Annotated in this window: 57 protein-coding genes (1 of these 57 running past the window's edge); 20 read left to right on the top strand and 37 right to left on the bottom strand. The window is 46.5% G+C overall.

Annotated features, from left to right (window positions below):
* From NB504_RS00955 to NB504_RS00895, 13 genes are all read right to left on the bottom strand, one after another.
* On the bottom strand, positions 1–291 hold the start of the coding sequence (locus tag NB504_RS00955; RefSeq protein WP_017044113.1) for a ParB/RepB/Spo0J family partition protein. Its footprint begins 591 nt before the window's first position; the window shows 291 of its 882 coding nt (coding positions 1–291); its start codon is at positions 289–291; the stop codon falls past the left edge of the window.
* A 24-nt stretch (positions 292–315) separates the two neighbouring features.
* The gene (locus NB504_RS00950; protein ID WP_013855586.1) at positions 316–1,089 is read right to left on the bottom strand and encodes a ParA family protein; all 774 of its coding nucleotides are present in this window, start codon (positions 1,087–1,089) and stop codon (positions 316–318) included.
* 14 nt (positions 1,090–1,103) lie between these two features.
* The gene (rsmG, locus tag NB504_RS00945) at positions 1,104–1,736 is read right to left on the bottom strand and encodes a 16S rRNA (guanine(527)-N(7))-methyltransferase RsmG (RefSeq protein ID WP_010319958.1); all 633 of its coding nucleotides are present in this window, start codon (positions 1,734–1,736) and stop codon (positions 1,104–1,106) included.
* On the bottom strand, positions 1,733–3,631 hold the full coding sequence (gene mnmG, locus NB504_RS00940; RefSeq protein ID WP_010319957.1) for a tRNA uridine-5-carboxymethylaminomethyl(34) synthesis enzyme MnmG: 1,899 nt from the start codon (positions 3,629–3,631) through the stop codon (positions 1,733–1,735). Before mnmG ends, rsmG begins: the two co-directional genes overlap by 4 nt.
* 481 nt (positions 3,632–4,112) lie before the next feature.
* The gene (gene mioC / locus NB504_RS00935) at positions 4,113–4,547 is read right to left on the bottom strand and encodes an FMN-binding protein MioC (protein WP_258428088.1); all 435 of its coding nucleotides are present in this window, start codon (positions 4,545–4,547) and stop codon (positions 4,113–4,115) included.
* 43 nt (positions 4,548–4,590) lie between these two features.
* On the bottom strand, positions 4,591–5,952 hold the full coding sequence (gene mnmE, locus NB504_RS00930) for a tRNA uridine-5-carboxymethylaminomethyl(34) synthesis GTPase MnmE (protein WP_029189865.1): 1,362 nt from the start codon (positions 5,950–5,952) through the stop codon (positions 4,591–4,593).
* Positions 5,953–6,064: 112 nt separating this feature from the next.
* Entirely contained in the window at positions 6,065–7,687 is a 1,623-nt protein-coding gene (gene yidC, locus NB504_RS00925) for a membrane protein insertase YidC (RefSeq protein WP_017046370.1), read from the bottom strand.
* Positions 7,688–7,689: 2 nt separating this feature from the next.
* Positions 7,690–7,950: a membrane protein insertion efficiency factor YidD gene (gene yidD, locus NB504_RS00920; RefSeq protein WP_017047818.1), complete on the bottom strand. Its 261-nt coding sequence runs from the start codon at positions 7,948–7,950 to the stop codon at positions 7,690–7,692.
* Positions 7,917–8,273, bottom strand: a complete 357-nt coding sequence (gene rnpA, locus NB504_RS00915; RefSeq protein WP_026027667.1) for a ribonuclease P protein component — start codon at positions 8,271–8,273, stop codon at positions 7,917–7,919. The genes yidD and rnpA overlap by 34 nt, the downstream gene beginning before the upstream one ends.
* A 12-nt stretch (positions 8,274–8,285) precedes the next feature.
* Positions 8,286–8,423 (bottom strand): 50S ribosomal protein L34, encoded by a 138-nt coding sequence (gene rpmH / locus NB504_RS00910; protein WP_010319951.1) that lies wholly within the window; start codon positions 8,421–8,423, stop codon positions 8,286–8,288.
* A 196-nt stretch (positions 8,424–8,619) separates the two neighbouring features.
* Positions 8,620–9,369 (bottom strand): amino acid ABC transporter ATP-binding protein, encoded by a 750-nt coding sequence (locus tag NB504_RS00905; protein WP_258428087.1) that lies wholly within the window; start codon positions 9,367–9,369, stop codon positions 8,620–8,622.
* Entirely contained in the window at positions 9,366–10,037 is a 672-nt protein-coding gene (locus NB504_RS00900) for an amino acid ABC transporter permease (RefSeq protein ID WP_029388115.1), read from the bottom strand. Before NB504_RS00900 ends, NB504_RS00905 begins: the two co-directional genes overlap by 4 nt.
* Positions 10,038–10,112: 75 nt before the next feature.
* Entirely contained in the window at positions 10,113–10,862 is a 750-nt protein-coding gene (locus tag NB504_RS00895) for an amino acid ABC transporter substrate-binding protein (protein WP_026027668.1), read from the bottom strand.
* 309 nt (positions 10,863–11,171) lie between these two features.
* Between NB504_RS00895 and dnaA the strand changes: the two genes are divergently transcribed.
* The 6 genes from dnaA to NB504_RS00865 all read left to right on the top strand — a co-directional run bounded on the left by dnaA (position 11,172) and on the right by NB504_RS00865 (position 19,029).
* On the top strand, positions 11,172–12,575 hold the full coding sequence (gene dnaA / locus NB504_RS00890) for a chromosomal replication initiator protein DnaA (RefSeq protein WP_010319947.1): 1,404 nt from the start codon (positions 11,172–11,174) through the stop codon (positions 12,573–12,575).
* 73 nt (positions 12,576–12,648) lie between these two features.
* Positions 12,649–13,749 carry a DNA polymerase III subunit beta gene (gene dnaN / locus NB504_RS00885; RefSeq protein ID WP_088720678.1) on the top strand — a complete coding sequence of 367 codons (1,101 nt, stop codon included), beginning with the start codon at positions 12,649–12,651 and terminating at the stop codon, positions 13,747–13,749.
* Positions 13,750–13,758: 9 nt separating this feature from the next.
* On the top strand, positions 13,759–14,838 hold the full coding sequence (gene recF, locus NB504_RS00880) for a DNA replication/repair protein RecF (protein ID WP_013855575.1): 1,080 nt from the start codon (positions 13,759–13,761) through the stop codon (positions 14,836–14,838).
* A gap of 19 nt (positions 14,839–14,857) precedes the next feature.
* A complete protein-coding gene (gene gyrB, locus NB504_RS00875; RefSeq protein ID WP_013855574.1) occupies positions 14,858–17,275 on the top strand; it encodes a DNA topoisomerase (ATP-hydrolyzing) subunit B in 2,418 nt (805 codons plus the stop codon).
* A gap of 507 nt (positions 17,276–17,782) precedes the next feature.
* Entirely contained in the window at positions 17,783–18,055 is a 273-nt protein-coding gene (locus NB504_RS00870; protein ID WP_017046366.1) for a GreA/GreB family elongation factor, read from the top strand.
* Positions 18,056–18,591: 536 nt separating this feature from the next.
* Positions 18,592–19,029, top strand: coding sequence for an Hsp20 family protein (locus tag NB504_RS00865; RefSeq protein ID WP_010319943.1), 438 nt, complete (start codon positions 18,592–18,594; stop codon positions 19,027–19,029).
* Between the two features lie 68 nt (positions 19,030–19,097).
* On the opposite strand, the gene NB504_RS00860 is transcribed toward NB504_RS00865, so the two are convergent.
* The 3 genes from NB504_RS00860 to glyQ all read right to left on the bottom strand — a co-directional run bounded on the left by NB504_RS00860 (position 19,098) and on the right by glyQ (position 23,559).
* Positions 19,098–20,345, bottom strand: coding sequence for a valine--pyruvate transaminase (locus tag NB504_RS00860; RefSeq protein WP_258428086.1), 1,248 nt, complete (start codon positions 20,343–20,345; stop codon positions 19,098–19,100).
* Positions 20,346–20,558: 213 nt separating this feature from the next.
* A complete protein-coding gene (gene glyS, locus NB504_RS00855; RefSeq protein WP_019281084.1) occupies positions 20,559–22,640 on the bottom strand; it encodes a glycine--tRNA ligase subunit beta in 2,082 nt (693 codons plus the stop codon).
* 1 nt (position 22,641) lies between these two features.
* A complete protein-coding gene (gene glyQ / locus NB504_RS00850; RefSeq protein ID WP_013855568.1) occupies positions 22,642–23,559 on the bottom strand; it encodes a glycine--tRNA ligase subunit alpha in 918 nt (305 codons plus the stop codon).
* A 414-nt stretch (positions 23,560–23,973) separates the two neighbouring features.
* Here glyQ and NB504_RS00845 point away from each other — a divergent pair, with 414 nt between their 5' ends.
* Both NB504_RS00845 and NB504_RS00840 read left to right on the top strand, forming a co-directional pair.
* Positions 23,974–24,528, top strand: coding sequence for a TMEM165/GDT1 family protein (locus NB504_RS00845; protein ID WP_017046363.1), 555 nt, complete (start codon positions 23,974–23,976; stop codon positions 24,526–24,528).
* Between the two features lie 155 nt (positions 24,529–24,683).
* A complete protein-coding gene (locus NB504_RS00840) occupies positions 24,684–24,944 on the top strand; it encodes a hypothetical protein (RefSeq protein ID WP_010319938.1) in 261 nt (86 codons plus the stop codon).
* Between the two features lie 99 nt (positions 24,945–25,043).
* Here NB504_RS00840 and tusA read toward each other — a convergent pair whose 3' ends face one another.
* Positions 25,044–25,292, bottom strand: a complete 249-nt coding sequence (gene tusA, locus NB504_RS00835; RefSeq protein ID WP_010319937.1) for a sulfurtransferase TusA — start codon at positions 25,290–25,292, stop codon at positions 25,044–25,046.
* Between the two features lie 133 nt (positions 25,293–25,425).
* Between tusA and NB504_RS00830 the strand changes: the two genes are divergently transcribed.
* Both NB504_RS00830 and NB504_RS00825 read left to right on the top strand, forming a co-directional pair.
* Positions 25,426–25,611: a hypothetical protein gene (locus tag NB504_RS00830; protein ID WP_088720682.1), complete on the top strand. Its 186-nt coding sequence runs from the start codon at positions 25,426–25,428 to the stop codon at positions 25,609–25,611.
* A 155-nt stretch (positions 25,612–25,766) separates the two neighbouring features.
* A complete protein-coding gene (locus tag NB504_RS00825; RefSeq protein WP_017044147.1) occupies positions 25,767–26,711 on the top strand; it encodes a LysR family transcriptional regulator in 945 nt (314 codons plus the stop codon).
* Positions 26,712–26,757: 46 nt separating this feature from the next.
* On the opposite strand, the gene NB504_RS00820 is transcribed toward NB504_RS00825, so the two are convergent.
* The 6 genes from NB504_RS00820 to ilvG form a co-directional block, all read right to left on the bottom strand.
* Positions 26,758–27,738, bottom strand: a complete 981-nt coding sequence (locus tag NB504_RS00820; RefSeq protein WP_258428085.1) for an MDR family oxidoreductase — start codon at positions 27,736–27,738, stop codon at positions 26,758–26,760.
* 147 nt (positions 27,739–27,885) lie between these two features.
* Positions 27,886–29,424 (bottom strand): threonine ammonia-lyase, biosynthetic, encoded by a 1,539-nt coding sequence (gene ilvA / locus NB504_RS00815; RefSeq protein WP_094151150.1) that lies wholly within the window; start codon positions 29,422–29,424, stop codon positions 27,886–27,888.
* Positions 29,425–29,427: 3 nt separating this feature from the next.
* On the bottom strand, positions 29,428–31,269 hold the full coding sequence (ilvD, locus tag NB504_RS00810) for a dihydroxy-acid dehydratase (protein ID WP_017046358.1): 1,842 nt from the start codon (positions 31,267–31,269) through the stop codon (positions 29,428–29,430).
* Positions 31,270–31,285: 16 nt separating this feature from the next.
* Positions 31,286–32,224, bottom strand: coding sequence for a branched-chain-amino-acid transaminase (gene ilvE, locus NB504_RS00805; protein WP_010319931.1), 939 nt, complete (start codon positions 32,222–32,224; stop codon positions 31,286–31,288).
* A gap of 12 nt (positions 32,225–32,236) precedes the next feature.
* The gene (gene ilvM / locus NB504_RS00800) at positions 32,237–32,521 is read right to left on the bottom strand and encodes an acetolactate synthase 2 small subunit (RefSeq protein WP_010319930.1); all 285 of its coding nucleotides are present in this window, start codon (positions 32,519–32,521) and stop codon (positions 32,237–32,239) included.
* Positions 32,521–34,167, bottom strand: coding sequence for an acetolactate synthase 2 catalytic subunit (gene ilvG / locus NB504_RS00795; protein ID WP_017044151.1), 1,647 nt, complete (start codon positions 34,165–34,167; stop codon positions 32,521–32,523). The genes ilvM and ilvG overlap by 1 nt, the downstream gene beginning before the upstream one ends.
* Before the next feature lie 477 nt (positions 34,168–34,644).
* Between ilvG and NB504_RS00790 the strand changes: the two genes are divergently transcribed.
* Positions 34,645–36,168, top strand: coding sequence for a YifB family Mg chelatase-like AAA ATPase (locus tag NB504_RS00790; RefSeq protein ID WP_017046355.1), 1,524 nt, complete (start codon positions 34,645–34,647; stop codon positions 36,166–36,168).
* Positions 36,169–36,173: 5 nt separating this feature from the next.
* Here the strand turns inward: NB504_RS00790 and NB504_RS00785 are convergent, their stop codons facing one another.
* The 5 genes from NB504_RS00785 to NB504_RS00765 form a co-directional block, all read right to left on the bottom strand.
* Positions 36,174–37,133 carry a DUF2860 domain-containing protein gene (locus NB504_RS00785; RefSeq protein WP_017048695.1) on the bottom strand — a complete coding sequence of 320 codons (960 nt, stop codon included), beginning with the start codon at positions 37,131–37,133 and terminating at the stop codon, positions 36,174–36,176.
* Between the two features lie 234 nt (positions 37,134–37,367).
* Positions 37,368–37,967, bottom strand: a complete 600-nt coding sequence (locus NB504_RS00780) for a thiol:disulfide interchange protein DsbA/DsbL (protein ID WP_026028316.1) — start codon at positions 37,965–37,967, stop codon at positions 37,368–37,370.
* 30 nt (positions 37,968–37,997) lie between these two features.
* Positions 37,998–38,984 (bottom strand): serine/threonine protein kinase, encoded by a 987-nt coding sequence (locus NB504_RS00775; protein WP_026028515.1) that lies wholly within the window; start codon positions 38,982–38,984, stop codon positions 37,998–38,000.
* A 46-nt stretch (positions 38,985–39,030) separates the two neighbouring features.
* Positions 39,031–40,449 carry a cytochrome c oxidase accessory protein CcoG gene (gene ccoG, locus NB504_RS00770; RefSeq protein WP_017046352.1) on the bottom strand — a complete coding sequence of 473 codons (1,419 nt, stop codon included), beginning with the start codon at positions 40,447–40,449 and terminating at the stop codon, positions 39,031–39,033.
* Between the two features lie 269 nt (positions 40,450–40,718).
* Complete coding sequence (locus NB504_RS00765; protein ID WP_029189868.1) at positions 40,719–40,985, bottom strand: YihD family protein; 267 nt, start codon at positions 40,983–40,985, stop codon at positions 40,719–40,721.
* A 694-nt stretch (positions 40,986–41,679) separates the two neighbouring features.
* Between NB504_RS00765 and NB504_RS00760 the strand changes: the two genes are divergently transcribed.
* Positions 41,680–42,348 (top strand): hemolysin III family protein, encoded by a 669-nt coding sequence (locus tag NB504_RS00760; RefSeq protein ID WP_017043678.1) that lies wholly within the window; start codon positions 41,680–41,682, stop codon positions 42,346–42,348.
* Here NB504_RS00760 and NB504_RS00755 read toward each other — a convergent pair.
* The 6 genes from NB504_RS00755 to def all read right to left on the bottom strand — a co-directional run bounded on the left by NB504_RS00755 (position 42,345) and on the right by def (position 48,614).
* Positions 42,345–42,890, bottom strand: a complete 546-nt coding sequence (locus tag NB504_RS00755; protein ID WP_094127373.1) for a DUF3157 family protein — start codon at positions 42,888–42,890, stop codon at positions 42,345–42,347. The genes NB504_RS00760 and NB504_RS00755 overlap by 4 nt on opposite strands.
* Before the next feature lies 1 nt (position 42,891).
* Positions 42,892–44,337, bottom strand: coding sequence for a TrkH family potassium uptake protein (locus tag NB504_RS00750; protein WP_017043680.1), 1,446 nt, complete (start codon positions 44,335–44,337; stop codon positions 42,892–42,894).
* Between the two features lie 12 nt (positions 44,338–44,349).
* On the bottom strand, positions 44,350–45,726 hold the full coding sequence (trkA, locus tag NB504_RS00745; RefSeq protein WP_026027554.1) for a Trk system potassium transporter TrkA: 1,377 nt from the start codon (positions 45,724–45,726) through the stop codon (positions 44,350–44,352).
* Positions 45,727–45,800: 74 nt separating this feature from the next.
* On the bottom strand, positions 45,801–47,081 hold the full coding sequence (gene rsmB / locus NB504_RS00740) for a 16S rRNA (cytosine(967)-C(5))-methyltransferase RsmB (RefSeq protein WP_047688083.1): 1,281 nt from the start codon (positions 47,079–47,081) through the stop codon (positions 45,801–45,803).
* A 59-nt stretch (positions 47,082–47,140) separates the two neighbouring features.
* Complete coding sequence (fmt, locus tag NB504_RS00735) at positions 47,141–48,088, bottom strand: methionyl-tRNA formyltransferase (RefSeq protein WP_258428084.1); 948 nt, start codon at positions 48,086–48,088, stop codon at positions 47,141–47,143.
* 16 nt (positions 48,089–48,104) lie between these two features.
* The gene (def, locus tag NB504_RS00730; RefSeq protein ID WP_038148727.1) at positions 48,105–48,614 is read right to left on the bottom strand and encodes a peptide deformylase; all 510 of its coding nucleotides are present in this window, start codon (positions 48,612–48,614) and stop codon (positions 48,105–48,107) included.
* A gap of 140 nt (positions 48,615–48,754) precedes the next feature.
* Here def and NB504_RS00725 point away from each other — a divergent pair, with 140 nt between their 5' ends.
* The 4 genes from NB504_RS00725 to NB504_RS00710 are packed head-to-tail and all read left to right on the top strand — an operon-like array spanning position 48,755 to position 52,073.
* Positions 48,755–49,885 (top strand): LysM peptidoglycan-binding domain-containing protein, encoded by a 1,131-nt coding sequence (locus tag NB504_RS00725; RefSeq protein WP_013855533.1) that lies wholly within the window; start codon positions 48,755–48,757, stop codon positions 49,883–49,885.
* The gene (gene dprA / locus NB504_RS00720; RefSeq protein ID WP_017048702.1) at positions 49,885–50,994 is read left to right on the top strand and encodes a DNA-processing protein DprA; all 1,110 of its coding nucleotides are present in this window, start codon (positions 49,885–49,887) and stop codon (positions 50,992–50,994) included. The genes NB504_RS00725 and dprA overlap by 1 nt, the downstream gene beginning before the upstream one ends.
* A 2-nt stretch (positions 50,995–50,996) precedes the next feature.
* Positions 50,997–51,473, top strand: a complete 477-nt coding sequence (locus NB504_RS00715) for a DUF494 family protein (protein WP_013855530.1) — start codon at positions 50,997–50,999, stop codon at positions 51,471–51,473.
* A gap of 27 nt (positions 51,474–51,500) precedes the next feature.
* Entirely contained in the window at positions 51,501–52,073 is a 573-nt protein-coding gene (locus NB504_RS00710; RefSeq protein WP_026027556.1) for a type I DNA topoisomerase, read from the top strand.
* 72 nt (positions 52,074–52,145) lie between these two features.
* Here the strand turns inward: NB504_RS00710 and NB504_RS00705 are convergent, their stop codons facing one another.
* Both NB504_RS00705 and purE read right to left on the bottom strand, forming a co-directional pair.
* Positions 52,146–53,285 carry a 5-(carboxyamino)imidazole ribonucleotide synthase gene (locus NB504_RS00705; protein WP_258428083.1) on the bottom strand — a complete coding sequence of 380 codons (1,140 nt, stop codon included), beginning with the start codon at positions 53,283–53,285 and terminating at the stop codon, positions 52,146–52,148.
* A 4-nt stretch (positions 53,286–53,289) separates the two neighbouring features.
* The gene (gene purE / locus NB504_RS00700) at positions 53,290–53,775 is read right to left on the bottom strand and encodes a 5-(carboxyamino)imidazole ribonucleotide mutase (protein ID WP_010319910.1); all 486 of its coding nucleotides are present in this window, start codon (positions 53,773–53,775) and stop codon (positions 53,290–53,292) included.
* Positions 53,776–53,975: 200 nt separating this feature from the next.
* Between purE and NB504_RS00695 the strand changes: the two genes are divergently transcribed.
* The 4 genes from NB504_RS00695 to NB504_RS00680 all read left to right on the top strand — a co-directional run bounded on the left by NB504_RS00695 (position 53,976) and on the right by NB504_RS00680 (position 56,632).
* Positions 53,976–54,533: an L-threonylcarbamoyladenylate synthase gene (locus tag NB504_RS00695; RefSeq protein ID WP_017043689.1), complete on the top strand. Its 558-nt coding sequence runs from the start codon at positions 53,976–53,978 to the stop codon at positions 54,531–54,533.
* Between the two features lie 20 nt (positions 54,534–54,553).
* Entirely contained in the window at positions 54,554–55,468 is a 915-nt protein-coding gene (gene hemF / locus NB504_RS00690; RefSeq protein ID WP_258428082.1) for an oxygen-dependent coproporphyrinogen oxidase, read from the top strand.
* Between the two features lie 64 nt (positions 55,469–55,532).
* The gene (gene aroE / locus NB504_RS00685) at positions 55,533–56,363 is read left to right on the top strand and encodes a shikimate dehydrogenase (protein WP_194663573.1); all 831 of its coding nucleotides are present in this window, start codon (positions 55,533–55,535) and stop codon (positions 56,361–56,363) included.
* A 2-nt stretch (positions 56,364–56,365) separates the two neighbouring features.
* Positions 56,366–56,632: a DUF1488 domain-containing protein gene (locus NB504_RS00680; RefSeq protein WP_010319906.1), complete on the top strand. Its 267-nt coding sequence runs from the start codon at positions 56,366–56,368 to the stop codon at positions 56,630–56,632.
* Here the strand turns inward: NB504_RS00680 and NB504_RS00675 are convergent, their stop codons facing one another.
* Positions 56,633–57,181 carry a gamma carbonic anhydrase family protein gene (locus NB504_RS00675; protein WP_013855523.1) on the bottom strand — a complete coding sequence of 183 codons (549 nt, stop codon included), beginning with the start codon at positions 57,179–57,181 and terminating at the stop codon, positions 56,633–56,635.
* Between the last annotated feature and the right edge of the window lie 490 nt (positions 57,182–57,671).

Below are 57,671 nucleotides of genomic sequence, written 5' to 3'. Positions count from 1 at the left end.
ACGGCGTTCACCTGCAATAATTTCATAGCCGCCAAGCTCTAAACGTCTTACCACGATCGGCTGGATAATACCTTGCGATTGGATAGACGCAGATAGCTCTTCCAACGCTTCTGCCGACATATCTTTACGTGGTTGATACATGCCAGGTTTCAAATTTGATACCGCGATATCCATTAATTCGCCATCAGAAGAGAGTGCTTGGCTATGTGAGGCGGCTTGCTCCTTTTCACGAGCAAGAGAACTGGTTGCGAGCAATGCATCCAATCCTTTTCCTAAACCACGTTTAGTCATGTAGACGAATTCCTTTAGTTGAGATTATGCGGGTATTTCTTCTCGACGAAGCATTTCGCCAGCTAAGGCGAGATACGCTTTTGCCCCAGCTGAATACTTGTCGTAGTACATTGCTGGCTTGCCATAACTTGGCGCTTCAGCAAGACGGACATTACGAGGAATAACGGTGCGATAGACTTTGTTTCCAAAGTGCTTTTTCAGTTGATCGGATACTTCATTGGCTAGGCGATTACGCGGATCGTACATCGTTCGAAGTAACCCTTCGATTTTCAGGTTTTCGTTGACTACCGCGGCTAACTTGCTGATGGTATCCATTAACGCCGTTAAACCTTCTAATGCAAAATACTCACATTGCATTGGCACTAACACAGAATCCGCTGCGGCCATGGCGTTGATTGTAAGAAGATTTAAAGAAGGAGGACAATCAATAAAGATGAAATCATAGTTATCACGAACTGGCGCGAGGGCATTTTTCAAACGCACTTCGCGAGCAAAGACTTCCATTAATTTGATTTCAGCGGCTGTCACGTCTCCGTTTGCCGCAATCAAATCGTAGTGTCCCGTTGTTTTGCGACACACGACTTCATCAAAAGGGGTGTCTTCGACCAACAATTCGTACGCGGTTGCATCTACTTGATACTTATCAACACCACTGGCCATCGTTGCATTGCCTTGTGGGTCGAGATCGATCACTAAAACTTTACGCTTAGTCGCCGCCATAGAGGCCGCTAAGTTAATGCACGTTGTTGTTTTTCCTACGCCACCTTTCTGATTGGCGATTGCTACGATTTTGCCCACGGTATGCCTCGCTGTTATCCCTTGCGAGATAAGATTACAAGATGACGGTCACCTTCCAACTCAGGAACTTTCAAAGCTTTGACATCAGTCACAGAACACCACTCAGGTAGTGTGGCTATTTCCTCATCTGGCCGTTGTCCTTTCAGAGCTAAAAATCGGCCCGATGTTTCTTTTGGTAAATGGTGACACCATTCCACCATATCGAGCATTGAAGCAAACGCACGGCTCAGTACGCCATCAAATTTTACTTCAGGCTGAAACTCTTCGACTCGACTTTGAATCGTGGTCACATTTTTAATACCAAGCTCATGCAGAACTTGTTTAATAAAACGAATGCGTTTACCTAAACTATCGAGTAAGTAAAAGGTTTTATCAGGATTCATGATAGCGAGAGGTATACCAGGTAAACCAGGCCCAGTACCAACGTCGATAAAACGCTCACCCTGTAAGTGAGGACTTACCACTATACTATCTAAAATATGTTTCACCAACATATCCATAGGATCGCGCACTGAGGTGAGATTGTAGGCTTTGTTCCATTTATTCAGCAGTTCCACGTAACCGACTAATTGGCTACGTTGCTGCTCATTGACCTCGAGATCGGTTTGACCAATTAAATCATCGAGACGCGTTCTTAACTCGCTCATGCGGCGTCTTCCCCTTTCTTCAGTACACCTTGCTTTTTCAAATAAACCAATAAGATAGAAATAGCAGCTGGTGTAATACCGGAAATACGAGAGGCAATACCAACCGTTTCAGGCTTGGCATTGTTAAGCTTAAGGATCACTTCGTTGGACAAGCCTTTGACCTGTTTATAGTCAAGATCCAGCGGCAATTTAGTGTGCTCATGGCGCAATGATTTGTCGATCTCATCTTGCTGACGCTGAATATAACCATCGTATTTGATTTGAATTTCAACTTGCTCAGCCGCTTCACTATCGTTCAATGCTGGTGCAAATGACTCAAGCGACGTGAGCTGTTGATAGGTGATTTCTGGTCGACGTAGTAGATCTTCACCACTCGCTTCACGAGACATGGGTGTTTTGAGCAACGCATTCAGTGCATCAACACCAACGGAGTTCGGGTTCATCCACGTTTGTTTCAAACGTTGACGTTCGATTTCCATGTTTTCCATTTTTTGATTAAAACGCGCCCAGCGCGCATCATCGACTAAACCTAACTCTCTGGCTTTTTCGGTTAAACGCAAATCGGCGTTATCTTCGCGTAGCAGTAAGCGATATTCAGCGCGAGAGGTAAACATGCGATAAGGTTCTTTGGTACCCATAGTGGAAAGATCATCGATCAACACGCCCATGTAAGCTTGATCACGGCGTGGACTCCAGCCTTCTTTTTCTTGGCTAAATAAGCTTGCATTCAAACCAGCCATTAACCCTTGCGCTGCCGCTTCTTCGTATCCGGTGGTACCGTTGATTTGGCCAGCAAAGAACAAACCACTGATGAATTTGGTTTCATAGGTTTGTTTTAAATCTTGTGGATTGAAAAAATCGTACTCGATGGCGTAACCCGGACGAACAATATGTGCGTTTTCAAACCCTTTCATTGATCGAACGATCTGCACTTGTACATCAAACGGTAAGCTGGTGGAAATGCCGTTAGGGTAGAGTTCTGTCGTGGTCAAACCTTCAGGCTCGATAAAAATTTGATGGCTATTTTTGTCGGCAAAACGCATGACTTTGTCTTCGATCGATGGGCAGTAGCGTGGGCCGATACCTTCGATGACACCTGCGTACATCGGACTACGATCAAGATTGGCACGGATCACATCATGCGTTTTATCATTGGTATGCGTGATGTAGCATGGTATTTGACGTGGATGCTGTTCACGTTGTCCCATGAAGGAAAAAACAGGCGTTGGGTTATCACCGTGTTGTGTTTCTAACACTGAGAAGTCAACGCTACGGGCATCGATCCTTGGTGGCGTACCCGTTTTTAAACGATCGACTCGAAACGGCAGTTCACGTAAACGTTGCGCTAATGCGATCGATGGAGGATCTCCTGCGCGGCCTCCTGAGAAGTTTTCAAGACCAATGTGGATCTTTCCACCAAGGAAGGTGCCTACCGTCAATACCACCGCTTTGGCGTGGAATTTGAGGCCCATTTGAGTCACAACGCCCATTACACGATCATTTTCAACGATAAGATCATCGACCGCTTGTTGGAACAAAGTTAAGTTTGGCGTGTTTTCAAGCACATCACGCACATACGATTTGTAAAGCGCACGATCTGCTTGGGCTCGAGTCGCTCGAACCGCTGGCCCTTTTGAGGCATTGAGTGTTCTAAATTGAATACCTGCATGATCAATCGCTTGTGCCATTAGACCGCCCATGGCATCGACTTCTTTAACCAGATGTCCTTTACCAATTCCGCCGATCGCAGGATTGCACGACATCTGTCCTAGAGTCTCAATGTTATGGGTAAGCAATAGCGTACTTTGACCAGTACGAGCTGCAGCGAGAGCGGCTTCCGTTCCAGCATGGCCACCACCGACCACAATGACGTCAAATTTTTCGTGATAAAGCATGAACCGACCTCAGGTATTCAATGAAGCATGGACTGACAAAAGAGGCGTATTCTACCTGCTTTCCACTGGCTAGAAAATCGCTTTTCTGCTTTTTTAATCTGAGCTTGGTAAGTTAATAATATATAAGATCTATATAGAGATCTTTTATTAGATCTATTATTAGGATCGAGCATATCTGTGGATAACCGATAAATGATCAACAAGATCATGGTTTTTAAGAGGATCACAAGCTGTGATCCTGACATGATCTAATCGTGTATTAGCTGGGATCAAAAAGGCTAGTTATGCACAGGGTCGTGAAATGCATAAGTTATTAATTGGATAACTATAGGTTAATCACCGAATAACAGCATAGTTATACACATTAAAATATTTAAAATGGACTTAACTTTTCTATGGCGAGTATTGAGACAGTTATACACAGAGCTTAAGGGTACAAAAAAAGCGGCTCACAGGCCGCTTGGTGACTTTATGCCATTCGCTAGAATTGTTCGATGTGCTGTTTGAGCCATACTTCAGCGGCATCTTCAGGAACGGAATATTCTAATATATCTATGGTGAAACAGTCGCTAATTGGCGTTGCACCTATATCCTCAAGCAGTTGATATGCATGCTTACCTGCTGCGCAAAACGTGTCATAGCTTGAATCGCCAAGTGCTACCACGGCATATTTTAACTCGCTCGTATTCGGTGGTATTGATTGCAAAGAAGCGATAAAAGGTTGGATATTGTCTGGGTAGTCACCCGCTCCATGCGTGGAGGTGACAATGAGCCAAGTCCCTTGTGAGGGTATATCACTTAAGTTGGGTTGGTTGTGGATAGTCGTAGTATAACCTTGCTCTTGCAGTAGATCGTTGAGATGATCGGCGACATATTCAGCGCCTCCTAAGGTGCTGCCAGTGATGATATGGATCATGAGATATTCCTATAATTAAGAGTGATCAAGCTTCTCACTGCGATCATTTGCCGATACAGAACGACGAAAAGATGCGCCCTAACAAGTCATCGGAGCTAAATTCGCCCGTTATCTCGTTTAGATGTTGCTGCGATAAACGCAGTTCTTCCGCTAAGATTTCACCAGCCATGTAGCCTTCGAGCTGCTGCTGACCAATCATGAGGTGCTGTGCGGCGCGCTCTAGCGCGTCCAAATGGCGTCGTCTGGCCATAAAGCCGCCTTCATTGCCCCCAGCAAAGCCCATGCACTCTTTGAGATGAGTACGCAGAGCATCAACTCCCTCTCCAGTTTTTGCCGACAGGCGGATTAAGGTTGGAGAATTAACATGACAGATACCGAGTGATTCTTTGGTTTGATCGACTTTGTTGCGGATCACCGTCATGCCGATGTTTTCAGGCAATCGATCGACAAAATCTGGCCAGATTTCTTTCGGATCGGTGGCATCGGTGGTGGTGCCGTCAACCATAAAGAGCACACGATCTGCTTTTGCTATTTCATCCCAAGCACGCTCAATGCCTATTCTTTCGACTTCGTCATTGGCATCACGTAAGCCAGCGGTATCGATGATATGCAGTGGCATGCCATCGATGTGGATGTGCTCTCGCAGCACGTCACGTGTGGTTCCTGCTATGTCTGTAACGATGGCTGAATCTTTGCCTGAAAGCGCATTCAATAGACTCGATTTGCCCGCGTTAGGACGCCCTGCTATCACCACTTTCATCCCTTCGCGTAAAATGGCCCCTTGATTGGCCTCTTTGCGCACGGCGTCTAAGTTGTCGATGATATTTTGCAGATCTGCGGCAACTTTACCATCGGCAAGAAAATCGATCTCCTCTTCAGGAAAATCAATCGCTGCTTCAACGTAAATTCGCAGGTGGATTAGGGAATCGACCAAGGTGTGAATGCGTTTGGAAAATTGACCTTGCAATGAATGCAGGGCTGATTTGGCCGCTTCTTCAGAGCTGGCATCAATCAAATCGGCAATCGCTTCCGCTTGGGTTAAATCCATTTTGTCGTTTAAAAACGCACGCTCAGAAAATTCACCCGGGCGCGCTGCGCGCAAGCCACTGATAGCCAAAATGCGTTTGATCAGCATATCCATGACGACCGGACCGCCGTGTCCTTGTAGTTCGAGCACATCTTCGCCGGTAAAGGAGTGAGGGTTAGGAAAATAGATCGCGATGCCTTGGTCAAGTTCGGTGCCATCTTGATGCTTAAAAGGCAAGTATTCCGCATAACGAGGTTTTAGCGTTTTCCCGGTTACTTCAAGCGCTACTTGAGCGGCTTTCGGGCCTGAGACGCGAATAATCCCCACGCCACCTCGGCCTGGAGCGGTTGCTTGAGCAACAATGGTGTCTGTAGACATAAGGGTACCTAACATAGGGGTGTATGAGCGCAATTGTAATCAGCCAAAAACAAAAAGGCGACCAAAAGGTCGCCTTTGTTTCACTTGTCAGTGTGACTTCTTGCTGAAGTGGCTACTTAGAGTGTAAGCCTTTTTTCTCCAGCGCTTTGTAAATCAAGGTTTGCTGGATCAAGGTAACGATGTTCGATACCAACCAGTAAATCACTAAACCTGATGGGAAGAACAAGAAGAAGAATGTAAACATAACCGGCATAAAGGTCATGATCTTCTGTTGCATCGGGTCAGTGACTGTCGTCGGGCTCATTTTCTGGATCATAAACATACTCACACCCATCAGCAGTGGCAAGATGTAGTATGGGTCTTGTGCTGAAAGGTCATGAATCCAACCAAAGAAAGGTGAATGACGCAGTTCAACCGATTCCATTAATGACCAGTAAAGCGCAATGAAGATAGGCATTTGCAGGAAGATAGGTAAACAACCACCGAGTGGGTTTACTTTCTCTTTCTTATACAGCTCCATCATTTCTTGGCTCATGCGTTGGCGGTCATCACCGATGCGCTCACGCATTGCTTGCAGCTTCGGTTGCAGCATGCGCATTTTTGCCATAGAGGTGTATTGTGCTTTGGTCAGTGGGTACATAGCACCACGAACAATGAAGGTTAAGCAGATGATTGCTACACCCCAGTTGCTAACGAAGCTTTGAATGAATGAAAGCAACATGTGTAGTGGTTTTGCAATAAACCATAACCAGCCGTAGTCGACAACTAGATCAAGATTTGGCGCAACAGCAGCCATCTCATCTTGCAGTTTTGGACCGACCCAAAGTGTGGCTAAGAATGTCGCTTTTTCACCGTTGGCGATGGTTTTATTTGGCATGCGAACACCAATATCACCTAAGTTGCCAATCACGCGAGTGTATAAGTTTGACCCTGCTGCATCACGTGGGATCCACGCGCTGGCAAAGTAGTGTTGGATCATCGCCGCCCAACCTTCACCGTTAACTAAAGGCAGTGACAAGTTACGATCTTGCATATCATCGAAACTGTATTTCTTATAACGTGTATCTTGTGTTGAGTAAGCACCGCCACGGTAAGTTGGCATAGCCAAGCTGCCACCAGCGTCCAATAAATTTTGGCGTAGGTGTGCATACATACCCAGTGTCGCGTTATTACCAGATTGGTTGACTACATCAAATTCAACATCCAAGGCGTAGCTGCCACGTTTAAGGATGAAGGTTTTGGTATATTCAAGGCCATTGGCTTGATAAGTCATGGGAATGCGCAGTTCGTCTTGACCATCCGCTAGAGCAAAGGTGTCGGCGCTAACAGTATAGTTTGGACGATTGTTGCTGCTTAAATCGATCCCTTGCGGTCCCACTAAACCACTTTGCGCGATAAACTGGTGACCAGGAATGTCTTTAAGTAGCACAAATGGGTCTTCTGAATTGAGTTCAGCATCGTACTTATTCAGCTCGGCCTTCACTACATCACCACCTACCGTGTCAATTGACAGAGTCAGTACATCAGTCTTGACGGTGATGGTTTTTGCAGACGCATTGGTTACTGCTGGTGCTGGGTCTAACTCATCAGCCATAGATGGTGCAGTTAAAGTGCTGCTATTTTGTGCCTGCTCAACCGCTTGAGGTGCTGGGTTCTTTGCTACTTGCCATTGCTGGAAAAGTAAAAAAGAAACGAGTGCCAAGGCGATTAACAGGATATTACGTTGAGAATCCATCGTTAATTATCTCTGTCTTGTTTTTGGACTGGTGGCGGAACGGGGTCAAAACCCCCTTCGTTCAAAGGGTGGCATTTTAATAGACGTTTGCCTGATAACCAACACCCTTTTACAAAACCGTGAGCTTTCAACGCTTCTATCGCATAGTTTGAACAGGTTGGAGTAAAACGACAGCGTGGTCCAAGCAGAGGACTGATGATTCCTTGGTAAAGACGGACTAATCCGATTGCTAACCACGCGAAGGGCGAGACAGGCGATGCCATAATTTTTCAAATAGTTTGAACATTTCTTCATTGCTTAAATCTTGCGCGCTCTTTTTCGCAATCACAACAAAATCTTTGTTAGGAAGTTGATGCTGTTTATTACGGAAGCTTTCGCGAGCGAGGCGTTTGAAGCGATTACGGCCAACAGCAGTTTTGATCTGTTTTTTGGGGACGGCCAACCCTAACCTTGGGTGGGTAAGAGCGTTTTCGCGAGCAATGATAGTGAAATGGGGGGAGCCTGCGCTGTGCGCTTGCTGGAAGACTTTTTTATAATGTTCGGGAGTTAACAAACGTAACTCCCGATTGAACGCGTACGTATTCAAAATAATCGCGAATTATTTTGACAGGCGCGCGCGGCCTTTAGCACGACGTGCATTAATAACCTTACGGCCATTCTTAGTTGCCATGCGTGCACGGAAACCGTGAGTACGCTTGCGCTTTAGAACGGTAGGTTGAAAAGTGCGTTTAGACATGTGTAATTACCTTACTGATCAGTAGTTTTTAGGTTCAAATAAACCCGGCGTGGGCATATTTTCGCTTCTTTAATAGAAAGAAAGGAATCCGACGCCTCTCAACAAAGAGGCGGAATTGTAATCACTGTCACAATAAGTGTCAACGATTGGGTTCACTAAAATTCCGGTCGGGGGATTATACGCAGTCTCCTTTAAATCACAAGGATCCTTCGTCGATCCCCACCTGATTTAAAAATTTCTTGAGCTTAGGATCCTGTGGATTACCAAAGATATCCTGTGGAGAGCCTTGCTCTACAATTTGCCCATCAGCCATGAAGATCACCCGATCGGCTACCTCCTTTGCAAACTGCATCTCATGGGTAACCACCAGCATTGTTTGGTGATGAGTGGCTAATTTCTTCATTAAAGCAAGCACTTCGCCAACCCATTCAGGATCGAGTGCTGACGTAGGTTCATCAAATAGCAGCAATTCTGGTTGTAGCGCCATCGCACGGCCGATCCCAACGCGCTGCTGCTGGCCACCAGAAAGCGCTGCGGGATAACTCTCTCCTTTATCCCCAAGACCGATGTCATCCAAAATCTGCTGCGCACGGGTCAGGGCGAGATCTTTTTTCCAACCGTGCACCGTAATGAGCCCTTCGGCGACATTTTGCCTCGCCGTCATATGAGCAAACAGCGCGTAGTTTTGAAAAACAAAGCCTGTTTTTCTGCGCAGTGCTAATACATCTGCTTTGCTCTGTTGCTGGGTGTCGACGGTGACATCATCAATAGTAATGGAGCCTTGGTCTGCGCGTTCTAGGAAGTTGACGCAGCGCAGTAAGGTCGATTTACCTGTACCGCTTGAACCAATAATGACGATGATTTCACCTTTTTCTATTGCTAAGCTGATTCCTTTGAGCACTTCAGTATCGCCAAAGCGCTTATGAATATTATCGAGTTTAATCATCGTACATACGCCTTATTGAGCCTATCTTCAGCCCAAATTTGTACCCGAGTCAGTACCACCACTACGGCCCAGTAAATTAATGCAACGGCGAGGAAAGCTTCAAAGAAGCGAAAGCTTGACGAAGCTTCCATCTGCGCTCTGGCCATGATCTCAGCGACTCCTAATGTAAAAGCTAATGAGGTCGATTTGATCATATCAATGAAGTAATTCATTAATGATGGCAACGCGATACGAGTAGCTTGCGGCAAAATAATGCGGCGCATTGCTTGGCTTGTGGTCATACCCACAGACAAACTCGCTTCCATTTGGCTGCGATCAATACCCAAAATGGCGGCGCGAATACTTTCTGCCATATAAGCGGCGAAGTGAAGAGTTAGCCCGATCACCGCGGCGCTAAACGCATTTAAACCGACCATCCACGGTAACACTTGTGGCAGACCATAGTAGAGTAGAAATAGTTGTACCAGCAGGGGAGTACCGCGGAAAAAGCTGATGTACAGCTGGCTTAGCGGATCCAAAATGGGCACTTTGAACACACGAATATTGGCTAAAATGACCGACAGGATCAAAGCAAACACTAAGCCCCAAGTCGCCATCTCCATGGTGGTGCCTAAATACCTGAGCAGTATTGGCATCAGCTCAAGCATATAGTGAAAATCAAATCCCATCGGCTTACCTTTTTAAAACAAAAAAGGTGGAATGTGTGGTTCCACCTCAATCCTATCTTTTGATAATAGGGGAATTTACTTATTGGTGATATCGGCAGCAAACCATTTTTCAGAAATCGCACTCAGTGTGCCATCAGCGCGCATCGAAGCTAACGCTTGATTCACTTCAGCTTGCAGTTTTTGGCCTTGCTCGTTGTTAACAAACGGCCAAGCGTTTTCAATGGTTTCAAAAGGGTGACCAGCCAATTGCAACGGTAAGCCCGTTGTTTTAATCAATTCCAGAGCCGAAAGGCGATCCATCACAAACGCATCAGCACGGCCAAGAGCAACGTCATGTTCAATGCCAGTATCGTAAGTTTTGATGATGATTTTATTGTCTTTGTCAAAGCTGCGCAGTAGCTGCTCGAAGTTTGAGCCTAAATTGACCGCGACCGTTTTGCCGGCAAGATCGTCAATCCCTTTAATGCTGTCATTACCTTTGCGAACGGTAATTTGTGCACCGTCGATGACATACGGGTCAGCAAATAAGTATTTCGCTTTACGTGCTTCTGTGACGGTGATTTGGTTTGATATGGTATCAATTCGGCCAGTTTCAAGCAGGCCAAAGAGACCGGAGAAATTAGCCGTAACATATTTTACGTCGTAATCATTGCGTTTACCTATCTCATCCCAAACATCCACTTCAAAGCCTTGCAGCTTGTCTTGTTTGACAAAAGTGAATGGAAAATAGCGCCCTGACATGCCGACTTTTATTTCCGTTGCCGCGTGTACGCTTGCAGCGGATAGTGCAATTGCAGTAATGGCGACTTTAACCCAGTTTTTCATCTTGAAACTCCTTATATTTATAGAGAGGGATGTTACTGGTAAAGCACTCAATAGAATAAATAACCAGTAGTTATTAACCATAACCGAACATAGTGACACAATTGGGGATAAGTATAGAGGATCCTTGTATATGTGGATCATCGTGTGGGTAAAGTGGTGCTAATTGTGAAGATCGACAAAAATCAAGCGCAAATTGTGTGAATAACTTCGATCTTATTCACTGGATCACGGATCAATCGCTGGCGATCTTGGTTATCAACAGGTAAAATCGCCAGTCTTTTCGATCATTTACTTAGGGTGAGGGCAACCGTGTCATCTTCGCTTTGGTTGCAATGTTTGCAACAGCTTCAAGAAGAGTTACCAGCAGCGGAATTCAGCATGTGGGTACGTCCGTTACAAGCGGAGCTCAATGACAATACTCTCACTTTATTCGCCCCAAACCGATTTGTGCTTGATTGGGTGCGCGATAAATACATCAACAGCATCAACCGACTACTGCAAGAGCATTGTGGCCACGATACCCCGAACCTGCGTTTTGAAGTGGGTAGTCGCCGGGTTAGCGCGCCTAAAGCTGCTCCCGTTCGTACTCAAGCGGATGTCGCGGCTGAATCTTCAGCTCCTGCACAGTTACAAGCGCGTAAACCGGTACATCGTACGTGGGAAAACGACACGGTTGTAGCAGACATTAATCACAGATCAAACGTTAACCCTAAACATAAGTTCAATAACTTCGTTGAAGGTAAATCGAACCAACTCGGTTTGGCTGCAGCGCGTCAAGTTTCCGATAACCCCGGCGCGGCCTATAACCCACTCTTCTTATACGGTGGTACAGGGCTAGGTAAAACACACTTATTGCACGCCGTTGGTAATGCGATTGTTGATAACAACCCGAATGCGAAAGTGATTTACATGCACTCAGAGCGTTTCGTGCAAGATATGGTGAAAGCGCTGCAAAATAATGCGATTGAAGAGTTCAAACGCTATTACCGCAGTGTTGATGCACTCTTGATCGATGATATTCAATTCTTTGCCAATAAAGAGCGTTCGCAAGAAGAGTTCTTTCATACCTTTAACGCACTGCTTGAAGGTAACCAACAAATCATTTTGACTTCCGACCGCTATCCGAAAGAGATCAATGGGGTGGAAGATCGCCTGAAATCTCGTTTTGGTTGGGGTTTGACTGTTGCGATTGAGCCACCAGAGCTTGAAACGCGTGTCGCGATTTTAATGAAGAAGGCAGAAGATCACCAAATTCATCTTGCCGATGAAGTTGCCTTTTTTATTGCCAAACGCTTACGTTCCAACGTGCGTGAATTGGAAGGCGCACTAAACCGTGTTATCGCCAACGCTAACTTTACCGGCCGTCCGATCACCATCGATTTTGTGCGTGAAGCGCTGCGTGACTTATTAGCTTTGCAAGAAAAATTGGTCACCATTGATAACATTCAAAAGACCGTGGCGGAATACTACAAAATTAAAGTGGCGGATTTGCTTTCTAAACGTCGCTCTCGCTCGGTTGCTCGTCCACGCCAGTTGGCGATGGCACTGGCTAAAGAGCTGACTAACCACAGCTTGCCTGAAATTGGTGATGCGTTTGGTGGCCGAGATCATACGACAGTGCTGCACGCTTGCCGTAAAATCCAGCAGCTACGTGAAGAGAGCCACGACATCAAAGAAGACTATTCGAATTTAATTCGTACCCTGTCTTCTTGATGCACAACCTTCTTATATCAGCTATTTTAACCCTCACATTTGGGGTTGCCCGATAACATCGTAAGAGCTAACTATGAAATTTACTATTGAACGTAGCCACTTCATTAAGCCACTTCAGCAAGTATCTGGAACATTAGGCGGACGTGCGACTTTGCCAATTCTTGGTAATTTGTTGCTCAAAGTGGAAGAGAACGTGCTGTCGATGACGGCGACCGATCTTGAAGTCGAACTGATTAGCCGCGTGACACTTGAAGGTGAGTGCGAAGCAGGAAGCATCACTGTCCCTGCGCGTAAATTTTTAGATATTTGTCGCGGCTTGCCCGATAGCGCCGTGATCACTGTGGTATTGGAAGGCGATCGCATTCAGATGCGTTCTGGCCGTAGCCGTTTCTCTCTGGCAACCTTACCTGCCAGTGACTTTCCTAATATTGAAGATTGGCAAAGTGAAGTGGAAGTGTCGCTCACTCAGGCAGAACTGCGCAGTTTAATTGAGAAAACCCAGTTTTCGATGGCTAACCAAGATGTGCGTTATTACCTGAACGGTATGCTATTTGAAATCGACGGTTCAACCTTGCGCTCTGTGGCAACCGATGGACACCGTATGGCGGTTTCGCAAACGGCACTCAGCGCGGATTTTGCCAATAAACAGATCATCGTGCCGCGTAAAGGGGTACAGGAACTGGTCAAGTTACTTGATGCGCCAGAACAGCCGGTTGTGCTGCAAATTGGTAGCTCAAATTTGCGCGCCCAAGTGAATAACTTCATCTTCACTTCTAAGCTGGTTGATGGCCGCTTCCCTGATTATCGCCGCGTTATGCCGCAGCAAACCACCAAAACCTTAGAAACGGGCTGCGATGAGTTACGTCAGGCATTTTCTCGTGCCGCGATTCTCTCAAATGAAAAATTTCGCGGTGTACGGGTTAATCTTGCGGATAATGAAATGCGCATTACCGCCAACAACCCAGAGCAAGAAGAAGCGGAAGAGTTGTTGGATGTCACCTTTGAAGGCGACGCCATCGAAATCGGTTTTAACGTCAGCTATGTGCTCGATGTACTGAATACATTACGTTGTGAACAGGTTCGTGTATCTATGTCTGACGCCAACGCCAGCGCGCTGATTGAAAATCGCGATGACGACAGCGCGATGTATGTCGTCATGCCGATCCGACTTTAAGTTTGCGCAATGCCGCTGACTCGTTTAATCGTCCAACAATTTCGCAATATTAAAGCCTGTGATATCCCATTATCATCAGGCTTTAACTTTCTTATTGGCCCTAATGGCAGCGGCAAAACCAGTGTACTGGAAGCGATTTACCTGCTGGGTCATGGTCGCTCGTTCAAAAGCGCCTTAACCGGACGCGTCATACAAAATGAGTGTCAGGAGCTGTTTGTGCATGGGCGTTTTTTGACCTCGGATCAATTTGAGCTACCGATTGGCATTAATAAGCAGCGTGACGGTTCAACAGAGGTTAAAATAGGCGGTCAATCTGGGCAAAAACTGGCGCAACTGGCACAAGTTTTACCTTTGCAATTAATTCATCCGGAAGGGTTTGATCTGCTCACCGATGGACCAAAACAACGACGTGCATTTATTGATTGGGGGGTATTTCATAGTGAACCTGCCTTTTATGATGCATGGGGGCGTTTTAAGCGCCTCAATAAGCAGCGCAATGCGTTGTTAAAAACGGCAACCCATTATCGTGAACTCAGTTACTGGGATCAGGAGATGGCGCGCTTGGCTGAACAAATCGATGCATGGCGCACACATTATGTGACGCAAATGAAGTGTGTTGCCGAGGCGTTGTGTCGCAGTTTTTTGCCAGAATTTGATGTGCAAATGAAGTATTATCGTGGTTGGGAAAAAGAGACGCCCTATCAACAAATCCTCGAGAAAAACTTCGAACGCGATCAATCGCTAGGCTACACATTCAGTGGCCCGAACAAAGCGGATTTAAAAATAAAGGTCAATGGAACACCGGTTGAAGATGTTCTATCACGCGGTCAGCTTAAATTAATGGTGTGTGCACTGCGCGTCGCACAAGGACAACACTTAACCGAGCTGACAGGTAAGCAATGCATCTATTTAATTGATGACTTTGCTTCCGAATTAGATAGCCATCGTCGTAAGCGTTTAGCGGATTGCTTAAAATCGACGGGGGCACAAGTTTTTGTAAGTTCTATTACGCAAGGCCAAGTTGCAGACATGATTGAGTCAAACAGCAAGATGTTTCATGTGGAACATGGCACAATAGAGCACGGATAAAATAGTGAGAGAGTAACTCATGTCGAATAATTACGATTCATCGAGTATTAAGGTACTGAAGGGTCTGGACGCGGTTCGTAAACGTCCAGGAATGTACATCGGCGACACGGATGATGGCACCGGTCTGCACCACATGGTTTTTGAGGTGGTGGATAACTCAATTGATGAAGCGTTGGCAGGTCACTGTAAAGACATCGTAGTGACTATTCACGAAGACAATTCAGTTTCAGTTAGCGATGATGGCCGTGGTATTCCTACCGACCTTCACGAAGAAGAACAAGTTTCTGCCGCGGAAGTTATTATGACGGTTCTGCATGCGGGCGGTAAATTTGATGACAACTCATACAAGGTTTCGGGTGGTCTGCATGGTGTCGGTGTGTCCGTCGTCAACGCGCTGTCTGAAAAAGTGCTACTGACTATCTACCGTAACGGCGCTATTCACACACAAACTTATTGTCACGGTGTGCCACAAGCGCCGTTGGCTGTGGTGGGTGAAACCGATAAAACTGGGACAACCCTGCGTTTTTGGCCAAGTGCTGAAACCTTTACCAACATTGAATTCCATTACGATATTTTAGCTAAGCGTCTGCGTGAGCTCTCTTTCCTAAACTCTGGTGTATCCATCAAACTGTTTGATGAACGCGAAGAAGACAAAAAAGACCACTTCAGATATGAAGGTGGTATTAAAGCGTTTGTTGGCCATTTAAACCGCAATAAAACGCCGATCCATGAAAAAGTATTCCATTTCAGCTCTGAGCGTGACGATGGGATTACCGTGGAAGTGGCGATGCAGTGGAACGATGGTTTCCAAGAAAACATTTACTGCTTTACCAACAACATTCCTCAACGTGATGGTGGTGCCCACTTAGCGGGTTTCCGTGGGGCGTTAACTCGTACCCTAAACACCTTCATGGATAAAGAAGGCTTCTCGAAAAAAGCGCAAGCGGCGACCTCGGGTGATGATGCTCGTGAAGGCTTAACCGCGGTGGTTTCAGTGAAAGTGCCGGATCCTAAGTTCTCTAGCCAAACTAAAGATAAATTGGTTTCATCCGAGGTGAAATCTGCGGTTGAGTCAGCAATGGGTGAGAAATTGGCGGAGTTTTTGGCTGAAAACCCAAGTGAAGCCAAAATGGTCTGTTCAAAAATCATTGATGCGGCTCGTGCTCGTGAAGCGGCGCGTAAAGCGCGTGAAATGACACGTCGTAAAGGTGCGTTAGATCTTGCTGGTTTGCCGGGTAAACTCGCCGACTGCCAAGAAAAAGATCCTGCACTATCTGAACTGTACATAGTGGAAGGGGACTCTGCTGGCGGTTCTGCCAAGCAGGGACGTAACCGTAAAAACCAAGCGATTTTGCCGCTGAAAGGTAAAATTCTTAACGTTGAAAAAGCACGTTTTGACAAAATGCTTTCTTCGCAAGAAGTCGCAACGCTTATCACCGCATTAGGCTGTGGCATTGGCCGTGATGAATATAACCCAGACAAACTGCGTTATCACAACATCATCATCATGACCGATGCGGACGTCGACGGTTCGCACATCCGTACGCTACTGTTGACCTTCTTCTATCGTCAAATGCCTGAGCTGATTGAGCGTGGCTACATCTACATTGCTCAACCGCCTTTGTATAAAGTGAAAAAAGGCAAGCAAGAGCAGTACATCAAAGATGAAGATGCGATGAACCAATACCAAGTTGCTTTAGCATTGGATGGTGCCTCATTGCATGTTAACCCTCAAGCGCCAGCATTAGCAGGTGAAGCGTTAGAAACCTTGGTTAAGCAATACAATGTCGCCATTAAACTGGTGGAGCGTATGAGCCGCCGCTACCCTTACGCCTTGATCCATGAATTCATCTATATGCCGCGTATCATTGTTGATCAATGCGCTGATTCTGCAGTAGTAGAAGCGTGGGGCAAACAGCTGGTAGAGCAGTTAAATGCGAAAGAAGTTGGCGCAAGCCAATACAGCATTGAAACTGAGCACAATGCGGAGCTTGGTATTTATCAGCCTAAGATTGTAGTGCGCACTCATGGTGTAACGCACCAACATCTATTAAGTGCTGATTTGCTCAATTCGAAAGAGTACAGCAAGCTGGCGGACCTTTCTGAAGCACTTTATGGCTTAGTTGAAGAAGGGGCTTACATTCAACGTGGTGAGCGTATTCAACCTGTCGATAACTTTGTTGATGCGTTGAACTGGTTAATTAAAGAGTCTCGTCGTGGCCTAAGCCTACAACGCTACAAAGGTCTAGGTGAAATGAACCCAGATCAGTTGTGGGAAACGACGATGGATCCTGAATCTCGCCGTATGCTGCAAGTCACGATTGAAGATGCTGTTGGTGCTGATGAACTGTTTACCACCTTGATGGGTGATCAAGTTGAGCCGCGCCGCGCATTCATCGAAGAGAACGCTTTAAAAGTCGCCAACCTCGATGTCTAAGTCGTTGCTATAAAGACAATCCCGAAAAACACCGTTTCGCAAGAGCGGTGTTTTTTTATGGTCAATACAAAGTCACCCAACGTGGGAGCAACCATTTTTAGCATCAACACTTTCTACTTATCTTAGGTTGTCTTTAAGGATAAAAGCTCATAAACGTTTTTTTATTGGGATTTTCTCTCAATAAAAAAAAGTATCTACTATTTTATTTTATTCCATGTTTTTAGAGGTTTTTATGATCTTGAATTATATTTTTTGGCCGATATAGTATTCATTAATTACTTTTTAGGAGATGTGGGTTTGTTATTTATCTTACAGTAATAAATCCGAAGGTCTAACTTTCGGATATTATCTAATCTATTTTTGGAATTATTGTAAGGAGTAATAAATATCAACTTATTTAAGCGTTGGCTTGTTTTTTTTTAAAGTAAAATAATAACAAGATTATTTGTTACCTATCAGTCTCCACTGATTTTACTGACTCTTTTCGAGAGAATAGAAGCAGAATCATTGGCTAGATATTCTACGGCAGAGCGCCGAGTCAACGTTGGAGATAGGGTCAGCTTTGTTGATACAGAAAAGTGTCAACCTTATCAAATTATTATAGTGCTTGGTGAGCGGAACAACCCTAATGATGGTCTCGTATCACTTTACTCTTATTTAGGCGCTTCTATTTTTGGATTACGTGAACAAGAGTGTTTTAAATTATATATTTTAGGAAAAGAGCGAGAATATAAAGTGGTTAATATTCTTCCTGAAAAGTCACTAACGTGTGTAAATTAAATTTCTTCGTTAAAATAAGGAGATTACTATGAGTAAGAAAGATATGAAAAAAGCGCAACTTAGCCTAAAAGAAAAGCGGAAATTAAAGCAAGAAAAAATGGAAGAAAGCAGTGTAGTTAAAGAAAGGAAAAAACGCGGAAAATAAAATAAGTTTTCATCGGTTAAAGTGCAAAATAAAGCCTAATGATATCGTTAGGCTTTTTTATGTCTCTGTATTGACTCTATATCCTGCTAATGAAGGCTTTGTAACTCTACGGAGTATCAGTTTTATTCGATGTCCTCTTTCTAGTTTCTGTTCGCTTTAGCGAGGACTAAAAAATTTTTCAAAAAATCCTTGAAAAGAATTTTAGTGCCCCTATATCTATCAATGAAGAGGATGCCGTAAGGACCTCTGGAATGGCGACACAGGTTTGCTCTCTTAAGAGGAGCCTTGTGTTGTGATCATTAAATGTGTTGTTAGCTCCATGTTGAAAGAATGGCTGCTAACGGCTTAGCGCCTATGCGCTAAGGCTATTGCTTATGATGAGGATAGTATGATGAGAACAGTAGATTTCACTCCTTTATACCGCAACGCAATTGGTTTTGACCGTCTATTAAACATGATGGAATCCAGTTCAGCGAAGAATAGCTCTGCGGGTTACCCTCCGTACAATATTGAACAGCAAGACGACAATAAATATCGCATCACGATGGCGGTAGCTGGTTTTTCTGAAGAGCAGATTGAGATTACTCAACAAGAAAATACGCTGATTGTGCGTGGCGAACGTAAACCCGAAGAGAATAAAAACTACGTCTACCAAGGTATTGCTGAGCGCGATTTTGAACGTAAATTCCAATTGGCCGACTATGTCAAAGTACTCGGAGCCACAATGGAAAATGGCTTGCTACACGTGGATCTTGAACGTGAAACACCTGAAGCGATGCAACCACGTAAAATTGCGATTAATGGCAAAAACTTAATTGAGAACAATTAAGTTACTGGCCACATTAAAGTAGTGAAAGAGCGCCTTTTGGCGCTCTTTTTCATGGCAGAAAGGATGAATTACTGTTGATAAGCTAATGCCACTTCTTGAGCAATAATTTGAATGCCCTTTTGCATGGCTTCATCATCTTGCACGTAGTTCATGCGCAGACACTGATGCGCGTGTTGCCAATCGTCTTGTTGACCAATAAAGAAATATTCACCCGGTACAATCAATACTCCTCTGGCTTTTAGACGTTGGTAAAGTTCCATCGTGGTGATCGGGAGCTCATCAAACCAGAGCCATAAAAAGATCGCCCCTTCTGGTTTATGGATACGAAAGCGCGGGTCGCTAATGGCTTGCTTGAGTAACTCGACTGCCCTTTGTGATTTCTGCTGGTAAAAGGGCTTGATCACATCGCGACTGAGCCTTAATAGATCGCCTTTTTCAATCATATGATGAGCAATGGCTGGGCCGATGCTGCCTGGCGCTAAGCTAATGATGCCATTCATGTTGGTTAATGCTTGGGTAATGGTTTCGTTGGCAATGACGATACCGCAGCGCACACCGGGTAAACCCAGTTTCGAAAGGCTCATGCATAAAATGGTGTTGTCATTCCAAAAGGGTTCAATCTCTTCAAAAATGATATTGGGAAATGGAACGCCGTATGCATTGTCGATAATCAGTGGGATATTGTTCTCTCTAGCCAGCTTATCGAGCTTGTGGATCTCTTGTTCTGTGAGCACATTTCCCGTCGGATTGGTTGGACGGGAAGCACAAATGGCGGCTACCGACGAATCCACGCTCAATGTTTCGAAATCCACGTAGTATTTGAATAAGCCATTGTCGAGTAGTTCTATTTCTGGGCGATAGGAGACAAAAATATCTTCATCTATCCCGGCATCACCATAACCAATATATTCAGGCGCTAATGGCAGTAAAATTTTCTTATGTGAACCATCAGCTTGCTGGCCAGCAAACAGATTAAATAGATAGAAAAATCCACTCTGGCTGCCATTGGTTAAGCTAATGTTCTTTTCACTGATTTCCCAGCCATAGGTTTCTTTGAGCAGTTTTGCGAGAGATTTAACGAACAGATCTTTACCTTGTGGGCCATCATAGTTGGCGAGGGCAGCGATCAGTTCACCACTGCTAAGCATGTCAGCACTGGTTTGATGAAAGTAGTCAATCATGGCGGGAATGGCGGCTGGGTTACCACCGCCGAGCATAATGGCTCCGGGAGTGCGCAAGCCATCATTGAGATCGTCCATTAACTGGGTAATACCGGAATACTGATTAAATTTTTCACCAAATTTCGAAAACTGCATTGCTGACTGCCTAATTCATTCTTGTATTTGCTTGCATAAAGGGGCATGAAACGATGCCATGCCCATCGAGTAATCCTTGAACATACCCCAATGTTTTTGCGAGTCAAAGCACTATTTTTCGCCAAATAACACACTGCGGTCAGATAAAACAAAAAGCCCAGCGGATGGCCGCTGGGCTTTGATAGATTAATTTGTGTGCCGAAATATCAGCGACTACTTTTGCAGCAGTGAAATATCAGCAATTTGTAGGAACAGATTACGCAAGTTGTTGAGCAGCGTTAAACGGTTTTGTTTTAATGCTTCATCGTCTGCCATCACCATGACATTATCAAAGAAAGCATCAACAGGTTCACGTAGTGCTGCCAGCTTGCTCAATGCTTGTTGGTAATCACCGGTAGCGAAAGCAGGTTCTAGTGCTTCGGTCATCACTTCCACTTCTTCCGCTAAGGCTTTTTCGGCCGCTTCTTGAAGAAGTGTTAGGTTGATTTCTGCAGCCAGTTCACCGTCAAATTTCGCTAAAATGTTACCGACACGCTTGTTTGCCGCCGCTAGGGCTTCAGCCGCTTCCAGTTCACGGAAGTGGGAAACCGCTTTAACACGTTTGTCAAAATCAGCGGGTTTGGTTGGACGACGAGCAAGTACAGCTTGGATGATGTCGACGCTAAAACCTTCATCTTGATACCAAGCACGGAAACGGCCAAGCATAAACTCAATTACATCGTGCTCAACGTTGTCGTTGGTAAGGCGATCACCAAACAGCGATTTCGCTTTTGCTACGAGGTCAACTAAGTCCAAGTTATAGCCGTATTCAACGATGATGCGCAGTACACCCAGTGATGCGCGACGCAGAGCAAAGGGATCCGAGCCTTTTGGTGCTTGGCCAATACCGAAGATGCCGACTATGGTGTCTAGCTTGTCTGCGATTGCCACAGCGGCGGAAACGCCATTGGTTGGCAGAGCATCGCCAGCAAAGCGTGGCATGTACTGTTCGTTTAGTGCAACGGCGACTTCTTCTGCTTCTCCGTCATGGCGAGCATAATGCATACCCATCACGCCTTGCGTGTCGGTAAATTCAAACACCATTGAGGTCATCAAATCGCATTTAGCCAGTAAGCCCGCACGTTTTGATTTTTCTACATCCGCGCCAATCTGTTCTGCAATGTAACCAGCCAGTTCAGTAATACGGTCAGTTTTATCTTTAATCGTACCCAACTGCTGCTGGAAAATCGCGGTTTCTAGTCGTGGTAGACGATCGACTAATTTGCTTTTGAGATCGGTATTAAAGAAGAATTCTGCGTCCGCTAAGCGTGGACGAACGACTTTCTCGTTGCCTTCGATAACATGGCGAGGCTCTTTCGACTCGATGTTAGAGACGAAAATAAAGTTAGGCAGCAATTGCTTATTCGCGTCGCTCATCTGATGAGAATAAACCGGGAAGTATTTTTGGTCACCTTTCATGGTGTAAACCAAAGCTTCTGACGGTACTTTAAGGAATTTTTCTTCAAATTTAGCCGTAAGCACCACTGGCCATTCAACCAGTGAGGTCACTTCTTCAACCAAGTCATCGTCAAGATCGGCAACACCGCCAACCTGTAGCGCTGCTTTTTGTGCATCCGCAATAATTATCGCTTTACGCGCATCGTAATCGGCGATCACTTTACCGCGCTGTTCTAAAATCGCTGGGTATTGTTCTGCTGAATCGATGGTGAACTCTTTTTCGCCCATAAAGCGGTGACCACGAATGGTGCGCGCAGAAGCTACGCCTAAGATCTCACCTTCGATCAGTTCATCACCCATCAAAATAGTCAGAGTTTTTACTGGGCGGATAAATTGTGTTTCTTTATCACCCCAGCGCATGGGTTTGGCGATAGGCAAGTTTGCTAACGCTTTGGCGGCAAGTTCAACCACAATGGCTTTGGCATCTTGGCCTTTGACTTCCTGTTTGAACAGTAGCCATTCACCTTGTTCTGTTGTTAGGCGATCCGCTTGCTCAACAGTAATGCCGTTACCACGCGCCCAGCCTTGTGCTGCTTTGGTTGGATTGCCATCGGCATCAAAAGCAACAGAAATAGCGGGGCCACGTTTTTCGACCACTTTATCCGCTTGACCTTGGGCCAAGTTGGTCACTTTCAGTGCTAAACGGCGAGGGGTTGCAAACCATTTGATGCCTTCGTGTGCCAGTTCAGCGGTTTTCAATTCTGCGGCAAAGTTAGCCGCAAACGCTTCAGCCAAAGTGCGAAGTTGTTTTGGTGGTAGCTCTTCTGTGCCTAATTCAATTAGAAATTCTTTTGCCATCTTATTTGTCCTCACCCTTTTTACACATAGGGAAGCCGAGTGCTTCACGAGATGCGTAGTACGCTTCTGCAACCGCTTTGGTCAGGTTACGGATGCGTAGGATGTAACGTTGACGTTCTGTCACCGAAATCGCTTTACGCGCGTCCAATAGGTTAAAGGCATGGCCCGCTTTCAAAATACGCTCATAGGCAGGAAGTGGCAGCGGTTTTTCTAGCTCAAGTAGATGCTTACACTCTTTTTCGCACTGGTCGAAGAAAGTGAAAAGAAAATCGACATCCGCGTGTTCGAAGTTGTAAGTGGATTGTTCGACTTCATTTTGATGGTAAATGTCACCATAGGTGACTTTACCTAATGGGCCATCTGTCCAGACTAAGTCATACACTGAATCCACGCCTTGAATATACATGGCAAGACGTTCAATACCGTAAGTGATTTCGCCGGTTACAGGTTTGCACTCAAGGCCACCGACTTGTTGGAAGTAAGTAAATTGAGTTACTTCCATGCCGTTTAGCCACACTTCCCAGCCAAGACCCCAAGCACCTAAGGTTGGGTTTTCCCAGTTATCTTCCACGAAACGAATATCGTGTACTAGTGGGTCAACACCGAGCACCTCTAAAGACCCTAAATACAACTCTTGAATGTTGTCTGGTGAAGGTTTGATGATGACTTGGAATTGGTAATAGTGTTGCAGGCGGTTTGGGTTTTCACCATAACGACCGTCCGTTGGACGACGAGAGGGTTGAACATACGCCGTTGCAATGGGCTCTGGGCCTAAAGCTCGCAGGCATGTCATTGGGTGAGAGGTTCCTGCACCAACTTCCATGTCTAATGGTTGAACAATGGTACAGCCTTGTTGGGCCCAATAATCCTGCAGCGCGAGGATCATACCCTGAAAGGTTTTGATATCGTATTTTTGCATAGTCAGGTTCGCGCGATTCTTCTGTCTGAATGGATGAAAATAACGAACAAGTATACCCAGATATTCGCTCAGCGAGTAGGGGTAATCTTGCTTAATTAATGGTCGAAAATCCGTTTTGGTCGAATTTATCGCATCGATTGTGCCAAATTCCTACACATGAACGATTTTGACTTATTTCTAACTTGAGATTTTCACTCGGCCTGATTAGAATTGCGCCGTCTTTGGGGAGTAGCTTACCAGTGAGATTTCTTATCTTAACGGTTCGTTCGTCAACATAATTGGTGCCAAATCACCGTGGCGTTCGAGGCTAAAGTCATTTTAGCTTAGCAAGACCTTAGACAAACATCACAAACCGGGGCGGGGAGTGGCGTTTGTCTATGGTTATTATAATTATCCCGCCCCATTGAGCCTGTCGTGAGCGTATTAGCTATTTCAATTACTACCGTCGCCTTAGCTGAAATTGGCGATAAAACCCAACTGCTTTCTCTGCTGCTAGCCAGTCGTTATCGTAAACCTTTGCCTATTATTGCCGCCATTTTTGTCGCAACGATGGTTAACCATGCACTCGCTGCTTGGCTGGGCGTGGTCGTTGCCGACTACCTGTCACCAGAAATCCTTAAATGGGTGTTGGTCGCCAGCTTCCTTGCCATGGCGGGTTGGGTGTTAATTCCAGACAAACTCGACGGTGATGAAAAAATTACCAATCGAGGCCCTTTTGTCGCTAGCTTCATCGCCTTTTTTGTCGCTGAAATTGGCGATAAAACCCAAATAGCAACGTCTATTCTTGGTGCGCAATATGCGGATGCTCTACTGTGGGTGGTGCTCGGAACGACGATTGGTATGTTGCTGGCTAACGTACCTGTGGTGCTGATTGGTAAATTATCCGCCGATAAAATGCCGCTAGGACTTATTCGTAAAATCACGGCGGTACTCTTTTTGATATTAGCGATCGGCGCGGCGATTTGGTAATTCCAATCGATTAGATGATTGGGCGAGTGAGCGTGACACAATTTATTACTCAACTTGTCGCCCAACGTCTACGGTTGCGTGATGAGTGACAAATTTATGCCATACTGGTCATGTTACTGTAGTGCTAGATGATGCAAGTCTAAGAGGGAATGCATATGCTGACACGTTATATGGGAATGACCGCCAAGAGCCAAAGTTACTTGTTTACGTTCGGTTTTGTGCTGACGTTGTTGGGTATGGCGTTGACGGAAATGTGGCTACCCATGGTGGCCGGCGCAATCATATTGTGTGGCTTAATGGTGGAATCTTGGATCCGAGTCGCGCACATTATCCCGATGCACGATGAAATTCGAACCCTGCAAAAGCAGATAACAAAACTGCAATCAGAGATCCGCACCATCGAGTTTAATGAGTAGTGTGCACCGCAATGAATCAATGAATCAATGAATCAATAGCAAAAGGCGGCCTTTTTGAGGTCGCCTTTTCTTTTGCGTACGCATTACTTAGATCGAGGCTTAACTCAATCCTTTCTTAATTAAATAGAGATAGGGCAATGTGTCCACTTTCTCCGCAATTAACTGATGATCCATAAAGCGGCAAAAACTGGGAATGTCTCGAGTGGTTGACGGGTCATCGGCTTTCACTAGTAAAATTTCGCCATCTTGCATGGTTCGAATGGTTTTTCTGACCATCATTACAGGCTCGGGACAGCGCAATCCTTCGGCTTCGAGTGTTTGTGTGGCAAGTGCCGGATCAAATGTCATAGTCAAACCTAATCGATGTTATCGCAAGGCGTAGATAATACTGGCGAGGAAAAAATATTCAATAACCACTTGGCAAAGTGATCTTTTTGTTTTAACTTACTTAACAAGTTGATAACAATTTGGTGAGGCACTTATGTTAACAGCGCTTGATAGGTTAACCATTTATTCGGTTCTCTGCTTTATCTCATTTTGTGCCTTAGTGATGCGAACGCCTGCAGAAACGTCATGGATGCCACTTTTGGGTGTCAGTGCGTCACTGGTTGGGATCTGGCTTGAGATGCATCTTTGGAAAGGCATCTCAGAAGAGCAGAATCACTAATCCATCACATATTGATCAACGCATTGCACTAATACGACACGTAACACATTCCGACACTATCCCCATTTTCTTGGGCTTCCCCGCTGAAAGGCGGGATTTTTTTTGCCTAACGCGTACACTGAGCCTATTTGCCATGATAAAAGTGGGGTTGTTGCATGGAGTTGGAAGATATCTATCGTCGCGATCTGAATTTATTGATTGCACTGAGAGTGTTGATAGAAGAGAGCAGTGTCAGTAAAGCGGCCCAGCGTTTAAATCTTAGCCAGTCAGCCATGAGCCGTGTATTAGGTCGGTTACGTGATCTGCTCAATGATCCTCTTTTTACGCGCCAAGGTCAGCATCTCATTGCGACTGAAAAAGCGCTGGAGCTTAATCGCGCCTTAGGCGAGCCATTGGAGTCTCTACGTCAAATCCTTTCACCTGTTGAATTTGACCCCCAGCAATGTGAACAAACCTTCACCATTGCCACGACAGATTACGCAATGCAGACCATCTTACCGTTTGCTTTACCAAGGATATATCAAGAGGCACCAAACGTGTCGTTTGAGTTTTTACCTTTGCAGCATGATAGGTTGGCCGATCAACTGACTTATGAAGGGGCTGATTTAGCGATTTGTCGCCCAACGTCGCCAGTAGCACCATTGATGAGTGAGGTGCTTGGGCGAGTCGGTGTGCTTTGTTTGCTCTCCCAACATCATCCGCTGGCGAATCGGCAAATCTCTTTAGCGGATTACCTGACATACCCTCATGCGATGATTGCGATTAGTGATGGTGTTAATGCCTTAATTGAACAAGCATTAAGTGGGCAGCCTAAACGGAAAATGGTGCTCAGAGCCTATCATTTAGAAGCTGCGCTAGCGATTGTTGATACCATGCCATTGATTATTACGGTACCTGCGGATCTGGCCTATTTAGTGGCAGAACGTTACGCATTGGTGGTGAAGCCGTTACCGTTTCAGTTTACGCCGTTTGACTACTCTATGATTTGGCACTCGCGATGTGAGCATTCTCCTGCCCAAGAATGGTTAAGGCAGATCGTCAAACAAGAGTGCAGCCGGTTGATTGCTAAGCGTATTGAAGAGATGCAGTTAGAGGGATAAAAATCATCAAGCTTTGAGTAAGACCAAAGCTTGATGAATGAATGGTTTAAAGCTTAATCACCACGCGACCAGTCACTTGACCATTGGTGATCGTTTCAGCGTATTGCGCTGTTTGTTCGAGGGTGATTTCCTCACACGCTTGCTCAAAGTAGCTTGCAGGTAGCAGTTTCGCTAAGCTTTCCCATGCTGCCATGCGTTTTTCTAGCGGGCAAGAGACCGAGTCGACACCTTGCAGGCGTACATTGCGCAAAATGAACGGCATGACGGTGGTGGGTAAATCAAAACCACCCGCTAAACCACACGCCGCAACCGTGCTGTTGTAGTCCATTTGAGCTAACACTTTGGCTAACATTTTGCTGCCTACGGTATCGACCGCGCCAGCCCAAATCTGTTTTTCCAGCGGACGAGCTGGCTCTTCAAATTCGCTGCGATCAATAATGCGGCTTGATCCTAGTTTTTCTAGCAGTGGACCATTTTGTTCAACACGACCAGTTACCGCAGCAACTGTATAACCTAGCTTAGCTAATAGTGTTACAGCAACTGAACCCACGCCGCCACTGGCACCCGTCACCAATATATCACCCTTTTCCGGTTGAATACCCGCATCTAAAATGGCTTGCACGCAAAGCATGGCGGTAAAGCCAGCAGTGCCAATCATCATCGCTTTTTTGCTATCAAGGCCGTGCACGAGTGGCACTAACCAATCGGCTTTCAAGCGTGCTTTTTGCGCCATACCACCCCAATGGTTTTCACCCACTCCCCAACCGGTTAGTACAACTTTATCACCGGTTTGGTAGCGAGTATCTTGGGATTCAAGTACGGTTCCCGCAAGATCAATGCCCGGTACCATAGGGAAATTGCGAATGATTTTGCCTTTACCTGTAATGGCTAAACCATCTTTGTAATTCAATGATGAGTAATCGACCGCGACTAAAACTTCACCTTGCGGTAATTGTGATTCGTCGATTTGTTCAATGGTGGCAACTGTGTTTTTTTCTTGTTGATTAAGGATTAACGCTTTAAACATTCGGATCTCCAGATTGGCACAGCAAGCATAAGATGTCGCTAAGTGTAGTACTGAATTAACTATGACTAAAATGAAACTTTAGCATTGGTTCTATGCGTATTATGCATCACTCATAAAAAATGCCAGTCGTGGGACTGGCATTGAGCTTTAGGATAAGAAGAACTGGTATGAAGGATTGTCCGTCTCATCTTTGCATTGGTAACCCAATTCTCTAAGGTGAGCGGAGAAGCGGTTTAAATCGCTCTCTTCGAGTTCAAAACCACACAATACGCGGCCATAATCGGCGCCATGATTGCGGTAATTAAACAAGCTAATGTTCCAGTGTGTACCAAGCGTGCTGAGAAATTTCAGCAGAGCGCCCGGATATTCCGGAAATTCGAAGCTGTATAATCGCTCTTTTAGCGGCTTAGAGGGTTTGCCTCCAATCATATAACGCACATGCAGCTTGGCCATTTCATCATCCGATAGATCCACCACAGGGTAGCCACCTTGGCGTAAATCGTGAATGATGTTGTCGAGCTCTTCTTGCCCACTTAACAGGCGTACACCGACGAAAATGTTGGCCAGCTTGTCATCGTTATAGCGATAGTTGAACTCGGTGACCGCACGGCCGCCAATGATATTGCAAAACTCAAAAAACGCGCCTTGACGTTCAGGTATGGTCACCGCCAAAAGCCCTTCACGTTTTTCGCCTAGCTCGCATCGCTCCGACACGTAGCGCAAGCCGTGGAAATTGGTGTTAGCCCCTGAAAGTACGGTGCCTAACTGTTTATCCACCAGCTTATTTTTTTCCGCGAATTTCTTCAGACCAGCCAGAGCAAGCGCTCCAGAAGGTTCGGCAATCGCACGCGTGTCTTCGAAGATATCTTTAACCGCCGAGCAGATTTCATCGCTTGATACCGTGATGTGGCCATCAATGTATTGCTGACATAAACGGAAGGTTTCATCACCAATACGTTTTACCGCGACACCGTCGGCAAACATGCTGACTTGGTCAAGCACTACGGGTTTACCTGCATCGAGTGCTGCTTTTAAACAAGCAGAATCTTCAGGTTCAACCGCAATCACTTTGATTTCTGGCATCAGCTGTTTGATCAGCACCGCGACCCCAGCGGCTAAACCGCCACCGCCGACGGGTACAAAAATGTAATCAAGGTGGCCATTTTGTTGCAGCATTTCCATGCCAATCGTGCCTTGCCCTGCAATGACCAGTGGGTGATCGAACGGTGGAACAAACGTATAACCTTGCTCGTGAGCCAAGCGTTCCGCTTCGGCTTTGGCTTCATCAAAGTTGTTGCCATGCAAAATCACCAAACCGCCAAAACCGCGCACCGCTTCGACTTTGATGTCAGGGGTAGTTTTAGGCATCACAATGGTGGTTTTAATGCCTAATTTTGTGCCCGATAGAGCCATTCCCTGCGCGTGGTTGCCTGCTGACGCGGCAATCACCCCAGCTTGTTTTTGCACCTCAGATAAACTCGACACCATATTATAAGCGCCGCGTAATTTAAAAGAGTGCACAGGCTGGCGATCTTCACGCTTGAGCTGAACGCGATTTTTGATGCGCGCCGATAAGCGAGGCATATCCTGCAGTGGCGTCACCGTTGCGACGTCATACACGGGGGCGCGCAGGATCTGGCGCAGATAATCTGCGCCAGTTTGAGTTGCGTTACCTGAGTCGCTCATCCGCTAGCCCTCTAGCTTAGATTTGTCTCGAACAGCCCCTTTATCAGCGCTGGTGGCCATACTTGCGTAGGCTTTCAATGCCAAAGAGACTTCACGTTGGCGATTGACAGGTTTCCAACCGAGCTGGTCTTGTTTTACGCGGCGCTCAGCCAGTTCAGCTTCTGAAACGTTGAGCGTAATGGAGCGGTTTGGAATATCGATGGCGATAATATCCCCAGAATTCACCAAACCTATCGTTCCGCCGTTCGCAGCTTCTGGAGAAACGTGACCAATTGATAAACCGGAAGTCCCCCCAGAGAAACGACCGTCAGTCAGTAGCGCGCACTCTTTGCCTAGCCCCATTGATTTGAGGTACGTGGTTGGGTAAAGCATTTCTTGCATACCCGGGCCGCCTTTCGGGCCTTCATAGCGGATGACGACAACATCACCAGCCTTCACTTTACCGCCTAAAATACCTTCAACGGCACTTTCTTGGCTTTCAAAGACCACGGCTGGGCCTGCAAATTTCAGGCTACCTTCATCAACCCCTGCTGTCTTGACAATACAGCCGTCAACGGCAATGTTGCCTGATAGGACGGCTAGGCCACCATCTTGGCTAAAAGCATGCTCTTTGGTACGAATACAGCCTTCTTTGCGATCGTCATCGAGGCGATCCCATCGGCATTGTTGTGAGAAGGCTTTAGTGGTACGAATACCCGCAGGACCGGCACGGAAAAAGGTTAAGACGTCTTCATCTTGCGTTTGCATAATGTCGTATTGAGCCAGCTGCTCTTTCATCGATAAACCCAACACGGTGCGAGTTTGATTGTTGATGAGACCGGCGCGATCCAATTCACCAAGAATCGCCATCACGCCACCCGCGCGGTGTACATCTTCCATGTGATATTTTTGAGTCGATGGCGCGACTTTACACAGATGAGGTACGCGGCGTGACATGCGGTCGATATCACCCATGTCAAAATCGATTTCACCTTCTTGAGCGCCTGCTAATAGGTGCAATACCGTGTTGGTTGAGCCCCCCATAGCAATATCGAGTGCCATCGCATTTTCGAACGCGGCTTTGTTGGCAATATTACGCGGTAAGGCGGATGCATCATCTTGCTCGTAGTAACGCTTGGTTAATTCAACAATGCGTTTACCTGCGTTGATGAAGAGCGCTTCACGATCGGCATGCGTGGCCAACATCGAACCATTACCTGGTTGAGAAAGCCCCAACGCTTCGGTGAGACAGTTCATTGAGTTGGCGGTAAACATGCCAGAACAAGAACCACAGGTTGGGCAGGCCGAGCGTTCAATTTGTTCACTTTGTGCGTCGGAGACTTTAGGGTCCGCGCCTTGGATCATCGCATCGACTAAATCGAGTTTGATGATTTGATCAGAAAGCTTGGTTTTACCCGCTTCCATTGGCCCGCCAGAAACAAAGATGACGGGAATATTAATGCGCAGTGCCGCCATCATCATCCCAGGGGTGATTTTGTCGCAGTTGGAAATGCAGACCATCGCATCAGCGCAGTGCGCATTAACCATGTACTCGACAGAGTCTGCGATCAACTCGCGTGAGGGCAGTGAGTACAGCATGCCGCCATGTCCCATGGCGATACCATCATCTACCGCGATGGTATTAAATTCTTTGGCGATGCCGCCGGCTTTTTCGATTTCACCCGCAACCAATTGCCCCATATCTTTGAGGTGCACGTGGCCCGGTACGAATTGAGTGAACGAGTTAACCACCGCAATAATCGGCTTACCGAAATCTTCATCTTTGACGCCAGTGGCGCGCCATAATGCGCGCGCTCCAGCCATATTACGTCCGTGTGTCGTCGTTGCGGATCTATACTTTGGCATTGTCTATCGTCCTCTATTACTTCGGTTGTGGGTACACGTAATCCAACCAGCCCCACTTGTCTTCAGTGGTACCGTTAAATAGGCCAAAGTAAGCTTCTTGCATCACTTTCGTGATTGGCCCACGTTTGCCCTCTCCAACCGTAATTTGGTCTACGCTCCGTACAGGGACGATTTCGGCGGCGGTGCCAGTCATAAAAATTTCGTCAGCAAGGTAGAGAGCTTCACGCGCAATGTTCACTTCACGCACTTCGTAGCCCATCTCTTTAGCCAGCGTCATGATCGAATCACGCGTGATACCCGGCAAGATGGAGCTGGTGGTTGGTGGCGTGAGCAGCACACCGTTTTTGATGACGAAAATGTTTTCGCCTGCACCTTCAGATAAATAACCATCCACGCTTAAGGCGATACCTTCGGCATAGCCATGACGACGAGCTTCACCACCGACAAGCAGAGACGATAAATAGTTACCACCCGCTTTGGCTGCGGTTGGAATGGTGTTTGGCGCAGCGCGATGCCAGCTAGAAACCATCGCATCCACACCATTTTCTAGCGCTTCATCACCTAAGTAAGCACCCCAAGGGAAGGCGGCAATGATTAACTCCATTTCAGTGTTCACTGGGGGGCAAACGCCAAGGCCGACGTTGCCAACAAAGCCAAGTGGGCGAATGTAGGCTGAATCCAGTTTATTGACGCGCAATGTTTCACGTGTCGCTTCCATGATTTCTTCTATCGTATAGGGGATAGGGAAACGGTAAATTTTTGCTGAATCTTTCAGGCGTTGAGCGTGCTCTTTATGACGGAAGACGATTGGACCTTTAGGAGTGTTATAACAACGCACACCTTCAAACACCGAGGTGCCGTAGTGCATTGCGTGTGTCAGTACATGAACGTTTGCATTTGCCCACGGCACCATTTCACCGTTGAACCAAATGTAATCTGCAGTTTTTGTTGCCATTTATTGCCTTCCTTATGCACAAATCTTTTGTTGTAAATTGTTATTCGGTAGTTCGTTATTTTTTATTGGGGTGACATCGACACTGCGAATATCCCATAATTTTTCAATTTGATTGATCAGTGTGCTGATGGGGCGATCACTATCAACAATGATTTCAACACTGGCGACTTTGCTGGCGTGGTTTTGCGTTGCGGCCACTTGTTTTATCACAAATCCACGATGGCGAATCACGCGCAGAACACGCTCTAATAGCACCGGTTTATCATCGGCTTTGATGTCTAATAGGTATCTATCCATTAGGTGTTCTCCAACATATCACTATTTGAGGCGCCCGGTGGTACAAGCGGCCATACGTTTTCTTCTTCATCAATCAAAACGTGAAGCAGATAAGCTGTTTTGCTGGCCAGCATTTCTTTAAGTGCTGGTTCAACTTCTTCTTTTTTGGTGATGGTTTTGCCAGGAATATCGAACGCCTTAGCTAGCATCACGAAATCTGGGTTGTCATCCAAAATCGTTTCACTATGGCGGCCATCAAAGAACAGCGATTGCCATTGGCGCACCATACCCAAACGATGGTTGTTCAGTAGTACCATCTTGACCGGGATTTGGCGGCGCTTGAGCGTACCAAGTTCTTGAACATTCATCATGAACGAGCCATCCCCGGAAATGAGAATGGATTGATCATCTGGGCGAGCAACGGCAGCACCCATTGAGGCGGGCAACCCAAAGCCCATAGTTCCAAGGCCAGCTGAGGTGATGAAGTTCTGTGGAGCACGCGGCTGAATGTGCTGCGCGGCCCACATTTGATGTTGGCCAACGTCGGTTGAGACGATGGCTGAATCGGGCATCATGTCGGACAGTTGTTTGAGTAACAATGGTGCAAAAATGAGATCGCCCGGGTGGTCATAGCGCCACTTAAAGCCACTGCGCAAACTTTCACTGTGGTGAACCCACGGTGCGATATCACGCGTCAGTTCCAGTTGTGGAAGAATGAGATTGATGTCACCACGTAGTGACGCATTGGCGATACGGAGTTTATTAAACTCGGCCGCATCGATATCGATATGAATCACTTTGGCGTGTGGTGCAAAAGTATCCAGTTTTCCCGTTACTCGGTCATCAAAGCGCGCTCCAACCACAATCAGCAAATCACACTCTTGAACGACCAAGTTTGCCGCCTTAGTCCCGTGCATACCAAGCATGCCAAGGTAGTGCGGATCATGACGCTCAATCGTGCCCAAGCCTTTTAAGGTGCTTACTGATGGCATCGGATTGAGGCGTAAAAACTCGCGTACGGAATCGGTCGCTTTGGCCAGTTGAACGCCACCGCCAACATACAATACAGGACGAGAGCTTTGTGAAAGCAGTTGTTGCGCTGCGTGAAGCTGCTCTTGGCTGGCAACTGGCATGGCTGGCGCAGTGAACGCAGGTAGCTCAGTCACGGGGGTTTTTGCCAGTTGTACATCTTTAGCGATATCCACAATCACCGGGCCGGGGCGACCCGCTTTTGCTACCTCAAAGGCTTCGGCAAGGGTGGGTGCGAGATCGTGGATATCGGTAACGAGGTAGCTGTGTTTGGTGCAAGAGAGTGACATACCAATCACGTCCATCTCTTGAAAAGCATCGGTACCAATGTGTGAGCTTGCGACTTGGCCGGTGATGGCGACGAGGGGGATTGAGTCAAGAAATGCATCGGCAAGACCGGTGACCAAATTGGTCGCTCCAGGTCCTGAGGTGGCCATGCACACCGCGACATCTTGTGTAGAGCGCGCCATGCCAATCGCCGCCATGGCTGCACCTTGTTCGTGGCGACAGAGGATGTGTTCTACACCGCCATCGTATAATGCATCATAGATTGGCATGATAGCGCCGCCGGGATAACCAAAAACGGTTTTGATTCCCTGCTGCTTTAATGCGGCTACAACCAGTTGTGCTCCTGTCATCGTAACCCTCCCAAACTGTGTATGGCACAGTAAACCATGTTGTGTTTGCACTTCATGTGCGCTCCCATTCTTCCTGTCATATCGGGTTGGGTAATCACCAACCAGTATGAACTTTTTAGTTTAATAGTTGTAAAAAAACCCCCGGACTTTTCAGTGCGGGGGTCTTTTGAATCTGGTGGTTATTTTGCGCCCACTAGCCCCCGCGCGGAATCAATAATGACCACGATAATCAGGCTTAGCAGTAGGTTAATGTGAGCGTTCAAATTCATCACTTAATTCTTAAAATAGTTGGCGTAATATCTTACGAAATTGTTTGCGTCTCTAGTGGTAACACACAATTCCGTTAAATGACAAGCAAAAACTCATTCTTTTTTCACATTCTTTCAGCATCACAACAAGCTATATAACAATCTCTCGTGTGCAAATAAGGGCGCAGAAACAGAACGAACACTTTTTAAACAACCACAAAGGAATGAAATGGGACTCGCAATTATTCACAGCCGAGCCAGTGTTGGCGTGCAAGCACCGACAGTGACAGTTGAAGTACATATTAGCAATGGTATGCCTGGTTTTACGTTGGTCGGCTTGCCAGAAACGACGGTCAAAGAGTCTCGTGATCGCGTGCGCAGCGCTATCATTAATTCCCGTTTTGAGTTTCCCGCCAAGCGTATTACGGTCAATCTAGCCCCTGCGGATCTCCCCAAAGAGGGTGGTCGATTTGATTTACCGATCGCGTTGGGTATTTTGGCGGCCTCACAGCAGATAGCGCTAACGAAGTTAGATGGGTATGAGTTTATTGGTGAATTAGCCTTATCTGGTGAGTTGCGTCCTGTTAAAGGTGTATTACCCGCCGCTTTAGCTGCGAATCGAGCCAAGCGCTGTTTGGTTGTGCCTCATGGTAATGGTGATCAAGCTGCGTTAGTGGCAAAGGATCAGCATAAATCGGCGCAAACGCTGCTTGAGGTGTGTGCTGATTTGTGTGGCCAGCAAACCCTCTCTCTTTTTCAAACCGAACCTAAACCGTGCCAAGCGAAAAGTACTCGCGATCTGCAAGATATCATTGGTCAACAGCAAGGAAAGCGAGCGTTAGAAATCGCAGCCGCGGGCAACCATAATCTGCTTTTTCTCGGTCCACCCGGAACGGGTAAAACCATGCTTGCCTCTCGGTTGTGTGATTTATTACCAGAAATGAATGAGGATGAAGCGATGGAAACCGCTTCGGTTGCTTCTCTGACTCCACAAGACATTAACCAGCACAACTGGAAGCAAAGGCCATTTCGCTCGCCTCATCATTCCAGTTCAATGGCGGCGCTGGTCGGTGGCGGTTCTATTCCGAGGCCGGGGGAAATTTCTTTGGCACACAATGGGTTATTGTTTCTTGATGAAATGCCGGAATTTGAACGAAAAGTGCTCGACTCATTGCGTGAGCCATTAGAGTCAGGTGAAATTATTATTTCAAGAGCGCAAGGCAAAACGCGTTTTCCAGCTCGCTTTCAATTAGTGGGAGCGTTGAACCCCAGCCCAACCGGCTATTACGAAGGCACGCAAGCCAGAGCCAACCCGCAGAGTATTTTGCGCTATTTGGGACGCTTATCGGGGCCATTGCTTGATCGCTTTGACATGTCGATAGAAATCCCCTCGCTTCCCAAAGGAATGCTGGCAAATGGCGGCGAAAGAGGTGAAGCAACGGCTGTGGTTAAAGAAAGAGTGCTGATTGCTCGTGAACGGATGGTGATTCGTAATGGTAAGGTTAATGCTTTGTTGGGGAGCCGAGAAATTGAACAGTATTGCCCTTTAAGTAAGGCTGACGCCGAATTTTTGGAAAATGCACTGCACCGCCTAGGGCTCTCCATCCGCGCGTATCATCGCATTATCAAAGTGGCGCGTACGATTGCTGATTTAGAAGGGGCCGAGCAGATTGCTAAGCCCCATCTAGCGGAAGCGCTCGGCTATCGAGCTATGGACCGCTTGTTGAAACAACTGACCGCACAAGCGGTGTAATGAACTTAAAATTGGTAATTTAACCCTAGCGCTGTAAAGAGAGACGATTCGTCGTAAAACGAGAGGTTTGAGCTCGATTGGTTATAACCGGCTAAAGCGATTAATGACCAATCATCCCAATCCATAAATTGGCTGTATTCGTACGCGAAGAATAGGCTCAGTTCATCGTCATTACGCACAGTGTGATTAAACAGTGAATTTCCACCTTGATAGTCGCGCTTGGTATAACCAGCGGTCAGCGCCAGTTTATGGCGATTGATAAACGTGAAGTAGGAGAGATCGGCGGCGTAAGAGTGATGAGTATTGGCGTCGCCATCCGCTTGGTGGTTGATATAAGTGATGGAGGGCTGTAACAAACTGGTTGGGCTCAGAGAGTAACGGTACTGCCCTTTTAGGTAGTAACTTTTACCATCACGAGCCAGTTCAGGGCTTGGAAACTGATCGTTGTCGATCTCTTTGGTCGCGTAAGCGACATCGATAGTCCATGGGCTGCCTTGAATACTATTGAATGTTAATCGGTAGGCATTTCCTGACTCATCGGTTTCTTGGCGCTGACTGTTTAGTTGGTAAGGGTTAGCCCAGGTTTTTCCAGACATCACGGTCGGTAAAAAAGCCACATCAACCACGGTACCTGTCTCCATCTCATATTGATACCCCAGCTGAAGCGCTAAAGTGCCTACGGCAATATCATCACGTGAGGTGCCTAGATAAACCTGTTGTTGACGTTTGTCCCCGAAGGTGTAAGCAAGGTTACCCAAAGGCCCAACGGCAAAGTTTGACTGCCGGCTACTCTTTGTTTCGAGTGATGTAATACGCTCATCTCCACCCGTATCAAACGATGATTGGGAAGATGCAAAAATAGTATTAATGGCAATCTCACCACTTAAACCTGTTTCTGGAGCCAGTTCGGCAGATACATGAAAAGCCAGAGCGCTAACAAGCGTCATGGACAGGTATTTATTCATTAGGAGTTTCCATACTTTGATTCAATAGTGGTTAAGTATATGAATAAACTTGGATGACGACACGATAAAACTAATCTGACCGTTTTATGAATGAAGGGTGAGCTTTGTCTTAGGCATACACAGTTTTGTGCTGCGATGGCTTGTGTTTCAAGATTGGTTGTATGAGAAAGCGCTGCAAGGTTGAACTTGATTAAGTAAAAATGAGGAGCCGTTGTGCTCCTCATTTGGGAATGATTACTTGGTCAGTAGGTAATTGACCAGTTCGAAGTATTCATTGGTCGATTTAACACCTTGTCCCTGCACCAAATAATGATTGTTAACCACGACAGCAGGCACACCTGAAAGGCCGCTTTCTTGGAACTGTTTATCAAAGCGGCGCACCATTGAATCGACGGCAAAACCATTAAAGGCGGCATCAAATTTTGCTGCATCAATACCTTCGTCTAGGAAGATTTGGCGTAGATCCGCATCATCTCTTGGTGGTTTACGCATCGTGTGGATGCGGTTAAACATCACGGGCACCATTTTGTCTTCAACTTTGAGGGCAAGCATGGTGGCGTAAGCTTTACTCATTGATTTACCCATAGAGCCACCCATAAAAGAAACATGGTTTTTCTGCAGAGTAACCCCTTGTGGGAGCTGCTTTTTCAGTTGGGCGATGATCGGCTCAAAGGTATTGCAGTGTGGGCAGTAAAAGGAGAAAAACTCCGTCACGGTTGGATTTTTAGAGGGTTCAAGATCAAGCACTTTATAATGCTCACCTTCTTTAAATTGGGCTGCATGAGCCGATAAGCTCAGCAGTAAGGTTGCAACCAGTGCAAAAAGCTTCTTCATTGTGTACTCCATTTATTGCTTCAAGGTGACTTACCATTGTGGCATTAGTGAGAGCGTAGGCTCGTCTAATGCTGCTATTTGTTCTTTAAACGCAAGCACTTGGCTTTCCCAATATTTAGGGTCATTAAACCAAGGGAAGGCGAGTGGAAAAGCAGGGTCCTGCCATCGTTTGGCCAACCATGCCATGTAATGCACCATTCGTAGACCGCGTAACGGTTCAATTAGTTTCAATTCGGCTGGATTAAAATCGTGAAACTCTTGATACGACTCTAAGATAATGTCCAACTGCATTCGCTTATCTTGCAATTCGCCATTGAGTAGCATCCACAAATCCTGTACTGCTGGTCCATTGCGAGCATCGTCTAAATCGACAAACATAGGCCCATCTCGCCACAAAATATTGCCTGGATGGCAATCACCATGCAAGCGGATGGCCGCGGATTTTGCTGGCCATTGCTGTTCAATTTTGTTGATCAATAACGATAAGTCACTGAAAAAGGTATTTTGCAAGTGCTGAGGTATAAAGGACGCATTTTCCAATAGCTGTTTGGGTTGATAAAGATACTCATCTAAGCTGATGGTCGGGCGATGAACAAATGTACGAGTGGCACTGATGTGATGAATGCGTCCAAGAAATCGGCCCACGCCTTCTAATTGGTCCATATTGTCCACTTCAAACTGCCGCCCACCCACACTGTTAAACAGCGCGAAATGATAGCCCTGATAGTGATGTAAGGTTGCACCGTTGATGAGTAATGGCTCAGCAATCGGAATTTCCGCCGCGTACAGCTCGCGTGTAAAATCGTGCTCCTCTTGAATTTGCTCAACACTCCAGCGCTGAGGTCGATAGAATTTCACCACATAGCGTTGGCGTTCTTCATCGATGAATTGATAAACGCGGTTTTCGTAACTGTTGAGTGCCAGAAATCCTGATTCAGCACGAATGCCGATGCTTTCTAAGGCATACCACATGGTATCAGGGGTGAGTGCATCAAAATGGAAAGAAGCTTTGGTCATGATTAAAAAGGGCCCATTACTGAGCCCTTTTCCATTCGTTACGAAGTTAGAGTTTATTAATAAACCGGCTCTCAACTTCTATCGTGAATTGGTTACTGTCCGTGAGTATAAACTGAATCGTCGCTATAGGAGAGCTGAGTTTGTCAGGAGCGACGCCAAGGCTGGTTGGTAGGTTCAATACCTCTCCTGGTTTGACTTGAATGGTTTGTTTACCATACCAAGAGACGTCCGATAGCCCTTTCACGTCAAGCTTATACTCTTGCGTTTGCTGAGTTTTGTTGATGACTTTCAAGGTGTAAGTGTTCTCAATTTCACCATTGCTGTTGGTTTTAAATAGCTGGTTTCTATCACGCAATACACTTAAGCCGACCGGATCAACGCTGGCTACTTGAGCGATGAATAAGCCAAACATCACCAGCAGTACCGTGCCATAACCGAGTAATTTAGGCCTGAGTATTTTGGTGTGGTGGCCGGAGAGGCGGTGCTCCGTGGTATAGCTGATGAGCCCTTTTTCATAGCCCATACGTTCCATGGTGGTATCGCACGCATCAATACAAGCGCCGCAGTTAATGCATTCGTACTGCAAGCCATCACGAATATCGATGCCAGTCGGACACACTTGTACGCACAAATCACAATCAATGCAGTCACCTAAACCGAGTGCTTTGTGATCGGCTTTACGAGCGCGTGGCCCACGAGTTTCACCGCGTTTGCTGTCATAGCCAACAATAAAGGTATCTTTGTCAAACATCGCAGACTGAAAGCGAGCATAAGGACACATATGGATGCAGACGATCGAACGCATCCAGCCTGCATTTCCGTAAGTACAAAGGGTGAAAAAGAGTACCCAGAAGACGGGCCAGAAACTTTCATCGAGTGTGAAAAAGTTCACCACGAGTTCGCGTACCGGGACGAAATAGCCGACAAAAGTAAAACCAGTACCGAGTGCAATCGCCAGCCAAGCAATGTGTTTGATGGCTTTTCTTATAGCAAGATTAGCTGTGAGTTTTCCTGAGTCTTGCTTGCGGCGTTTATTGGCGGCGCCTTCGAGTTTTTCTTCAAACCAAATGTAGATAAATGTCCACACAGTTTGCGGGCACAGATAGCCACACCAGACACGGCCAAGAAAAGTGGTAATAAAAAACAGGCCGAATGCCGCAATCATAAACAACAGGGCCAATAGAGTTAGGTCTTGTGGGTAAAGTGTGGTGCCGAAAAAGTTAAATTGCTGGTGGCCGATGTCGAGCAAAATCGCTTGGCGATCACCATAAGAGATCCACGGTACTAAAGTAAAAAGCAGCAGTAAAAACCAGCCACCATAGCGGCGGAGTTGTTGATAAGTACCTTTACTTTCGCGCACATAAATACGGTTGCTAGGGTTAAAACGGTCACCGTTGCCTTTGTGAGTTTTGGGGTTGAATATTTTAGGAGTCACATCCTTTATATCGATTTTGTCCTGACTCATGAAATGATCCTTGTTGGGCTGTAAGGTGTGATTTCTTTTAGTTCACACTCTGCGACATTGCTGTTTTCTCTTTGGGTACAATACCAAGATGAGAAATTATCATTGTTCAATCTTTATTTATTAAGCGGCAAGTATAACGCCAATAACAATTTTATTTCTTTAACACTATCAACCTTTAACAATAAAGCCTCAACTCGTGAGGCTTATCGCTAATAATAAAAAAGCGACCTAATAAGGCCGCTATCTTGATCACTATCACAGGGGCTACATCATTTTATGATGCCACGCGCGCGTAAAATGGCTGTTTTAAAATCATCTTCCTGATCTTTCTTCAGGCCTGGAATCATTTCGTCTTTGGCGCTGTTGCGCATTTTTAGATGGTAGATCAATACATCATCTGTAAGCGCTTCTAATGGTCCTTTATAACCCGCTTCTTGAGCCAGTTTGGTGATGAATTGCATTAAGTTGAGCTGCTGATCTTTTTGCCATTCAGGCGCAAGTAGTTCAATTAGCTCTTCAATTCGATGACATTGCATTCTCTTTTCCCCAATTTTTATAAGTATTTTGAGTAAAGGTATCAAATTGCGGATTGAAGTCCAATTGAGCGCAAAGAAAAAGCGCAGGGTTTAGCTGCGCTTTTTAATTATGCTGCCTGAACAACATTAGTTGTGCTCGATGCAGTAAGGGCATTTTTTTCAACTAAAGTCATTGCTGGAGCGACTTTTTTTGTAGTCGGAGCAGCAGCAAAACCACTACGACGACGCATTGCACTACGGTTTGTGTGCGAAAACCTGACAGCTGTTGGGCGCATTCATTAACCTAACGGTCAGGCACATCCATTGCCAATCTAATGGCCTGAATCACCATGAGTTGAGCTTCATAATTGAAGGGTGGCTCTTCTGGCTCTCGCCAATCCAAATAATGATTCAGGAATAACGATATGCTTTCATATCGTAGTTAGATTAGCACCAAGTTTTGAATTGATCGATAGTTGAACGATTGTTGAGATGAATATTCTTGCAAATAAAGCTTAAAATTGTGTGAGATGCTTGATTGAGTTTGTCATCTGATCGGCATTACATCGCGTTTTGTTAAATAGGAGGTACCTATGTCGTTTACAAAAACTCGCGATTTATCGCTCTCCTTGCCGTTCGTTACGAAATCTGCATTTAGGCTTACAACTGTAAGCTGAAGTGTGTAATACTAAGCCCACATTTTGTTGCTTTTGGTATGGTGTTTATGTCTGCTGTTGACAATGATGGCTATGGTGCAGGTGAAGAACGGGCGAATGCACTGAGTCATGGTTTGGGGCTATTGCTTAGTTTTGTTGGTTTAGTCTTGCTGCTGATCAAGGCAACAAGTGCGCAGGCCGATGCATTGACTTATATCAGCATGAGTCTCTATGGTGGCAGCATGATAGCGTTATTCCTTGCTTCAACGCTGTATCACTCCGTTGCGACACCGAAAGCCAAACGCTGGCTAAAAACGTTCGACCACTGTGCCATTTATCTACTGATTGCCGGAAGTTACACCCCCTTTTTGTTGGTTAGCCTTCGCACTCCTTTGGCGATAGGTCTTATGGTGGTGATCTGGCTGCTGGCGCTGCTCGGTATCATCATGAAAATTGCCTTTGTCTATCGTTTTAAAAAGTTCTCACTAGTGACTTATTTGGCGATGGGGTGGTTATCCTTGGTTGTGATCTACCAACTGGCCCTCAATATCGAGGTCGGTGGTTTGGTGCTACTTGCTGTTGGTGGTTTGGTCTATTCGCTCGGGGTGATTTTTTATGTAGCGAAACGCATTCCCTATAACCATGCGATTTGGCATTTATTCGTGCTAGGTGGCAGTGCTTGTCACTTTTTTGCGGTTTACCTTTTTGTTCACCCAGTAAGTGCTTAACGCATTTCGACCCGCTCAATGTTGGCCGAAATTTGATAGCCTTGCTGGCGATCAACCTGAAGGGTAATCGGCTTTCCTTGCGCTTGAGTTTGTGGGCGTAAATAGCTATCAGCCATCCGTTTAATGGATTGCCAAATGGGTAACTGCTGAGTGAGCAGTGGTTGACCTTGCTCGTCATAAAGAGTGATGCTGAGCACTACCGCAATGACAGATTGCGAGCTTTGATTGGTGATGGCTGTTGGGATAACGAGTGTATCTCCTTGGTAGTAAGCCGCGCCGAGTACTACTTCCACTCCAGAATCTGACAGTTGTAAAATCGGTTTTTCACTCTCCATCTCAAAGGTGGTTGCTCGGGCTTTTTGAGCAATAGGGGCCGCGTGAATGACGGTTTCCGGCGACATTGATTGCGGTTCAACATATTGCCATGTGAAATCATCATTGAGTTTCACCTGGCGGCCATCTTCTAAGGTCAGAACTTGCGCGCAAGATACGGCGCTTGCTGTCATGCTTAACAGCATCATTATCACAGGTATTGTCTTCATCTTAACGTCGCCAAAATGCAGGGAAAAACAGAACGATAATCGTCAAAATTTCTAAACGCCCCATCAACATCCCTAAGCTCAGAACCCACTTTGCTGCGTCAGGCAGTGGTGCGAAGTTGCCCGTTGGACCAATCACCGAGCCCATTCCGGGACCAACGTTGGCCACTGCGGTGATGGAACCTGAAATGCTGGTGACAGGATCAAGGCCCATTGCACTGAGCGCGCCTGCGATAGCAATGACAGTGATAAAAAAGGTCAAACCAAAAGCAACGACTGAGCGGACAATATCATCATTAACTGGACGATGATTATAGCGCTGTACGAAGATGCCTGATGGATGGACTAACTTCATAATTTGTTTATTGAGCAGCGTCATCGCAATTTGGAAGCGGAACACTTTAATCCCACCAGAGGTTGAGCCGGAACAAGCTCCTGCTGCCATTAAGAAGATGAACAGCGTGCTTGGCAGTGCGCCCCAAGCGGTGAAATCTTCCAAACCAAAACCAGTAGTCGTGACCACTGAAACGATATTAAACATCGCCACTCGCAGAGCGTCCAACCAGTAGTAGCCTAGTTTGAGATTCAGCCACAACGCAATGATGAGACTGGCAATTAGGAAAAGATAAGCAAATCCGCGAACTTGTGCGTCTTTTATGATCACTTTGATATTTTGTTTTCGGGCCGCAGCGACAAACAGTAGAAAGGGCAAGCCCCCCAAAAACATAAACAGCGTTGCTACCCAATGTGCACCGTTTGAGAAGTGGTTCATCGAACCGTCGGAGGTAGAATATCCACCAGTCGACAAGGTGGTAAATGAGTGGTTGATCGCTTCAAAAAGCGTCATGCCAGTGAGGATATAACCAATCAAGCACAGTAAGGTCAGTACCAAATAGACCAGCACAATATTTTTCGCGACAGTTTTGGCGCGTGGGCTACTTTTATCGGACCAATCAGACGATTCGGTTTGGAACAATTTCATCCCACCCACATTGAGCATTGGTAATACCGCTACCGCCATTACGATAAACCCAACCCCACCAAGCCATTGCAGGATAGAGCGCCACAACAAGATGCTGGGCGGCATATTATCAAGGCCACTGAGTACAGTTGAACCTGTGGTGGTTAGCCCTGACATGGTTTCAAAGTAGGCGTCGGTAAAGCTGATGTGGTTGATAAAGACGAAAGGGAGCGCCGCGAAAGCGCTAGCAACCGTCCAAACTAAGCTGGTGATGAGAAACATATCGCGCACGCTGAGCTTAAAGTGCGCGGTACGCCCCAAGCTTAAGCAGATAAAGGCGACAATATGAGTGATGATGACCGCTTGAGCAAAATCAAGGAAGCCACCCGTACCGGTAAAAAAAGCAACCAGTGTCGGCACATACATAAATAGGGCGAGCTTAGACAGCACGAGTCCTATAACGAATGAAATGGGGCGTAAATTCAGCATGACGCCAATGACCTATAGGAAAAATGGGCTAGGTTGGAACAAGGCTTCCACATCGGGCACGTACTTTTTATCCACTAAGAACATCACCACGTGATCATCTTGCTCGATAATAGTGCGGTCATGGGCGATTAACACTTCTTCACCACGCACAATCGCGCCAATGGTTGTGCCCGGTGGCAGTTTAATATCACCCACTGCGCGTCCCACCACTTTAGAGGTGTTTTGGTCGCCATGTGCAATTGCCTCAATCGCCTCTGCCGCGCCACGGCGTAGCGAAGAGACGTTAACGATATCGGCACGACGTACGTGAGTCAGCAGTGCGGAAATGGTGGCTTGTTGGGGTGAAATCGCGACATCAATCACGCCGCCTTGTACGAGATCGACATACGCGCCACGCTGGATAAGTACCATCACTTTTTTCGCGCCCATACGCTTGGCGAGCATGGCGGACATGATGTTGGTTTCATCTTCGTTGGTGAGCGCAATAAATACATCGACTTGGTCGATGTTCTCTTCGGCTAGCAGCTCTTGGTCCGCCGCATCACCACAAAATACTATGGTGTTTTCTAACTCTTCCGATAACTGCTCTGCACGTGGGTAATTACGCTCAATCAGTTTAACGCTGTAGCTGTGCTCTAAACGTTTGGCTAAGCTTGCCCCAATGTTACCCCCGCCAACAATCATGATACGGCGATAGGTTTTTTCCAGCCGCTGTAGCTCACTCATGACCGAGCGAATATGATTACTGGCTGCCACGAAGAACACTTCATCGTCAGCTTCAATAATGGTGGTGCCTTGCGGGCGAATCGGCCGACCTTGGCGGAAAATAGCCGCGACGCGGGTATCAATGTGCGGCATGTGTTCACGTAGCGCTGAAAGAGCATTACCCACCAATGGCCCGCCGTAGTAAGCTTTCACAGCCACTAGGCTCACTTTCTCTTCGGCAAAACTCACTACTTGCAGTGCGCCGGGGTATTGGATCAACCGTTCAATATAGCTCGTCACTAGCTCTTCAGGAGCGATGAGGTGATCCACCGGGATCGCGCCTGACTGAAACAAAGTCTCTTTTTCAAGCAGATATTCAGGAGAACGAATACGCGCAATTCGGTTGGGCGTATTAAACAAAGAGAACGCCACCTGGCATGCCGCCATGTTGGTTTCGTCGGTATTAGTGACCGCAACCAGCATGTCCGCGTCCTGTGCGCCCGCTTCACGCAGTACATCAGGGTGGCTGGCGTGGCCATGAATCACCCGCAAATCGTACTTGTCTTGCAGCTCGCGCAAGCGGTCACTATTTTTGTCGACAATGGTGATGTCATTGTTCTCGCCGACCAAGTTTTCGGCCAGTGTGCCACCGACCTGACCTGCACCAAGAATAATGATTTTCATACTCTGTTCTCTTTCTACCTGCCGAATATCGGCCACTGAAAAGGCAGCAATAATGCTGCCAATGTGCGTCGAATTTACGCTTGTTTGGTTAATACTGCGTAGTAAAAACCGTCCATATCTTCTTCTCCGGGGAGTATCTGACGCCCCGGCTGCTCACGATCGGAACCCACTAATTGAGCGTTATGAGTTCGTTCTAAGAAGGCTTTGACCTGCAAGCTGTTTTCTTGTGGAGTGATCGAGCAGGTTGCGTAAACCATAGTGCCACCGACTTTTAATTGCTTCCACATTGCGTCCAGTATTTCGCTTTGTAATTGAGCCAATGCCTCAATATCGCTACCACGACGTAGCCATTTGATGTCTGGATGACGGCGAATAACCCCAGTGGCAGAGCAAGGTGCATCTAATAAAATTCGGTCAAACTGTTCGCCATGCCACCACTCTTCAGGGTAACGAGCATCACCGCAGATCACATCAGCGCGAAGTTGCAGGCGTTCCAAGTTGTCATAGACGCGTTCAAGGCGGGTTGCATCGCTGTCAATCGCAACCACTTCAGTATCGTGTGTGTGCTCCAGAATGTGCGCGGTTTTACCCCCGGGGGCGGCGCAGCAATCTAAAATCAGCTCGCCTGCTTTAGGTTGAAGGTAGTCAATCGCTAGCTGCGCAGCGGCATCTTGCACCGATACCCAACCACGATCAAAACCGGGTAAAAGCGTTACATCGCAAGGTGCAGCGAGTTTTATTGCGTCGGCGGCGTGAGAGTGCACGCTGCACTCGATATTTTCGCTAGCTAGTAGTGCAAGATATTCATCACGAGTGTGGTGCTGACGGTTGACGCGCAACCACATTGGCGCTTTTTGATTGTTGGCTTGCACAACCGTTTCCCACTGTTCTGGGTACGCTTGTTGTAACAGTTTAAGTAGCCAACTTGGGTGGCCATATTTGCCTGCGTTGTGGCTAACGGCGATAGCGTCCAGTGCTTCTTGATCGCGCAAGTAGCTGCGCAATACGGCGTTGATTAGCCCACCTAAATTTTCACCGCGCAATGTTTTGGTGCCTTCAACCGTCTCGGCTACTGCGGCGTGAGCGGGAATGCGCATAAAGCTCAACTGGTAGATACCAACTAAAATAAGATGGTGAAAAACCCGCTTTTTCCCTTTCAGTGGGTTGTCCATTAGCTCATTGGCAATTGATTCCAAACGAGGCAAATAACGCAAAGCCCCGTAGCAGATCTCTTGCAACAGAGCATGGTCTCTTGGGCGGATGGTTTTTTGCGCCGCAGGAAGTGCGTGAGAAAGTGAGTGGCCTTTATCAACCACTTGAAACAACACGTTAGCCGCAGCTGCGCGAACATTCATAGAAGTACCGACTTTAAATAAATGAAAATCAATGAGGGCATCTCTGCCCTCGTTAAGGTTTAGCTAAGTTGTGTGCCGACTTCAAACCAGCTTGCGCGCGAATTGAGAATGTCTTGCACTGACATCGCTTTTTTGCCCTGCACCTGCAACTGCTCAAGCACCAGTAAGCCGTTGCCGGTTGCCACATAAATACCCGATTTATCGGCTTGAACAATCGTGCCTGCAGGGTGGTCGCTGGTTTGTGCTTCAACGCGACTTTGCCATACTTTAATGCTGTTCTCAGCCACATCAAAATGGCTCATTGGCCATGGATTAAAAGCACGCACGCAGCGTTCAATAAAAGCAGCATCCGCTGACCAATCGATTTTGGCTTCTTCTTTGCTAAGTTTTTGTGCGTAGTTAGCCAATGTATCATCTTGTTGAGTGGCAATCGCTTTGCCACTGGCGATATCGGCGATGCATTCTACCAACGCTTGTGGGCCTAACTCGGCCAGTTTGTTATACATAGAAGCGCTGGTGTCTGTTGCCTCAATCGGCAGCTTAGCAATTTTGAGCATATCGCCCGTATCTAGGCCGACATCCATTTGCATGATGGTTACACCCGTTTCACTGTCTCCCGCCCAGATCGAGCGTTGGATCGGTGCGGCACCACGCCACCGTGGCAGAATGGAACCGTGTACGTTAATACAGCCAAGCCTTGGCATATCAAGTACGGCCTTCGGTAGCAGTAATCCGTAGGCGACCACTACCATTAAATCTGCGTTGAGATCGGCGAGCGCTTGCTTGGCTTCGTCGCTCTTAAAGTTCTCTGGTTGATACACAGCAATATTGTGCTCAACGGCCATCTGTTTCACTGGGCTGGCGGTCAGTTTTTTACCGCGCCCTGCCGGGCTGTCGGGTTTAGTGTACACCGCGATAACCTCATGCTCCGAAGACAACAACGCCGCCAAATGACGGGCGGCGAAGTCCGGAGTACCTGCAAACACAATGCGTAATGATTGGCTCAAGGTAACCTCACTTAAGTTAGTTTTTTTCGTTATAGCGTTTGATTTTCTCTAGCTTATCTCTAATACGCTTACGCTTTAATGGCGAAAGGTAATCCACAAACAGTTTGCCTTGTAAGTGATCAAGCTCGTGTTGAACACAAATGGCTAAAAGGTCATCCGCTTCAAATGAGAATTCGTTGCCATCACGATCTAACGCTTTGACTGTGACTTCTGCTGCGCGAGGAACAAGGGCGCGTGAGCCCGGGACCGACAGACAGCCTTCTTCAATGCCATCTTCACCGCGTTTCTCTAAAATTTCAGGGTTAATCAGAACCATTGGCTGGTCGCGACTCTCTGAAATATCGATCACAACGATGCGTTGGTGAATATCGACTTGCGTTGCGGCAAGGCCGATACCGTCCTCGTCGTACATAGTCTCAATCATGTCATCGACGATTTTTTGGATCTCAGGTGTTACTTTCTCTACCGGTTTTGCAACGGTACGAAGACGATCATCTGGGAATGTTAATACTTGTAATACAGACATATACACTCGAAATGTTGAACTGTGCCGAAACAGCTTAAAGCTTGTTGGCTCAATTCTAGACATTTTATGACCCAAATGACAGCATCCAAATGTTAATAATCTGATTCATCCTTACTTATTTCGGCCAAGGAACAGAGGTCATGTCACGATTTATTCGTTATTTAGTGTGTGTTTTTTTACCGTTGTCATTGGTCGTTAATGCGTTGGCGGCGGAGGATATGGCGCTCACCGTCAAAGCAAATGCCCCGCAGACATACACGGTCGTCAAAGGAGATACCTTGTGGGATATTTCTGCGCTCTATCTTGATAACCCGTGGTTGTGGCCACGTTTATGGCAAATTAACCCAGAGATCGATAACCCGCATTTGATTTATCCCGGCGATAAGCTGACCTTAGTCTGGCGTAACGGACAGCCGGTGTTGAGTTTAAAACCTATGGTCAAGTTGAGTCCGAAAGTGCGTGTGCTTGAGAAAAAAGCGGTTCCGACGGTGCAAGAGGGATTAGTGTTGCCGTATCTGTATACGGATCGCTTACTGGATAAGCAAACATTACAAGAAAGCCAGCGTGTGCTCGGTGCCAGCGACGGTAAACAATACCTGACGGCGCAAGATACGCTCTACATAAGCGGGCAACAGACTCACCCCAAATGGGGTATTTATCGTGAAATCGCTGAGTTTTCTCGTCATGATGCCGCCGCGAAAAATAAAACTATGGTTGCTTTGCGTTTGATTGCTTCTGGTGAATTGGTCTCCGCCGATGAGGCTTTTAGCGGGCTAACCATCACCGCACAGCAACAAGAGATAAGAGTCAATGATATTGCCCTACCTGAAGTGGGCGTCGAAACCTTAACGCTTTCAACCACTTTTTTCCCATCGCCATCGCGACTACAAGCTGAAACGCATATCCTCGGATCGTTGGAGGGTAGTGAGTATTCGGCGCAGAATCAGGTAGTTGTGATCGATAAAGGCCTTGCAGATCAACTGCGTCAAGGGACGATGTTTGATTTGATTCAAGCCGGTTCTAAAGTGTCTGGAAAGAAAGGACAGCACCAACAGAACCTTGATGAAACCCTGCAATTACCAAGCAGCTTGGTGGGCAGTTTGATGGTCATTCGACCTTATGAACATTTTAGTTTGGCTTTGATTACCGATAGCCTCGTGCCGATTGGTAAAAGTGTAATCGCGGTTTCGCCGCTCAAACCAGAGCTAACAATCGAGCCAAATGAACAAGCCGATACGGACTCGGTGGTTAAGGATGATACCGCAAGCTGATGGAGCAGAACGAATTAGCGGCGTGGCTAGCATTCAGCTTTGTGCCAAAATTGGGTGGCAAGAAACTTTCTCGTCTTGCTAGCGTCGCTTCTCTTGCTCATTTAATTGACTATTCCGAGCGGGAGTTAGCCGCGTTGGGTCTAGTTCAAGATCAAATCCGTTATCTGCGCGAGACGGCCCCTCAAGAAGTTGAAGAATGCCTAAGTTGGCAGCAAGCTAATGAGTCTCATCATATCCTTACTCCATTTTGCGATGGTTATCCTTCTTTACTAAAAGAAATTGCTACCGCACCTCCGGTTTTATTTGTCAAAGGACGAATAACAGCACTCTCTGATCCGCAAATGGCGATCGTCGGCAGTCGTAATGCGAGCCCTGATGGCCAACGAGTTGCTCATCAGTTTGCGCGAGAATTTGTGCAACAGGGCTTGCTTGTTACCAGTGGTTTGGCATTAGGTATTGATGGACATGCTCATGACGGTGCGTTGCAAGCGGGTGGTGAGACGATAGCCGTGCTCGGTTCGGGCCTTGAATCTATTTACCCAGCGCGACATAAAAAATTAGCGCAACGGGTGATGGAAAGCGGAGCATTAGTCTCGGAATTTCGTCCCAAAGCCAAACCAAGGCCAGATAACTTTCCGCGGCGAAATCGCATTATCAGTGGGTTAGCGGTTGGTGTTTTAGTGGTGGAGGCGGCGGAGAAAAGTGGCTCGTTGATCACGGCGCGCTATGCGGCTGAGCAAGGGCGAGATGTGTTTGTTATTCCGGGCTCCATTGCTAACCCAAATTGCCACGGTAGTAATCAACTTATTCGTTGTGGGGCGTGCTTGGTGCAAAACAGTGAACAAGTATTATCTGAAATTGGCACCTTAGTAGACTGGTCATTGCGCCAAAAGCAGCCTCAACCTGATTTATTTTCTGTACAGAGCGATCAGCAATTGCCATTTGCTGAACTGTTAGCTAACGTAGGAGTAGAGGCTACGCCTGTTGATATTCTTGCGAGCAGGACCCATATACCTGTCCATGAAGTCATGATGCAGCTTTTAGAACTTGAGCTTTCAGGTCATGTTGTTGCCGTTTCTGGCGGCTATATTCGTAAGGGGAAGGGTTAGCTATGATGATGGATATATTGATGTATCTATTTGAAACCTACGTCCATAGCGATGTAGATTTGCAAGTCGATCAAGATGAGCTTGAAGATGAATTGCTTCGAGCCGGTTTTCACCAGAAAGATATCTATAAGGCCCTGAATTGGTTAGAAGAGCTTGCGGCATTGCAACAAACCGATGCTCATTCAGCGATGGCAACCAGTGCTGCGACTTCGATGCGGATGTACACAGCACAAGAGATGGACAGGCTGGATCTTGAAAGCCGAGGTTTTTTATTGTTCCTTGAACAAGTGAAAGTATTAACTCCTGAAATTCGTGAAATGGTGATTGATCGAGTGATGGGTTTAGAAACCAATGAATTTGAATTGGATGACTTAAAGTGGATCATTTTGATGGTGCTATTTAATGTACCGGGAAATGAAAATGCTTACACGCTTATGGAAGAGCTGCTATACACCAAAGATCAAGGTATTTTGCATTGATTGCAGCCGTTCGTTTAGTTGAGCATTATGAGTCGTAAAACCGAGTCCCCCCTTTTTTCTGCGCATGGACAAGCGCTGCAGCATGAGCCTTGTCCGCAATGTGGTGGCCAATTACAGCTTCGCCAGGGTAAGCATGGGCTGTTTTTAGGCTGTAACCATTATCCCAATTGTGACTATATTAAACCGCTGCAGCAAAATGATGGTCATATCGTTAAGGAGTTGGGTGTGCCATGCCCAGAGTGTGGCCATGAATTAGTGTTACGCCAAGGTCGTTATGGCATGTTTATCGGGTGTAGCCATTATCCGCATTGCCACCATATCCAAGATACAGATTCCCCTGCAGACAATGTTCCTCAGTCAAAACAGCTTTGCCCTGAATGTTTGAAAGGCCATTTAGTGGAGCGAAAAACGCGCCATGGTAAAACTTTTAATGCTTGCGATAATTACCCTAAATGCAAGTTTGCCGTTAATCAGCAACCTGTTGCCGGTAAATGCGAAAAATGTGGGTTCGGATTATTGATAGAGAAAAAACTCGCCAGTGGTATTAAGCTGCAATGTGCTGATCGAAAATGTGGTCATATTCAATCCGCCACAGAGTAAAGTGACGGCATATGAAAATGGCACATTGAACGTGCCATTTTTTATCCGTATTTATCGTCAATTAGGTTTGTTTTAGAGCGTCGGCTTGATCGCTTGAACAAAATGGTGCAAGGCTGGATACGTTGTCGCATCAAGCACTTCAGCCAAGCGACAGAGCGTTCGTTGCAACTGCGCGTTGTAATCTGCACTGACATTAATATGGCCCATTTTGCGCCCAGCACGTTTCTCTTTGCCATACCAATGAATGTGGCAGCCTTCAATCGCCATCACGGCTTCTGGTAAATTGTCCTCACCCAAAATATTAATCATCGCGGTTGGGCGAAGTAACTTCGTGCTGCCTAAAGGTAAGCCACATACTGCGCGAAGGTGATTCTCAAATTGACAGGTTTCTGCGCCTTGCTGTGTCCAGTGACCAGAGTTATGGACTCGTGGTGCAATTTCATTCACCAACAATGTTCCCTGCACATCAAAAAACTCGAGCGCTAGCACACCGACATAATTGAGACGAGCGGCAACCGAGGTAAACATCGACAGTGCTTGCTCTTGCAAGGCTGGGTCATCTATCGCCGTTGATAAACTCAGTACACCGTTAATATGCACATTTTCTGCCAGCGGGTAAACCGCGATGCTGCCATCTTTGGCACGCGCGCCGACTAACGAGACTTCACGATCAAAGGGGACAAACTGCTCTGCCACTATCGCTTGAGTCGGAGTGGCTTGGATACAGGCTTCCATTTCTGGCCAAATGAGCTCTGCTTGTGAAGCTTCTTTTAAACGCCATTGCCCCTTTCCGTCATAGCCACCCAGTGCACTTTTTAGAACTATAGGCAGGCCGATGTTAGTTATCGCGGCATCTAAATCTTCACGAGTATTAATCACAAAGTATTGGGCATTTTTTGCGTTGGCTTCATCGAGTAGCGCTTTTTCAAGACGGCGATCGCCTCCGGCTTTAATGGCTTCGACGCTAGGAAGAAACTTACCACTTTGCTCACAAACAGTGAGAATTTCATGGGGAATATGCTCAAATTCAGCGGTAATGACATCCGCTTGTTTGATCGCATTGTCTAAACCATGACCAGTGATGTGTAATGTCAAAGGATGGACGATGTTACCGCTGCCCACATCAAAAGCGGAGATTTGAATGTTCAGAGGAGCGCCAGCCAGCGCCATCATGCGTGCCAGTTGCCCAGCGCCCAAGACTAAAACGTGCATAGTATCAATCCTCTGCAGGGTTAGGGTGGCTCAACACCGCTTCAGTTTGTGCTAAACGAAATGCTTCCACTTTTGCCATGACGGCCTCATCACTGGTGCCGATGATTTGCGCGGCAAGCAACCCAGCATTGGCCGCGCCTGCTTCTCCAATAGCTAAGGTGCCCACCGCAATCCCTTTTGGCATTTGCACAATCGAGAGTAAAGAGTCCATCCCTTTGAGTGCCTTTGACTGAACGGGAACGCCAAGTACCGGTAAGCTAGTAAACGCTGCCGTCATGCCCGGCAGGTGTGCGGCTCCGCCTGCGCCAGCTATGATGACTTTAAGGCCGCGTTCTCTTGCGCTGGTGGCGTAATCGGCAAGAAGTTGAGGTGTGCGGTGAGCAGAGACAACTTTGGTTTCGTATGCCACACCAAATTGATCCAACATGTCAGCAGCTAGCTTCATTGTGGGCCAATCGGATTTTGAACCCATGATAATTCCGACTTTCATCTCAAACTCCTTAATACTTCTAAAAATGGGGTGAGCGGGATAATTTGCGCGCATTATACGAGTATTTTTTCCTTAGGAAAACGTTTGCGTCAGCTTAATTGTGGAATTGATACATTTTATAAACAAATAGCTTTAGCCAGTTTTCAACGAAGTTTGTACACTTAGCCGCACTGTATTAAAGAAACCGATGGACAGTTTTTGTGAATAACTTTGAACACACTTTGCAGGCTCTACGTGACGGTGAAGTAATTGCCTACCCAACGGAAGGCGTGTTTGGGGTTGGGTGTGACCCAGATAACCCGCAAGCCATTCAGAAGCTCTTAGCGCTCAAGCAGCGTCCTGTGGAAAAGGGGTTGATTTTAATTGCGGCCTCTTACGAACAATTGCTTCCTTATATTGATGAGAGCCAGTTGACATCAGAGCAGCTCGCACGAGTACATGCCACCTGGCCTGGCCCTGTCACATGGATAATGCCGACCAGTGATAAAGTCTCTACTTGGGTAAGTGGTCAATTTGATTCGATAGCTGTACGTGTGACAGATCATCCTTTAGTGCAAAAGCTATGCAATGCGTTTGGAAAACCATTAACCTCGACCAGTGCGAATTTAAGTGGTCTTGCACCTTGCCTGACAACGGAAGAAGTTGAATCGCAACTGGGTGAGCAACTGGTTGCGATTTTAGATGGTCAAACCGGTGGTCGAAATAAGCCCAGTGAAATTCGTGACGCGAAAACCTCACAAGTATTAAGACAGGGTTAACCCTGCTAAGGAAGTAAGCGATGCCAACCATTGATAAGCAAGCCGTCAAACAATTTTTGCTTGAGCTGCAAGATTCCATTTGCCAGCAACTTGAACAAACGGATGGTCAAGCACTGTTTGAAGAAGATGCATGGCATCGCGAACCGAGTGAGCGTTTGGGAGGCGGTGGGCGAACTCGAGTGATGAAAGAAGGCCGTGTTTTTGAACAAGGCGGCGTGAATTTCTCGCATGTGCAAGGGCAGCAAATGCCCGCTTTAGCAACCGCGCATCGCCCTGAATTAGCTGGACGTCATTTTGAAGCGATGGGGGTTTCTTTGGTGATGCATCCAAACAATCCCTATGTTCCGACTTCTCACGCCAATGTTCGTTTCTTCATCGCTGAAAAAGAAGGCGAAGATCCTATCTGGTGGTTTGGCGGAGGATTTGACTTAACGCCTTTCTATCCGTTTGAAGAAGATGCTCAATCATGGCATGCCACAGCGAAAGCACTGTGTGTTCCTTTTGGTGAAAAAGTGTATGCCGAACATAAGTCGTGGTGCGATGAGTATTTCTTCCTCCCTCATCGCAATGAAACGCGCGGTATTGGTGGCCTATTTTTCGATGATTTAAATGCTTGGGGATTTGAGCGCTGTTTTGCTTATATGCAAGCTGTCGGTAAAGGATACACCGCTGCGTATTTGCCGATTGTTGAACGTCGTCAAGCGATGGAGTACGGTGAGAGAGAGCGCCAGTTTCAACTTTATCGCCGTGGTCGCTATGTAGAGTTCAACTTAGTGTATGATCGCGGCACATTATTTGGTTTGCAAAGTGGCGGTCGAACGGAATCGATTTTAATGTCGATGCCGCCATTAGCTCGTTGGCAATATCGTTATCAAGCGGAAGAGGGCAGCGCAGAAGCGAAATTAAACACCTTCTTGCTGCCGAGGGAGTGGTGACAGCGGTACATTTTCAATGATAGGGTCGCCGAGGTGGCCCTGTTAATTATCGAGAGGCAAGGATATGGCTCAGCACATTGATCAATATGCAGTATTTGGTAATCCGATTGGGCACAGTAAGTCGCCGATGATCCACACACTTTTTGCGCGGCAAACCAGTCAGGAAATGCACTATACCGCTCAACTCGCGGCTCTAGATGGCTTTAAACAAGCGGCTGAAACCTTTTTTGCCTCCGGTGGCCGAGGGTGCAACATTACCGTGCCTTTTAAAGAAGAAGCGTATCAGTTTGCGGATCGATTAACCGAGCGAGCTCAACTTGCAGGCGCGGTCAATACACTGAAAAAATTAGATGATGGCGAAATTATCGGTGATAACACTGATGGAGAAGGTCTGGTTCAAGATTTGCTTCAGTACCAAGTGCCACTACGAGACGCTTCTATTTTAGTGATTGGTGCTGGCGGCGCGGCGCGCGGCGTGATTAAGCCCTTACTCGATCAGCATCCTGCAAGTATCGTGATTACCAACCGTACCTTTGCAAAAGCCGAGCAGCTCGCCACGCTTTTTAGTCCCTTTGGCGCGGTAAAAGCAATCGCGTTGGAAGAGATTAATCAACATTTTGACCTCATCATTAACTCGACCTCGGCCAGCTTGGATGGTGAATTGCCAAACATCGCTCCGACGATCTTCAGTAAGAGCAGTGTGGCCTATGACATGATGTATGGCAAAGGATTAACAACATTCAATCAGTGGGCATTAAGTCATCATTGCGCTCATGCCTATGATGGTTTGGGGATGTTGGTTGGGCAAGCTGCGGAGAGCTTTATGCTATGGCGCGGACTCAGGCCGGGTTCTCGACAAATATTGAGAGAACTGAGAAAAAATCTAGAAGGCTAATCATGAATCAAGCGATTTTATTTCCTGACCGACAAACGTGGCACTCGGCAAGCCAAAGCGTACTTTTTCCTGCTCAACACGCGGGAGCTCTGCTCGAGTGTACGGTACACAAGTCAGTACTGAGCCATCTGTCTGGTGAAATGATTACTAACGGTGAGCAAGCTATTCAAGTTTTTGAACAATGGCGATTTGACCTTGAAGAGCTTGCTGAAAGCTTGATTGAAGATGAAGCGTTCAATTTAGATGGACAAATAGAGATTAAAGCTTAGTTAATGGCTTTCTTTGACACTCGTAAGATAGTCATTTTTGTTCTGCACATAGTTGTCGGAAGATTTAAGCAAAAAAGCTCGCTCTTTATCTGTTAGCGGGCGGATCTGTTTCACTGGGGATCCTACATAAAGATAGCCGCTAACCAATACCTTGTTTGGTGGCACTAAACTGCCAGCTCCAACCATCACCTCCGATTCAACGACTACGCCATCGAGCACAATTGCTCCCATGCCAATTAAGACTCGATCATGGATTACGCAACCATGCAGCATCACTTTATGGCCAATTGTGACGTCATCGCCAATAATAAGTGGAAAACCATCCGGGTTTTCGGTGTTTTTATGAGTCACGTGCAGTACGCTGCCATCTTGAATGTTGCTACGTTGGCCAATGTGAATATGGTTTACATCGCCTCTGGCTGCAACCAATGGCCATATGCTGGAATCATCGCCTAAAACAATATCGCCAACCAACACCGAGCTACTATCTATATAGACGCGCTGTCCGATTTGTGGGGATATTCCTTTATAACTACGAATTGATGACATGCTCGTCTCCTTTAATAACTGACGCCATAAGATAAATTAAACAGAAATAGCGTCAAAACAACTCTTTTTGAATAAAAATTATCCCAACGAACAGAAAATCAAAAAAAACAGCAAAAAGGGGTTGCCAACGTGACGGCGATCTCTATAATGCCGCCTCACTGACACGGCACAGCCAGTAAGGGTTCAAGCCCAACGAGCAGCCAATCAGTAGGTCAAATCGGTAAGACGAAATAATTTAATAAAGTGTTTGACACTTTTCATTATCTCGCTAGAATGGCCGCCTCTTCAAAGGAAGCCTCGGCAAGCCAGAGAAGAACGCTCTTTAACAATATAAACCTATCAATCTGTGTGGGCACTCGTTGATGATAATCAAAAAAGATTTATCAATGAACTGAGTGACCAATCAGAATCAAGTTTACTTGATTTTGGCACAGTCAATTCATTGTTGTTCTGTTGGAACAACAATAGCTTTAAAATTACTTTTTTACTT

Source organism: Vibrio sp. RM-69-4, from assembly GCF_024743775.1.
GTDB lineage: Bacteria > Pseudomonadota > Gammaproteobacteria > Enterobacterales > Vibrionaceae > Vibrio > Vibrio anguillarum.
The sequence above is the reverse complement of the archived record's forward strand: the minus strand, read 5'-3'. Positions and strand labels throughout refer to the sequence as shown.

Bases quoted from the DNA above. Each gene is read 5' to 3' on its own strand.
- NB504_RS00820 (WP_258428085.1), bottom strand. From the start codon at position 27,738: ATGTTTAAAGCGTTAATCCTTAATCAACAAGAAAAAAACACAGTTGCC.
- glyQ (WP_013855568.1), bottom strand. From the start codon at position 23,559: ATGCAAAAATACGATATCAAAACCTTTCAGGGTATGATCCTCGCGCTG.
- def (WP_038148727.1), bottom strand. From the start codon at position 48,614: ATGTCTGTATTACAAGTATTAACATTCCCAGATGATCGTCTTCGTACC.
- NB504_RS00765 (WP_029189868.1), bottom strand. From the start codon at position 40,985: ATGCAATGTCATCGAATTGAAGAGCTAATTGAACTACTTGCGCCTGAA.
- NB504_RS00675 (WP_013855523.1), bottom strand. From the start codon at position 57,181: ATGTCATCAATTCGTAGTTATAAAGGAATATCCCCACAAATCGGACAG.
- recF (WP_013855575.1), top strand. From the start codon at position 13,759: ATGCCGCTGACTCGTTTAATCGTCCAACAATTTCGCAATATTAAAGCC.
- rpmH (WP_010319951.1), bottom strand. From the start codon at position 8,423: ATGTCTAAACGCACTTTTCAACCTACCGTTCTAAAGCGCAAGCGTACT.
- NB504_RS00755 (WP_094127373.1), bottom strand. From the start codon at position 42,890: ATGAAGACAATACCTGTGATAATGATGCTGTTAAGCATGACAGCAAGC.
- mnmG (WP_010319957.1), bottom strand. From the start codon at position 3,631: ATGCTTTATCACGAAAAATTTGACGTCATTGTGGTCGGTGGTGGCCAT.
- tusA (WP_010319937.1), bottom strand. From the start codon at position 25,292: ATGACATTTGATCCGGCACTTGCCACACAAACACTCGAAGCCGAAGGA.
- NB504_RS00725 (WP_013855533.1), top strand. From the start codon at position 48,755: ATGTCACGATTTATTCGTTATTTAGTGTGTGTTTTTTTACCGTTGTCA.
- aroE (WP_194663573.1), top strand. From the start codon at position 55,533: ATGGCTCAGCACATTGATCAATATGCAGTATTTGGTAATCCGATTGGG.
- ilvM (WP_010319930.1), bottom strand. From the start codon at position 32,521: ATGGATAGATACCTATTAGACATCAAAGCCGATGATAAACCGGTGCTA.
- NB504_RS00895 (WP_026027668.1), bottom strand. From the start codon at position 10,862: ATGAAAAACTGGGTTAAAGTCGCCATTACTGCAATTGCACTATCCGCT.
- NB504_RS00865 (WP_010319943.1), top strand. From the start codon at position 18,592: ATGAGAACAGTAGATTTCACTCCTTTATACCGCAACGCAATTGGTTTT.
- NB504_RS00780 (WP_026028316.1), bottom strand. From the start codon at position 37,967: ATGAAGAAGCTTTTTGCACTGGTTGCAACCTTACTGCTGAGCTTATCG.
- hemF (WP_258428082.1), top strand. From the start codon at position 54,554: ATGCCAACCATTGATAAGCAAGCCGTCAAACAATTTTTGCTTGAGCTG.
- ilvA (WP_094151150.1), bottom strand. From the start codon at position 29,424: ATGAGCGACTCAGGTAACGCAACTCAAACTGGCGCAGATTATCTGCGC.
- NB504_RS00760 (WP_017043678.1), top strand. From the start codon at position 41,680: ATGGTGTTTATGTCTGCTGTTGACAATGATGGCTATGGTGCAGGTGAA.
- dnaN (WP_088720678.1), top strand. From the start codon at position 12,649: ATGAAATTTACTATTGAACGTAGCCACTTCATTAAGCCACTTCAGCAA.
- mioC (WP_258428088.1), bottom strand. From the start codon at position 4,547: ATGATCCATATCATCACTGGCAGCACCTTAGGAGGCGCTGAATATGTC.
- NB504_RS00860 (WP_258428086.1), bottom strand. From the start codon at position 20,345: ATGCAGTTTTCGAAATTTGGTGAAAAATTTAATCAGTATTCCGGTATT.
- purE (WP_010319910.1), bottom strand. From the start codon at position 53,775: ATGAAAGTCGGAATTATCATGGGTTCAAAATCCGATTGGCCCACAATG.
- ilvG (WP_017044151.1), bottom strand. From the start codon at position 34,167: ATGACAGGAGCACAACTGGTTGTAGCCGCATTAAAGCAGCAGGGAATC.
- yidD (WP_017047818.1), bottom strand. From the start codon at position 7,950: ATGGCATCGCCTGTCTCGCCCTTCGCGTGGTTAGCAATCGGATTAGTC.
- NB504_RS00905 (WP_258428087.1), bottom strand. From the start codon at position 9,369: ATGATTAAACTCGATAATATTCATAAGCGCTTTGGCGATACTGAAGTG.
- NB504_RS00750 (WP_017043680.1), bottom strand. From the start codon at position 44,337: ATGCTGAATTTACGCCCCATTTCATTCGTTATAGGACTCGTGCTGTCT.
- NB504_RS00710 (WP_026027556.1), top strand. From the start codon at position 51,501: ATGAGTCGTAAAACCGAGTCCCCCCTTTTTTCTGCGCATGGACAAGCG.
- NB504_RS00715 (WP_013855530.1), top strand. From the start codon at position 50,997: ATGATGATGGATATATTGATGTATCTATTTGAAACCTACGTCCATAGC.
- trkA (WP_026027554.1), bottom strand. From the start codon at position 45,726: ATGAAAATCATTATTCTTGGTGCAGGTCAGGTCGGTGGCACACTGGCC.
- NB504_RS00705 (WP_258428083.1), bottom strand. From the start codon at position 53,285: ATGCACGTTTTAGTCTTGGGCGCTGGGCAACTGGCACGCATGATGGCG.
- NB504_RS00840 (WP_010319938.1), top strand. From the start codon at position 24,684: ATGCTGACACGTTATATGGGAATGACCGCCAAGAGCCAAAGTTACTTG.
- NB504_RS00775 (WP_026028515.1), bottom strand. From the start codon at position 38,984: ATGACCAAAGCTTCTTTCCATTTTGATGCACTCACCCCTGATACCATG.
- ilvD (WP_017046358.1), bottom strand. From the start codon at position 31,269: ATGCCAAAGTATAGATCCGCAACGACGACACACGGACGTAATATGGCT.
- NB504_RS00900 (WP_029388115.1), bottom strand. From the start codon at position 10,037: ATGGGATTTGATTTTCACTATATGCTTGAGCTGATGCCAATACTGCTC.
- rsmG (WP_010319958.1), bottom strand. From the start codon at position 1,736: ATGAGCGAGTTAAGAACGCGTCTCGATGATTTAATTGGTCAAACCGAT.
- NB504_RS00790 (WP_017046355.1), top strand. From the start codon at position 34,645: ATGGGACTCGCAATTATTCACAGCCGAGCCAGTGTTGGCGTGCAAGCA.
- ccoG (WP_017046352.1), bottom strand. From the start codon at position 40,449: ATGAGTCAGGACAAAATCGATATAAAGGATGTGACTCCTAAAATATTC.
- glyS (WP_019281084.1), bottom strand. From the start codon at position 22,640: ATGGCAAAAGAATTTCTAATTGAATTAGGCACAGAAGAGCTACCACCA.
- mnmE (WP_029189865.1), bottom strand. From the start codon at position 5,952: ATGTCTACAGACACCATTGTTGCTCAAGCAACCGCTCCAGGCCGAGGT.
- NB504_RS00785 (WP_017048695.1), bottom strand. From the start codon at position 37,133: ATGAATAAATACCTGTCCATGACGCTTGTTAGCGCTCTGGCTTTTCAT.
- NB504_RS00680 (WP_010319906.1), top strand. From the start codon at position 56,366: ATGAATCAAGCGATTTTATTTCCTGACCGACAAACGTGGCACTCGGCA.
- dprA (WP_017048702.1), top strand. From the start codon at position 49,885: ATGGAGCAGAACGAATTAGCGGCGTGGCTAGCATTCAGCTTTGTGCCA.
- gyrB (WP_013855574.1), top strand. From the start codon at position 14,858: ATGTCGAATAATTACGATTCATCGAGTATTAAGGTACTGAAGGGTCTG.
- rsmB (WP_047688083.1), bottom strand. From the start codon at position 47,081: ATGAATGTTCGCGCAGCTGCGGCTAACGTGTTGTTTCAAGTGGTTGAT.
- NB504_RS00825 (WP_017044147.1), top strand. From the start codon at position 25,767: ATGGAGTTGGAAGATATCTATCGTCGCGATCTGAATTTATTGATTGCA.
- ilvE (WP_010319931.1), bottom strand. From the start codon at position 32,224: ATGGCAACAAAAACTGCAGATTACATTTGGTTCAACGGTGAAATGGTG.
- yidC (WP_017046370.1), bottom strand. From the start codon at position 7,687: ATGGATTCTCAACGTAATATCCTGTTAATCGCCTTGGCACTCGTTTCT.
- NB504_RS00830 (WP_088720682.1), top strand. From the start codon at position 25,426: ATGTTAACAGCGCTTGATAGGTTAACCATTTATTCGGTTCTCTGCTTT.